Source organism: Leisingera sp. ANG-M7, from assembly GCF_000813965.1.
Lineage (GTDB): Bacteria > Pseudomonadota > Alphaproteobacteria > Rhodobacterales > Rhodobacteraceae > Leisingera.
In genome coordinates this window covers 109,649-162,480 of sequence record NZ_JWLI01000008.1, presented here as the reverse complement: position 1 = coordinate 162,480, position 52,832 = coordinate 109,649, and the positions used below count along the sequence as shown (strand labels likewise).

General features: G+C 62.2%; 56 protein-coding genes, 1 tRNA gene and 1 pseudogene. 18 read left to right on the top strand and 40 right to left on the bottom strand.

From position 1 onward, the window contains the following. Positions 1–1,283: pseudogene (locus RA26_RS12930) on the top strand (hypothetical protein); the annotation flags it as partial. Positions 1,284–1,386: 103 nt separating this feature from the next. On the opposite strand, the gene RA26_RS12925 reads toward RA26_RS12930, so the two are convergent. The 6 genes from RA26_RS12925 to RA26_RS12900 all read right to left on the bottom strand — a co-directional run bounded on the left by RA26_RS12925 (position 1,387) and on the right by RA26_RS12900 (position 5,683). Next, the gene (locus tag RA26_RS12925) at positions 1,387–1,869 is read right to left on the bottom strand and encodes an MmcB family DNA repair protein (protein WP_039184205.1); all 483 of its coding nucleotides are present in this window, start codon (positions 1,867–1,869) and stop codon (positions 1,387–1,389) included. A 351-nt stretch (positions 1,870–2,220) separates the two neighbouring features. Beyond that, positions 2,221–2,547 carry a hypothetical protein gene (locus RA26_RS12920; RefSeq protein WP_039184170.1) on the bottom strand — a complete coding sequence of 109 codons (327 nt, stop codon included), beginning with the start codon at positions 2,545–2,547 and terminating at the stop codon, positions 2,221–2,223. 171 nt (positions 2,548–2,718) lie between these two features. Further along, positions 2,719–3,201, bottom strand: a complete 483-nt coding sequence (gene nusB / locus RA26_RS12915; RefSeq protein WP_039184169.1) for a transcription antitermination factor NusB — start codon at positions 3,199–3,201, stop codon at positions 2,719–2,721. Then, positions 3,198–3,749 carry a 6,7-dimethyl-8-ribityllumazine synthase gene (locus RA26_RS12910; RefSeq protein WP_039184168.1) on the bottom strand — a complete coding sequence of 184 codons (552 nt, stop codon included), beginning with the start codon at positions 3,747–3,749 and terminating at the stop codon, positions 3,198–3,200. The genes nusB and RA26_RS12910 overlap by 4 nt, the downstream gene beginning before the upstream one ends. Before the next feature lies 1 nt (position 3,750). Further along, positions 3,751–4,878: a 3,4-dihydroxy-2-butanone-4-phosphate synthase gene (gene ribB / locus RA26_RS12905; RefSeq protein ID WP_039184167.1), complete on the bottom strand. Its 1,128-nt coding sequence runs from the start codon at positions 4,876–4,878 to the stop codon at positions 3,751–3,753. A gap of 217 nt (positions 4,879–5,095) precedes the next feature. Then, positions 5,096–5,683, bottom strand: coding sequence for a riboflavin synthase (locus RA26_RS12900; protein WP_039184166.1), 588 nt, complete (start codon positions 5,681–5,683; stop codon positions 5,096–5,098). Between the two features lie 162 nt (positions 5,684–5,845). On the opposite strand from RA26_RS12900, the gene RA26_RS12895 reads away from it, so the two are divergent. From RA26_RS12895 to RA26_RS12885, 3 genes are all read left to right on the top strand, one after another. Continuing rightward, a complete protein-coding gene (locus tag RA26_RS12895; protein WP_039184165.1) occupies positions 5,846–7,138 on the top strand; it encodes a capsule biosynthesis protein in 1,293 nt (430 codons plus the stop codon). A gap of 134 nt (positions 7,139–7,272) precedes the next feature. Continuing rightward, a complete protein-coding gene (locus RA26_RS12890) occupies positions 7,273–8,367 on the top strand; it encodes a polysaccharide biosynthesis/export family protein (protein ID WP_446720176.1) in 1,095 nt (364 codons plus the stop codon). Positions 8,368–8,373: 6 nt separating this feature from the next. Beyond that, a complete protein-coding gene (locus RA26_RS12885) occupies positions 8,374–10,386 on the top strand; it encodes a capsular polysaccharide biosynthesis protein (RefSeq protein ID WP_039184163.1) in 2,013 nt (670 codons plus the stop codon). A gap of 118 nt (positions 10,387–10,504) precedes the next feature. Here RA26_RS12885 and ribD read toward each other — a convergent pair whose 3' ends face one another. From ribD to RA26_RS12865, 4 genes are all read right to left on the bottom strand, one after another. Further along, positions 10,505–11,602, bottom strand: a complete 1,098-nt coding sequence (ribD, locus tag RA26_RS12880; protein WP_082015822.1) for a bifunctional diaminohydroxyphosphoribosylaminopyrimidine deaminase/5-amino-6-(5-phosphoribosylamino)uracil reductase RibD — start codon at positions 11,600–11,602, stop codon at positions 10,505–10,507. Next, positions 11,602–12,069 carry a transcriptional regulator NrdR gene (gene nrdR, locus RA26_RS12875; RefSeq protein ID WP_019294728.1) on the bottom strand — a complete coding sequence of 156 codons (468 nt, stop codon included), beginning with the start codon at positions 12,067–12,069 and terminating at the stop codon, positions 11,602–11,604. Before nrdR ends, ribD begins: the two co-directional genes overlap by 1 nt. A 122-nt stretch (positions 12,070–12,191) precedes the next feature. Continuing rightward, positions 12,192–12,608, bottom strand: a complete 417-nt coding sequence (locus RA26_RS12870) for a secondary thiamine-phosphate synthase enzyme YjbQ (RefSeq protein WP_039184203.1) — start codon at positions 12,606–12,608, stop codon at positions 12,192–12,194. 58 nt (positions 12,609–12,666) lie between these two features. Further along, positions 12,667–13,092 (bottom strand): hypothetical protein, encoded by a 426-nt coding sequence (locus RA26_RS12865; protein WP_039184162.1) that lies wholly within the window; start codon positions 13,090–13,092, stop codon positions 12,667–12,669. 273 nt (positions 13,093–13,365) lie between these two features. Between RA26_RS12865 and RA26_RS22645 the strand changes: the two genes are divergently transcribed. Then, positions 13,366–13,617, top strand: a complete 252-nt coding sequence (locus RA26_RS22645) for a hypothetical protein (RefSeq protein ID WP_152612602.1) — start codon at positions 13,366–13,368, stop codon at positions 13,615–13,617. 253 nt (positions 13,618–13,870) lie between these two features. Here RA26_RS22645 and RA26_RS12860 read toward each other — a convergent pair whose 3' ends face one another. The 13 genes from RA26_RS12860 to RA26_RS12800 all read right to left on the bottom strand — a co-directional run bounded on the left by RA26_RS12860 (position 13,871) and on the right by RA26_RS12800 (position 27,530). Further along, entirely contained in the window at positions 13,871–14,272 is a 402-nt protein-coding gene (locus RA26_RS12860) for a hypothetical protein (protein ID WP_039184160.1), read from the bottom strand. Positions 14,273–14,378: 106 nt separating this feature from the next. Continuing rightward, positions 14,379–14,675 (bottom strand): hypothetical protein, encoded by a 297-nt coding sequence (locus tag RA26_RS12855; protein ID WP_039184159.1) that lies wholly within the window; start codon positions 14,673–14,675, stop codon positions 14,379–14,381. An 83-nt stretch (positions 14,676–14,758) separates the two neighbouring features. Next, on the bottom strand, positions 14,759–15,304 hold the full coding sequence (locus RA26_RS12850; RefSeq protein ID WP_039184157.1) for a DUF4166 domain-containing protein: 546 nt from the start codon (positions 15,302–15,304) through the stop codon (positions 14,759–14,761). Next, a complete protein-coding gene (locus tag RA26_RS12845; protein ID WP_241482643.1) occupies positions 15,301–15,714 on the bottom strand; it encodes a thiol-disulfide oxidoreductase DCC family protein in 414 nt (137 codons plus the stop codon). Before RA26_RS12845 ends, RA26_RS12850 begins: the two co-directional genes overlap by 4 nt. Before the next feature lie 30 nt (positions 15,715–15,744). Continuing rightward, entirely contained in the window at positions 15,745–16,230 is a 486-nt protein-coding gene (locus RA26_RS12840; RefSeq protein WP_152612601.1) for a hypothetical protein, read from the bottom strand. A 47-nt stretch (positions 16,231–16,277) separates the two neighbouring features. Further along, entirely contained in the window at positions 16,278–18,263 is a 1,986-nt protein-coding gene (gene rpoD / locus RA26_RS12835) for an RNA polymerase sigma factor RpoD (protein ID WP_039184154.1), read from the bottom strand. Between the two features lie 131 nt (positions 18,264–18,394). Further along, complete coding sequence (dnaG, locus tag RA26_RS12830; protein ID WP_039184153.1) at positions 18,395–20,386, bottom strand: DNA primase; 1,992 nt, start codon at positions 20,384–20,386, stop codon at positions 18,395–18,397. Position 20,387: 1 nt separating this feature from the next. Continuing rightward, the gene (locus RA26_RS12825) at positions 20,388–20,726 is read right to left on the bottom strand and encodes a hypothetical protein (protein ID WP_039184152.1); all 339 of its coding nucleotides are present in this window, start codon (positions 20,724–20,726) and stop codon (positions 20,388–20,390) included. A 37-nt stretch (positions 20,727–20,763) separates the two neighbouring features. Further along, positions 20,764–21,309 carry a sarcosine oxidase subunit gamma gene (locus RA26_RS12820; RefSeq protein ID WP_039184151.1) on the bottom strand — a complete coding sequence of 182 codons (546 nt, stop codon included), beginning with the start codon at positions 21,307–21,309 and terminating at the stop codon, positions 20,764–20,766. Then, positions 21,302–24,247 carry a sarcosine oxidase subunit alpha family protein gene (locus RA26_RS12815; RefSeq protein ID WP_039184150.1) on the bottom strand — a complete coding sequence of 982 codons (2,946 nt, stop codon included), beginning with the start codon at positions 24,245–24,247 and terminating at the stop codon, positions 21,302–21,304. Before RA26_RS12815 ends, RA26_RS12820 begins: the two co-directional genes overlap by 8 nt. Next, positions 24,244–24,513 carry a sarcosine oxidase subunit delta gene (locus RA26_RS12810; RefSeq protein ID WP_039184149.1) on the bottom strand — a complete coding sequence of 90 codons (270 nt, stop codon included), beginning with the start codon at positions 24,511–24,513 and terminating at the stop codon, positions 24,244–24,246. Before RA26_RS12810 ends, RA26_RS12815 begins: the two co-directional genes overlap by 4 nt. 66 nt (positions 24,514–24,579) lie before the next feature. Continuing rightward, entirely contained in the window at positions 24,580–25,833 is a 1,254-nt protein-coding gene (locus RA26_RS12805; RefSeq protein ID WP_039184148.1) for a sarcosine oxidase subunit beta family protein, read from the bottom strand. A 266-nt stretch (positions 25,834–26,099) separates the two neighbouring features. After that, positions 26,100–27,530, bottom strand: coding sequence for a Glu/Leu/Phe/Val family dehydrogenase (locus RA26_RS12800; RefSeq protein WP_039184146.1), 1,431 nt, complete (start codon positions 27,528–27,530; stop codon positions 26,100–26,102). A 336-nt stretch (positions 27,531–27,866) separates the two neighbouring features. Between RA26_RS12800 and RA26_RS12795 the strand changes: the two genes are divergently transcribed. The 3 genes from RA26_RS12795 to RA26_RS12785 are packed head-to-tail and all read left to right on the top strand — an operon-like array spanning position 27,867 to position 30,659. Then, a complete protein-coding gene (locus tag RA26_RS12795) occupies positions 27,867–29,492 on the top strand; it encodes a TadE/TadG family type IV pilus assembly protein (protein WP_039184145.1) in 1,626 nt (541 codons plus the stop codon). Then, a complete protein-coding gene (locus RA26_RS12790) occupies positions 29,489–30,025 on the top strand; it encodes a TadE/TadG family type IV pilus assembly protein (RefSeq protein WP_039184143.1) in 537 nt (178 codons plus the stop codon). The genes RA26_RS12795 and RA26_RS12790 overlap by 4 nt, the downstream gene beginning before the upstream one ends. Before the next feature lie 4 nt (positions 30,026–30,029). After that, entirely contained in the window at positions 30,030–30,659 is a 630-nt protein-coding gene (locus RA26_RS12785; protein ID WP_082015820.1) for a TadE/TadG family type IV pilus assembly protein, read from the top strand. Between the two features lie 20 nt (positions 30,660–30,679). On the opposite strand, the gene RA26_RS12780 is transcribed toward RA26_RS12785, so the two are convergent. Continuing rightward, positions 30,680–31,156 carry a hypothetical protein gene (locus RA26_RS12780; protein WP_039184198.1) on the bottom strand — a complete coding sequence of 159 codons (477 nt, stop codon included), beginning with the start codon at positions 31,154–31,156 and terminating at the stop codon, positions 30,680–30,682. A gap of 105 nt (positions 31,157–31,261) precedes the next feature. Next, positions 31,262–32,218: an NAD(P)-dependent oxidoreductase gene (locus tag RA26_RS12775; RefSeq protein WP_039184196.1), complete on the bottom strand. Its 957-nt coding sequence runs from the start codon at positions 32,216–32,218 to the stop codon at positions 31,262–31,264. Between the two features lie 121 nt (positions 32,219–32,339). Between RA26_RS12775 and RA26_RS12770 the strand changes: the two genes are divergently transcribed. The 4 genes from RA26_RS12770 to RA26_RS12755 all read left to right on the top strand — a co-directional run bounded on the left by RA26_RS12770 (position 32,340) and on the right by RA26_RS12755 (position 35,978). After that, positions 32,340–33,215: a LysR family transcriptional regulator gene (locus RA26_RS12770; RefSeq protein WP_039184141.1), complete on the top strand. Its 876-nt coding sequence runs from the start codon at positions 32,340–32,342 to the stop codon at positions 33,213–33,215. A gap of 53 nt (positions 33,216–33,268) precedes the next feature. Beyond that, positions 33,269–34,456, top strand: a complete 1,188-nt coding sequence (locus tag RA26_RS12765) for a 4Fe-4S double cluster binding domain-containing protein (protein ID WP_039184140.1) — start codon at positions 33,269–33,271, stop codon at positions 34,454–34,456. Between the two features lie 180 nt (positions 34,457–34,636). Continuing rightward, positions 34,637–35,548, top strand: a complete 912-nt coding sequence (locus tag RA26_RS12760) for a pirin family protein (RefSeq protein WP_039184139.1) — start codon at positions 34,637–34,639, stop codon at positions 35,546–35,548. A 127-nt stretch (positions 35,549–35,675) separates the two neighbouring features. Further along, positions 35,676–35,978 carry an antibiotic biosynthesis monooxygenase family protein gene (locus RA26_RS12755; protein WP_039184138.1) on the top strand — a complete coding sequence of 101 codons (303 nt, stop codon included), beginning with the start codon at positions 35,676–35,678 and terminating at the stop codon, positions 35,976–35,978. A gap of 7 nt (positions 35,979–35,985) precedes the next feature. Here RA26_RS12755 and RA26_RS12750 read toward each other — a convergent pair whose 3' ends face one another. Beyond that, the gene (locus RA26_RS12750) at positions 35,986–36,465 is read right to left on the bottom strand and encodes a GNAT family N-acetyltransferase (RefSeq protein WP_039184137.1); all 480 of its coding nucleotides are present in this window, start codon (positions 36,463–36,465) and stop codon (positions 35,986–35,988) included. Beyond that, the gene (locus RA26_RS12745) at positions 36,462–37,049 is read right to left on the bottom strand and encodes a TetR/AcrR family transcriptional regulator (RefSeq protein ID WP_039184136.1); all 588 of its coding nucleotides are present in this window, start codon (positions 37,047–37,049) and stop codon (positions 36,462–36,464) included. The genes RA26_RS12750 and RA26_RS12745 overlap by 4 nt, the downstream gene beginning before the upstream one ends. A 167-nt stretch (positions 37,050–37,216) precedes the next feature. Here RA26_RS12745 and RA26_RS12740 point away from each other — a divergent pair, with 167 nt between their 5' ends. The 5 genes from RA26_RS12740 (at position 37,217) to RA26_RS12720 (ending at position 42,048) form a co-directional block, all read left to right on the top strand. Further along, positions 37,217–37,471, top strand: coding sequence for a hypothetical protein (locus tag RA26_RS12740; RefSeq protein ID WP_039184135.1), 255 nt, complete (start codon positions 37,217–37,219; stop codon positions 37,469–37,471). Positions 37,472–37,586: 115 nt separating this feature from the next. Continuing rightward, positions 37,587–38,873, top strand: coding sequence for a homoserine dehydrogenase (locus RA26_RS12735; RefSeq protein WP_039184134.1), 1,287 nt, complete (start codon positions 37,587–37,589; stop codon positions 38,871–38,873). Positions 38,874–39,029: 156 nt separating this feature from the next. Continuing rightward, on the top strand, positions 39,030–40,016 hold the full coding sequence (gene glpX, locus RA26_RS12730) for a class II fructose-bisphosphatase (protein ID WP_039184133.1): 987 nt from the start codon (positions 39,030–39,032) through the stop codon (positions 40,014–40,016). 113 nt (positions 40,017–40,129) lie between these two features. After that, a complete protein-coding gene (gene recJ / locus RA26_RS12725; protein ID WP_039184131.1) occupies positions 40,130–41,869 on the top strand; it encodes a single-stranded-DNA-specific exonuclease RecJ in 1,740 nt (579 codons plus the stop codon). A gap of 104 nt (positions 41,870–41,973) precedes the next feature. Then, positions 41,974–42,048: transfer RNA gene (locus tag RA26_RS12720), tRNA-Glu, on the top strand. 167 nt (positions 42,049–42,215) lie between these two features. Here the strand turns inward: RA26_RS12720 and RA26_RS12715 are convergent. From RA26_RS12715 to RA26_RS12695, 5 genes are read right to left on the bottom strand one after another with little or no spacing between them, the layout of a single operon-like run. Next, positions 42,216–43,031: a formate/nitrite transporter family protein gene (locus tag RA26_RS12715; protein WP_039184129.1), complete on the bottom strand. Its 816-nt coding sequence runs from the start codon at positions 43,029–43,031 to the stop codon at positions 42,216–42,218. A gap of 6 nt (positions 43,032–43,037) precedes the next feature. After that, on the bottom strand, positions 43,038–43,601 hold the full coding sequence (locus tag RA26_RS12710) for a hypothetical protein (RefSeq protein WP_039184128.1): 564 nt from the start codon (positions 43,599–43,601) through the stop codon (positions 43,038–43,040). Further along, entirely contained in the window at positions 43,598–44,197 is a 600-nt protein-coding gene (locus RA26_RS12705; protein WP_039184127.1) for an SCO family protein, read from the bottom strand. The genes RA26_RS12710 and RA26_RS12705 overlap by 4 nt, the downstream gene beginning before the upstream one ends. After that, on the bottom strand, positions 44,197–45,657 hold the full coding sequence (locus tag RA26_RS12700) for a cbb3-type cytochrome c oxidase subunit I (protein ID WP_039184126.1): 1,461 nt from the start codon (positions 45,655–45,657) through the stop codon (positions 44,197–44,199). Before RA26_RS12700 ends, RA26_RS12705 begins: the two co-directional genes overlap by 1 nt. Beyond that, complete coding sequence (locus tag RA26_RS12695) at positions 45,658–46,167, bottom strand: cytochrome c oxidase subunit I (RefSeq protein WP_039184125.1); 510 nt, start codon at positions 46,165–46,167, stop codon at positions 45,658–45,660. A 93-nt stretch (positions 46,168–46,260) separates the two neighbouring features. Here RA26_RS12695 and RA26_RS12690 point away from each other — a divergent pair, with 93 nt between their 5' ends. Further along, the gene (locus tag RA26_RS12690) at positions 46,261–46,731 is read left to right on the top strand and encodes an RrF2 family transcriptional regulator (protein WP_241482642.1); all 471 of its coding nucleotides are present in this window, start codon (positions 46,261–46,263) and stop codon (positions 46,729–46,731) included. A gap of 41 nt (positions 46,732–46,772) precedes the next feature. On the opposite strand, the gene RA26_RS23355 is transcribed toward RA26_RS12690, so the two are convergent. The 8 genes from RA26_RS23355 to RA26_RS12655 all read right to left on the bottom strand — a co-directional run bounded on the left by RA26_RS23355 (position 46,773) and on the right by RA26_RS12655 (position 52,832). Next, on the bottom strand, positions 46,773–46,898 hold the full coding sequence (locus tag RA26_RS23355) for a hypothetical protein (RefSeq protein WP_275041640.1): 126 nt from the start codon (positions 46,896–46,898) through the stop codon (positions 46,773–46,775). A gap of 40 nt (positions 46,899–46,938) precedes the next feature. After that, positions 46,939–47,811 (bottom strand): cytochrome-c oxidase, cbb3-type subunit III, encoded by an 873-nt coding sequence (gene ccoP, locus RA26_RS12685; RefSeq protein WP_039184123.1) that lies wholly within the window; start codon positions 47,809–47,811, stop codon positions 46,939–46,941. Then, entirely contained in the window at positions 47,802–47,969 is a 168-nt protein-coding gene (locus RA26_RS12680) for a cbb3-type cytochrome c oxidase subunit 3 (protein WP_039174659.1), read from the bottom strand. Before RA26_RS12680 ends, ccoP begins: the two co-directional genes overlap by 10 nt. Continuing rightward, the gene (gene ccoO / locus RA26_RS12675) at positions 47,966–48,697 is read right to left on the bottom strand and encodes a cytochrome-c oxidase, cbb3-type subunit II (RefSeq protein ID WP_039184122.1); all 732 of its coding nucleotides are present in this window, start codon (positions 48,695–48,697) and stop codon (positions 47,966–47,968) included. The genes RA26_RS12680 and ccoO overlap by 4 nt, the downstream gene beginning before the upstream one ends. Before the next feature lie 6 nt (positions 48,698–48,703). Beyond that, a complete protein-coding gene (gene ccoN, locus RA26_RS12670; RefSeq protein WP_039184121.1) occupies positions 48,704–50,326 on the bottom strand; it encodes a cytochrome-c oxidase, cbb3-type subunit I in 1,623 nt (540 codons plus the stop codon). Positions 50,327–50,379: 53 nt separating this feature from the next. Beyond that, positions 50,380–51,126 carry a DUF2189 domain-containing protein gene (locus RA26_RS12665; RefSeq protein WP_039184120.1) on the bottom strand — a complete coding sequence of 249 codons (747 nt, stop codon included), beginning with the start codon at positions 51,124–51,126 and terminating at the stop codon, positions 50,380–50,382. 33 nt (positions 51,127–51,159) lie between these two features. Beyond that, a complete protein-coding gene (locus tag RA26_RS12660; protein ID WP_039184119.1) occupies positions 51,160–51,579 on the bottom strand; it encodes a group III truncated hemoglobin in 420 nt (139 codons plus the stop codon). 215 nt (positions 51,580–51,794) lie between these two features. Next, a complete protein-coding gene (locus RA26_RS12655; protein ID WP_039184118.1) occupies positions 51,795–52,832 on the bottom strand; it encodes an extracellular solute-binding protein in 1,038 nt (345 codons plus the stop codon).

The following is a 52,832-nucleotide window of genomic DNA, read 5'->3' as shown; positions in this document are numbered from 1 at the left end:
CCCCCAACACCGCGCCCCAGACCGCGCCCCAGACCGCCGCGCCGGCAGCGCAAGCCACGCCAGAAGCAACTGTCACCTTGCAGCCGGCCCCTGCCCCGGCCGATAGTCCTGCAGCAGAAATCCTGCCGCCGCTTGAGGTGACCCAGGCCAGCGTTGCCAGCCCGGAGGCCAGCCACTACGAGAAACGCATCTTCGAGATGGCCAAGGCGCTGCACACCCTTACATCGCAGCCCTGGCCGGAAAATTCCGTGGCCCTTATCCTGCTGACCGGCCTGCCGGAAGAACAGGGGGAAGTCCCTGTGCAGCCGGCAGCTGAGCAGCCGCAAACACCATCGCAGACCATCCCGACCGCAGTGACGGACACGGCGGGCACGGCAGGCGACGACACGGTTGAGCTGCGTGCCGATGTAATCCGCCGGGTTGCTACCGGTGACGGAGCCGATGCAGTGGCGCTGGAGGGACGCATCGTGCAGGGCGTTCACACCGATCGCGAGGCCGCCCGCCCCTTTGAAGGCCCCGGCTTCGGCTATGGCCGCCGGTTCAGCCGCATGAATGGCCTTGCCCTCGGGCATCAGCATGCCCCGGGACAGGCGCGCAGGCAGGAACAATTTTCTAATGCGGATTCGGTCTCAATCCGCGCCCGCCATGCCCGCAACATCAGCACCGGCGGCGGCGATGACGCCATTGCAATCCAGGCAGGCACCCTGCGCGGTGTCCGGGCCGGGGCAGGCGATGACAGTATCGCGGTCGCGGCCACTCTGGTGTCGCGAATCCGCGGCGGTGCTGGCAACGACGTGATCTCGGTCGCGGCTCAGCGCGCCTTGAGAGACCCGAACGAAGGCACTGCGCCAGTCTACAATGCCGACGCCCCTGCAGCTGAGAAGATGCGCCAGGCCCTCAGCAACTACGCCCAGGTCAGCGGCGGCAGCGGGGAGGACCAGATCACCCTGCAGGTGGGCGAAACCCTGGCTGCACGCGGCGGCGGCGGTGACGACCGTTTCACCCTGCAGGGCGGCACCGTGGCGTTGCAGTACAGTCTCGGCGACGGCCATGACACCGTTGAACTGACAGGAGGTGCAAACGCAGTGGTGCAGCTGCGCGAAATGGGCGCCTCCGCCTACAGCTCCACGCGCGACGGTGACACGCTGACGCTGACCTTCGACACCGGCGGAAGCATCACCTTCACCAACGTGTCCCAAGGCGGCGCCATCGGCGTTGCGACCGGCCAGGACGCCCCCATCGCACTGCTGCACCAGCCCGCGGCAGTGAACACAACAGCCTGAGCCTGAAGCTGCCAGCAGCGCACCTCAGGTGCGCTGCCCGGCCCAAGGCTGCCAAGAGGCACCGGCGCAACCGGCGCCTCTGCAGGCGCGGGAGCCTCCCGGGTCACCAGTCCGGCTGCTCCTCTGCTGCACCCCCAAGGAGCTGCCCGTCCTTGCCCGGGCGCGGGTCGCGCAGACGTTGCAGCCTGCGGGCCGCATCCATGGCGAATTTCTGCACCAGCTTCTTGCGCCGGGCCGGCGCCAGCTTGTCTTCCGGCGCCATGCGGATGATTTCCGCATCATAGGGATCGGCAATAATCAGCCCGGTGCCGTCCGGCAAAAGTTCGGTGGGGAAATCCATGTCCACCGCCCAGAAATACCGGTCGCACCATTCCAGGTAGCCCTCCCACTTGCTGTCGGACTGAAAATCGGCGCGGCTGGACTTGCACTCGATCACCCACAGCTCCCCTTTGGGTCCCAGCGCCATCACGTCCACCCGCAAGCCGCGGGCCGGCACGAATTCCTCCAGCGGCGCAAAGCTGAGCGAGCGCAGATAGCGTGACACCCCGCGGGCAAGTTTCTGTCCTGACTGCAGATCTTCCATCATGGTAGAGAATGTGAACAATTAGGGAACAAAATGCAATCCCGCGCTTTTGCCGCGAAACGCTGCCGGATGCCTCCTACCCCCTTGTAACGGCGCCTCCGGCAGCTTAGTTACGGCCTTGGCGGGTACTGCCCTTCTCGTGATAGGCAGCATTCCGGTGGCCTTAAGCAATTCCGAGGGAGCTGGCTCTGTCCGGATCCTGGTCCGTTTACCTGGCGCCCACCTGTATATACAGGTCCTCGGGAATCAAAGCCGCACGGTTGACTGGTGGTCCCGCCGCTTCTTCCCCCGTTGGTACATACGAAAACCGCGTTTTCCAGGGAAAACGCGGCAGAAATTCAGTTGTTTCTCGGTTCAGCGGCGGTTCAGCTGGCGCTGCTGCCGGGAGGTTTCCTCTGTCGGCACCCGCACCGGCTGGAACTCATGCGCCACCGGGGTGCCGCCGCGGGGGCCGTCGTTCTTCTCGGCCATGGCCATCACCGCCCATGCAAACTGCACGCCTGCAAACACGATGCCGTTCATGAACCACAGCAGGAACACCGCCAGCAGCCCGACGTCAGAGGTCGAAACCAGCGCCCAGAGGTTCATCACATTGAACCACAGGAGCATTGCCACAAAGGCGGCAGCGATCCCAAAGCCGATCAGCACGTTGCGGATGTACATTTTCACCAGTTCAGGCATCTGAGTCCTCCAGATAAGCAAGAAGAGGTTATCAGCCTTTGCGGCGGCGTCCAGCGTTTCCGGAAGGGATGAGCGGAATTTGCCGCACCCTTTCATTCTCTCCACCCGCAAAACAAAAAAGCGCGCCCCAAGGCACGCCTTTTTCAGTTCACGTCTGTGGCAGAGGCCGGTTCAGAATGCTTCTGGCCGGGCTTCGCGCGCCATGTGGTCGAGCACGGCGTTGACGAACTTCGCCTCCTTCCCCTCGGGGAAGAAGGCGCGGGCGATGTCGACGAACTCGTTGATCACCACCTTGGGCGGGGTGTCGGACTGGGTCAGCTCGGCCCCCGCCGCGCGGAACAGCGCCCGCAGGGTCGGGTCGATGCGGGCGATCGGCCATTTTGCCACCAGGGCGCGGTCGGTCATCTGGTCGATCCGCGCCTGATGGTTCACCGCCTCGCGCACCAGATTGCGGAACACCTTAGTGTCGCCTTCCGCCATCTCGTCACCCTCATAGACAGCGCCAAAACGGTGGTCCTCAAACTCGACGATCACCCTGTCAAAGGTGAGGCTGCTGTGTTCCATCTGGAACAGCGCCTGCACGGCGTAAAGCCGCGCTGCCGATCTCATCTGATTCTTGCCGTTGCCCTTGGGGCGGCTGTCCTGGGTGCTCATGCGCTGGTGGATCCGTTGTCTGTACCGGCTACCTGGTATGCCCCTGCGGGCGCCTTGAAGCCGATGCCTTTGGTCTGGGCGCCCCACTTACGCGTGAGTGCGATCAGATGCAAGGCCGCAGCCGCCGCGCCGCCGCCTTTGTTCTGATCGGCGGTATCGGCGCGCACTTCGGCCTGCTTGCGGTTTTCCACGGTCAGGATGCCGTTGCCGATGCACAGCCCCTGCAGCCCCATCAGCTGGATCGCGCGGGAGCTGTCGTTGCAGACTGTGTCATAATGGGTGGTCTCGCCGCGGATCACGCAGCCCAATGCCACGTAGCCGTCGAAATTGGAGGTGCGGTCGGCAATCGCAATTGCGGTCGGCACTTCCAGCGCGCCCGGCACTTCCACGATCTCGAATGCGCCGCCAGCGGCTTCGATCTCAGCCGCCGCGCCAGCCACCAGATTGTCGGCGATGTCCTTGTAGTACGGCGCGACAACGATCAGCAGTTTCACCGGCTTGTCGAACTCTGCGCGCGGCAGGGTGTGGTGGGTTTCATGTCCAGCCATATCAAGCGTCCTTCAGAATGGGGCGGCTGCCGGTGATGGCGAGGCCATAGGCATCCAGCCCGACGTATTTGGTCGAGGGCGAGTCGGTTAGCAGGACCAGTTCATGCAAGCCCAGGCTCGACAGGATCTGGGCACCGATGCCGGTCTGCTTGATGGTCACCGTGCGCGGGCCTTCGTCCTCGTTCGCATAGAGCGCATTGCGCGGCTGGCGGAACAGAGTCACGACGCCGCGGCCCTCTTCGGCAATGATCTCCATCGCGCGTGGCAGCTGGCGGGCAGACTTAGGGCCGAGGCCCAGAATGTCCGTTGCTTCATGCAGCGCATGGGTGCGCACCAGAACCGGTTCCGGTGTGGTGATGTCGCCCTTGATCATCACCACATGCTCGATGCCGTGGGTCTGATCGGTGAACAGCCGCATTTCCCACTCCCCCCCGATTTCTGAGGTCACTGTCTCGCGCGAGGTTTCCACCACCAGGTTGTCGTTGCGGGCGCGGTAGGTGATCAGGTCGGAGATGGTACCGATCTTCAACCCATGTTTCTGGGCGTATTCGACCAGGTCAGGCAAACGCGCCATGGTACCGTCTTCCTTCATGATCTCGCAGATCACGGACGACGGGTAATGGCCTGCCAGACGCGCCACATCGCAGCCGGCCTCCGTGTGGCCTGCGCGGACCAGCACCCCGCCCCGGCGCGCGCGCAGCGGGAAGACGTGGCCAGGGGTGGCAATATCGGCGGCGGTCTTCTCAGGATCAATAGCAGTGGCCACGGTCAGCGCCCGGTCGGCTGCAGAAATACCGGTGGACACGCCTTCGCGCGCTTCGATGGAAACGGTAAAGGCAGTTTCGTGGCGCGAGGAGTTGTGCAGCGCCATCATCGGCAGGCCCAGCTCCTCGATCCGCTCGGCGGGCATCGTCAGGCAGATCAGCCCGCGGCCGTGGGTCGCCATGAAGTTGATCGCCGCCGCATCCGCGTGCTGCGCGGGGATCACAAGGTCGCCTTCGTTCTCGCGGTCCTCGTGATCAACAAGGATGAACATGCGGCCCTGGCGGGCTTCTTCGATGATCTCTTCGATCGGGCTGATGGCATCGCGCAATTGCGCCTCAACCGGCCCTGGTGTTTCAAAGCTCATATGGCAGCCTTTCGATGCGCATGGGCAGCACGCCTGGCACTGCGGGTTCTTTCCCAGCCAGATAGCCCAGGCCGGCGGCAAATGCCAGTCCTGCAAACGGCAACCGTACGTCCGGACGCGCCCTGTGCATGGGTGCACAAGACATTCAAGGGCGCCGCCCCTCGGCCTACCGGCCTCACCCCGGAGTATTTGAGGAAAGATGAAGGGGCGTGCCCGATCAGCCCGCTTCCTGCAGCCGGGCGACGTAGCGGGCCAGCGTGTCGATTTCCAGGTTGATGAAATCACCCGTCTTCACATCGCCCCAGGTGGTAACTTCCTTGGTGTGCGGGATGAAGTTGATGCCGAAGTCGCGCCCCTCGACATCGTTCACCGTCAGCGAGGTTCCGTTCAGCGCGACCGAGCCCTTGGGCGCGATGAAGCGGGCCAGCGCCTCTGGCGCGCGCAGGGTGACGCGGGTGCTGTCGCCCTCGTCCTTCATGGCCACCACTTCGGCAACACCGTCGACATGTCCTGAGACAATATGGCCACCCAGTTCATCGCCCACTTTCAGGGCGCGCTCCAGGTTCACCCGTTTGCCCACGGTCCAGCTGTCGAGATTGGTCTTGGAGACCGTCTCTGCCGAGATCTGCACGTCGTACCAGTCCTCGCCCAGGGCGATCACAGTAAGGCAGACGCCGTCCGAGGCAATCGAAGCGCCAAGGTCGATGGTGGCCGTATCGTAGGCGGTGCGGATGCGGGCCCGCAGATCACCCTGCTGCTCCAGTTCGGCAATGGTGCCTACGTCGGTAATGATGCCTGTGAACATGGGGCGCTCCCTGCCGGTGATATGTCATTCCTGCCGCAGAGGTAGCCAAGCTGTGCGGCCTTCACAAGCCCCGGCTTGTCTTCGCCGCCCTAGCAGCCATAGTTTCGCCCCAGTCAAATGTTAATCAATCCCTGATTTTGCCCCTGTATAACCCGTCTTGTGATGCCGAATGCTGATTTGAAACACCGCAGCTTCCTGTTCCTGCAAGGCCCGCACGGGCCGTTCTTTGCCGCGCTCGGACGGATGCTGACGGCCGCAGGCTGCGAAGTGGCGCGGGTGGGCTTCAATGCAGGCGACCAGGCATTCTGGCGCCCCAAGGCCAGCTACCTTCCCTATAACGGCAACCCGCAGGATTGGCCTGATTATCTGGCAGGACTGCTGGAAAACCGCGGGGTGACGGACATTGTCTTGTACGGGGATACCCGCCCCATTCACGCCACGGCCGTTGAGGCGGCGCGGCAGCGCGGCATCACCGTGCATGTCTTTGAAGAAGGCTACTTGCGCCCCTATTGGGTCACCTATGAACGCGGCGGCGCCAATGGGCATTCGCGGCTCATGGAAATGACTGTGCCGCAGATGCAGGAGGCGCTGTCGCTCTCGGACATGGAGGCGCCGCTGCCGCCCGCGCACTGGGGCGACATGCGCCAGCACGTTTTCTATGGTGCGCTTTACCACTGGTTCGTCATGTTCCGGAACCGCAAGTACCGCAACTTCCAGCCGCACCGGGCGCTTCCGGTGACCAAGGAATTTCAGCTCTACCTCAAGCGTCTGCTTTTGATGCCCATACAGGCACTGGAGCGGCGGCTGGCAGAGAGGCGTATCCGCAATGGCGGGTTTCCCTATCACTTGGCACTTCTTCAGTTGGAGCACGACAGCTCTTTCCAGATGCATTCCCCGTTTACCAGCATGGGCGATTTCCTGGCTGAAGTGATCACCGGCTTTGCCGAAGGCGCACCGCGGCACCATCATCTGGTCATCAAGGCGCATCCGCTGGAGGATGGCCGCGCCCAGGTCCGCCGCACGCTGCGCCGCCTGGCGCGCGAGCATGGCGTTGCAGGCCGGGTCCATTATGTACGCGGCGGCAAGCTGGCACAGCTGCTGAATGAAGCCCGCAGCGCAGTGACGGTCAATTCCACTGCCGGCCAGCAGGTGCTGTGGCGCGGCATTCCTCTGCGGGTGTTCGGCCGTGCGGTCTATGGCAAGCCGGAATTTGTGTCAGAACAGCCGCTGGCCCAGTTTTTTGAGGCCCCGGCGCGCCCTGACAGTCGCGCCTACAAGGACTACCGGCGCTTTCTTCTAGAAACCTCTCAGGTACCGGGCGGCTATTACTCCCGCGAAGGCCGCCGCCAGCTGCTGCGCCAGGTTGCCGACATGATGCTGGCGGGTGAAGATCCCTATGACGCGCTACGGCTTGGCACAGCGGCACCACGGCAACAGTTGCGGCTGGTGACCTGAAGCGGAAACACCCAAAGACTGGATTTTTTCCTGCCAGCCAGTTAGGTTGCCCCTAAAACTTGAGGCAAACAATAATTGGTCGAGGAGACCGAGCAGTGACATCCGTTCCCCTTCGCTGGGCGCGCCCCGTGGCAATGCTGGCGGCATTGGTCCTTGCGGCGTCCTGCGGGCTGCCGAAAGTCGGCCCTAGCAAGCGCCAGATTTTCGCCGGCTCGGTACAGCGCGAAGGCGATGCCTTTATCGTCTCCGTCAATGACCGGGTCGCCCGGGCCACCGCCGTGGTTCCAGCCCTTGGCTTCTCTTCCGGCTTCACCTCCGCAGGCAAGCTGACATCCGACACCATCCGCCCCGGCGACGTGCTTGGGCTGACGGTCTGGGAAAACGTGGATGACGGGCTGCTGGCGGCTGAGTCCACCAATGCCACAGTTCTGGAAGAGGTGCAGGTCGATAGTGCCGGCTATATCTTCGTTCCCTATGCGGGCCGCCTCCGGGCCTCTGGCAATACCCCGGAGCAGCTGCGCGAAACCATCACCAGAAAGCTCGAAGATCAGACCCCCGACCCGCAAGTGCAGGTGCGTCGGCTGGCAGGAGATGGCGCCACAGTAAGCCTGACCGGCTCTGTGGGCGCACAAGGCGTCTATCCGATCGAGCGCCCGACCCGAACACTGTCGGCGATGCTGGCTCAGGCAGGCGGCGTGACTATCCAGCCTGAAATTGCCCAGGTCACCGTGATCCGTGGCCAGGAAAAAGGAAAGATCTGGTTCCAGGATCTGTTCGACCATCCGGAACTGGATGTCGCCCTGCGCGGCGGCGACCGCATTCTGGTCGAGGAGGACACGCGCTCCTTCACTGCGCTTGGCGCGACATCCGCACAGGCACGGGTACCGTTTGAAAGCCAGGATCTGTCGGCTCTCGAAGCCATTGCCCAGGTCGGCGGCCTGATCTCCACCGCGGCCGACCCGACCGGTGTCTTCGTTTTGCGCAATGAACCTGCCGAGATCGCCAATCAGGTGCTGGGCCGCGATGACCTCATCGGCGCGCAGCGGATGGTGTATGTGCTGAACCTGACCCAGCCGAACGGGCTGTTCATGGCCCGTGACTTCGTGATCCGCGACGACGACACGCTCTATGTGACTGAGGCACCCTACGCCCAGTGGACCAAGACGATCTCGCTGCTGCTGGCCCCGGTTGGATCGCTGGCCAGCACCTCCTCAGCGGTTAGCGGCTAAGGACAGATGCGCCTGACCGCAGGCCACCAGGAAGCCGGGAGCACAGCGTCCCGGCTTTTTGTCTACAACGGCGGCTTTCTGACACAACGGCGTGTGCGGCGTATCCTGGAGCTGTCTGGATATTCCATCCGCTTGGGCCTGCCGCAGGCAGAAGATCTGGTTGGCATCTGGGGCGCCTCCCCCACCGCCCATCGCGGCCAGGCCATTGCTGCGAAACGCGGCTGCGGGCTGTTGCGGGTGGAGGACGCGTTTCTGCGCTCGCTTCACCCCGGACGCGCCGGAGAGCCGCCGATGGGCCTGATACTGGACCGTTCAGGCGTGCATTTCGATGCGGCAGAGCCATCAGACCTGGAACAGCTGCTGGTAGCCCACCCTCTGGACGATACGCATCTGATGCAACGGGCGCGTGACGCCATTGCCCGTCTCAAGTCTGCGCATCTCAGCAAGTACAACGCGTTTGATCCCGGTGCAGAAGTACCCGAGCCTGGCTATGTGCTGGTTGCGGATCAGGCGCGCGACGATGCCTCAGTCACCGCGTCGCGCGCGGACAGGGCCCGGTTTCTGGAAATGCTGGCGTTCGCACAGGAAGAGCATCCCGGCGCGCGGGTCCTGATCAAGACCCACCCCGAGACGCTGCGCGGATACCGTGCGGGATATTTTGATGCCAAGGATGCGCATGGACGTTTGGAACTGTTTACAGGCGGCGTCTCTCCCTGGGCGCTGCTGGAGGGGGCGGTTGGGGTTTACACAGTCTCATCGCAGCTGGGTTTCGAGGCGATCCTGGCGGGTCACAAACCGCGTGTGTTCGGGCAGCCTTTCTACGCCGGCTGGGGGTTGAGCACCGACGAAGATGCTCCGCCCCGGCGCCAGCGGCAGCTGACCCGCGCGCAGCTGTTTGCAGCCGCGATGATCCTTTACCCCAAATGGTACGACCCGTTCCGGGATGAGCTGTGCGAACTTGAAACGGTTCTGAATAACCTTGAGGCCAAAGCGCGGGCCTGGCGTGAAGACAGCCAGGGCTGGGCAGCCTCGGGCATGCGGCTTTGGAAGCGCAAGCCTTTGCAAAAGTTCTTTGGTGCGGAAAGGCGGGTGTTGTTCACCGAAAACACCGCCAAGGCGCAGGCCAGCGGCCGCAGGCGGATGGTTTGGGCTGGCAAGGCAGCAGAAGCTCACTCAGGTGCAGTGCGAGTGGAGGACGGGTTTCTGCGCTCCCGCGGGCTGGGGGCGGAACTGGTGCCGCCGCTGTCGCTGGTGACCGACCAACAAGGGATCTACTACGATCCGCGCCAGCCATCTGACCTTGATGCGCTGATTTCCAAGCGTACAGAGATGACCCAGGCTGAGGAACGGCGGGCGGAGCGGTTTGTGCAGTCCCTGATCAGAGACGGTGTTTCAAAGTACAACCTTGGCGGTGCGGCCACCGCCCTGCCCGAAGGCCGCCGCATCCTGGTGCCGGGCCAGGTTGAGGACGACGCCTCGATCCTCTGCGGTGCTGGAGAGATCCGGACCAACCAGGATCTGCTGCGCACCGCGCGGGCGGCCAATCCGGATGCAGTGATCATCTACAAGCCCCACCCGGATGTGGAGGCGGGATTGCGGCAGGGCCAGATCGAAGCAGAGGATTTGGCTGACGTTGTTGCCTGCCGGGCAGACCCGATGGCGCTGCTGGGCGCCGTGGAGGAGGTTTGGACAATGACCTCGCTTCTGGGATTCGAGGCGCTGCTGCGCGGGCTCAAAGTCACAACCCTGGGCACGCCCTTCTATGCGGGCTGGGGGCTCACCACCGATCTGGCGCCGGTTCCCGTCTGGCGGCAGGCGCAAGTGTCCCTATTCGGCCTGGCCCATGCAGCCCTGATCGATTATCCGCGCTATTTCGATCCAGTGACCGGCCAGCCCTGCCCCCCGGAAGTGGCGGTGATGCGCTTGCGTGAGGGCCGCCTGCCGCATCCGGGCCTCAGCAACAGGCTGCTGTCGAAGCTGCAAGGACTGTTCGCCACTTACGCCTATCTGTGGCGCTGACCGAAGCAGAAGCGCTCCCGCACCCGCAAGATACCGAGGCTGGGCCAACGGGACCGGAGCAGAAGCATCGTCCGGCGGCAGACAGGAGAACCCGGATTAGCAAGGCTACAGCGAAGCATTACCGCAGAGCGCGTGTCCAGCGGTGCAGAATATCTTTACCGACAGGGCGCGCCTCGACCAGCTCGAACCGCGGTGCTTCCTCCAGCCTTCCGATGCCCAGCGCGCCGATCGAAGGCAGCCCCTCGGCACCGATGCCCAGGCCTGCGGTGAACCCGACCAGCTCATCCACCAAATCAAAGGCCAGCAGCGACGCAGCCAGCGCGCTGCCGCCCTCGCAGAACACCCGGGTCAGTCCAGCCGCGCCCAGCTGTTGCAGAATATCCCCGGCATCCAGCTGCACCCCATGCGACGCGCAGGGGATCAGCCTGGCACCCAGTCCTTCCCAGGCGCGAATACGCTCCTGATCAGCCCCATGGCCGTGGCACAGCCAGACCGGGATGTCCTTGGCAGAGCGGGCCAGTTGCCCCATCAGCGGCAGGTCCAGATGGCGCGAGATCACAACACGCACCGGCTGATGCTCCACCCCCAGATCACGAACTGTCAGCGAGGGATCATCCGCCCGTGCCGTGCCGCCGCCCACCATGACCGCGTCATGGCGTGCGCGCATCGCATGCACGGCACGCCGCGCTTCCGGCCCGGTGATCCACTTGCTTTGGCCCGATCCGGTTGCGATGCGGCCGTCAAAGCTGCCGGCCAGCTTCAAGGTCACCAGCGGGCGCCCCTGTTCGGTCTTCAGGAAGAACCCGGCATGGTCCCGCGCAGCCTGCGCCCCCCACACGCCTGTGTCCACTCTGATACCTGCGTCCCGCAACATCCGGATGCCCTGCCCTGAAACGCGCGGATCGCTGTCCCCGATTGCAGCGACAACCCTGGCCACCCCGGCATCAATCAGCGCCTGCGCGCAAGGCGGTGTTTCGCCATGATGGGCACAAGGCTCCAGCGTCACATAGGCGGTGGCGCCATGCGCAGCGTCTCCCGCCTGCGCCAGCGCTTCGGTTTCCGCATGCGGCCGCCCGCCCGGTTTGGTCCAGCCGCGCCCCACAACCCTGCTGCCCTGCACGATGACACAGCCCACTGCCGGGTTCGGCCAGCAATTGCCCTGCCCGCGCCGCCCGAGGGACAGCGCCAGCGCCATGTAACGGTGATCCGTATCCATTATTCTTCCGGCGCCACCGGCGGACGCAGCTCGTGGACGAAGTCCTCGAAGTCGTCTGCTGCCTGAAAGTTCTTGTAAACGCTGGCAAAGCGCACGTAGGCCACGGTGTCTATGCGGGCCAGAGCCTCCATCACGATTTCACCGATTTTCTTGGATGGAATATCGGTCTCGCCCATGCTTTCCAGCCGCCGCACGATGCCAGAGATCATCTGGTCGATGCGCTCCGGCTCAATCGGGCGCTTTTGCATTGAAATACGGATCGAACGCTCCAGCTTGTCGCGGTCGAAGTCCTCGCGCTTGCCGTTGGTTTTGATCACCACCAAATCGCGCAACTGCACCCGCTCGTAGGTGGTGAAACGGCCGCCGCAGGCCGGGCAAAACCGGCGTCGGCGGATCGAAACATGATCCTCCGCGGGGCGTGAATCCTTGACCTGAGTGTCGATATTTCCGCAAAATGGGCAGCGCATCCGCCTGCTCCCTCAATCCTGTCAGCCTGTTTATTGTGCCGGCATGTTCCCGGTTATCCACAACTATAGGCGACCCTCCAGAATTTGGGTAGGGGGCATTTACCGCCGCTAGATAAAGAGGTTCAGGACAGATGCGCCGCCACCTGCCGCTGGTGCGGTGCATCGCGGTGTTCAAAAAGGTAGATGCCTTGCCAGGTGCCAAGCGCCGGAGCGCCGCTGCGGACTGGAATCGACAAGCTGACAGGCATCATCGCCGCCTTGATATGGGCAGGCATGTCGTCCGGCCCTTCATAGGTGTGGCGCAGATAGCCCATGGACGGATCAGACGACGGCGGCACCAGACGGGCAAAAAACGCACTCAGATCCCCCTGCACCTCCGGGTCGGCATTTTCCTGAATCAGCAGGGAGCAGGACGTATGACGGACAAACATCGTCAGCAGCCCGTCCTGAAAGCCGGTTGCAGACACCCAGGCCTTCACTTCGCGGGTAAATTCATAGAGCCCCTGCCCGCGCGTCGGAATTCTGAAATCATGCTGCATGAGCCCTTTCTGGACGGTGCAGGCCGCGCAGGCAACCCTGCACCAGCGCCCGCTGCGGTTATGGCAGCCAGCGGTCGCGCCCGGGCAGCCTGTCATAACAATAATTCTGCGCCGAGGTTACCCGCAAGCTGTCCCCTGCTTCGCGCACATTGAGCGACAAGCTGCCTGAGCGGTCCGGAACCCCAGGCGGCAGGCCGAAGGCAAATTGCACTGCTTTGCGGCCAGGCCGGTTCACCGACGGCCCCTCTCCGCGCCACACATAGATCCGCTGATTCACCGGTGCCCGCAGCTGGCGGATGGCAAAATCGGCGATGCTGCACCAGTAATCCTGCGCGCCGGAGCGACTCCGGGCCACCACTTCCCAAACGCCCTCGGAGACCGGCAGCACTTCATTTCGGTTGATCGCCCTCCATGCAAATGCAGGCACAGGTACGGACAAAACCACTGCCAGCATTCCTGTCAGCCAAAATTTCTTGCAGGTCATCTCAACCTCCTACTCTGCAATCCGGAATGACCGTGGAGAACAGTAATTTCACGGCCGCCCGAACGGCACAAAACAATAATCGAAAGCTCTCTGGACACTCATTGTATCACCAGCTTGCAAGCTGTTAACAGACCCGTATCCGCCAGATGGTGGTGTTTGGGCCAGATTTGAATCCAGTGTGAACTGCACTGCTGACCTGCGCCCCGTAGTTTCACTAGGTCCCAAACCGCGAGATATATGCAAGCTGGCATTCCAAGGAGCCCCGATAACACGGTGGGCATAGTCAGCGGCACCGCACCAGAACAAGTAACCGTTTCCGGTTCTTGGTATCACTTCGAATATACCGCCCGGCATTTGATTGACATGTATGCTGTGGCGGCTGGAATTGGCTTCGGAACTGACGGGAAGCGCCAGAGTCAAAATTGCGGCAGCGAATACAAAAGCGGAAGCAGGTTTCATGGCGGCACCCTTTCAATCAACAAGACACAATGCACTGCGCCCAGCTATCAGGGTAAGGAAATCTGAAACACAGGCCATTCAAACTGCTGTGCGGGCCGGCCCGTCCTCAGGCTTCAAGCCAAGACACAGCAAGGTGCCACTGCGCAGGCTTCGGAAACTCCGAATTATCGCAAATTCTTAAGCGGTTCAGCTGGCATCGCTCTGCCGCCTGCCGCGGGCAGCTTCCAAAACGGTTGTGGCTGATTCATCCTGCCCGTTGCTCGCTACGACCGCACAAACCTGTGACCACCCGTGAATCCGCTCCGCTTTTGGGGAGCAACTACAGCGCCGGTGCTTGCACGCAGTACCCATAGCCCTGCTGAACTGACAGGCTTTCACCCGGACGGAACCCCAGCGACAGCCAGCCCGTCTTGGGCTGCACGCCAGTCTGTTCGGGGTGAAGGGAAAACTGAACGGAGGACCGGCGCCCTGTGGTGACGCTGACATCGCGCCCGCGAACGACATAATACCGGTCAGTCCAGTTCGCGCCCAGCACCCGGCGGGCATATTGCGCGCCAGCACACCAATAGTCCCAAGTCCCGCCAGAGCGGCCTGGCACCACCTCATAAACATAGTCGTTGACAGGCAGGACACGCACGCCGCGATTGGCAACAAATGTATCGGCAGCAGCAGGGGCGGCTGAGGCACAGGCCAGCAAAGCAGCAGTGATGTGGTTCTTCATCCGGAAATGTCCCTTTGTTCGCCTCAACATAAGGACTAGCCGCAGGGTCTCCAAGGGGCGATCACGGTCCGGACTGCAACCTCTCGCAGATGTGTGCCGGCAGGCGTCAAGCCCGGACAGGAAAAGGAATGATCTCCGCACTCTCCTGCTGAGGAGCCAGCACTTCTTCTAGAATAGCCAGAACCGCTGCATCAGGTGCAGTTCCGGTTTCGGGATGAAACCGGGCCCGGGCCTGATGGCGCAGCATGTCCCGGGTATGTTCGCTGCTCATCTGTTTCAGAGCGTTGCCCTGGCTGGCCATCGCTTCCACCATGAACTGGTTGGCGCGCACCAAGTCATTCAGCGACTGGAGCTTTCCCTGCAGCGCATCCAGCGCTCCATTCAAATCGGCATGTGCAGACATCTTCTTCCCCCCGGAAGGTAAATGCGGATGGTGCGAGTTTATGACCCTGGCCGCAAACGGGCAACGCTACGGTTAGCAAATGGTTAACGCCGAAGGTTCAATTCCGGCAGCGCAATGTGGCCGGTGTAGCGCACCAGCAAGCCGACCCTTGGCAGGCTGGCGGAGATGTCGAACCCCAGGTGCCCCTGCTGTGTTTCATACTCCATGGACGCGCTTTCCGGACACAGAGCCTTGGGCAGCGGAAACCCGAACAGGCGGGCTTTTTCTACCGAAACCTTCAGCGTGCCCTGCTGCATCAGGACCGAAAGCTCCAGCTCAACCGGCCCAAAGCGCTCCAGCGCGCGGCCCCTGCGCGCGTCATAGCGCAGGACCGACCGGGTCTGATGCTTGCCGAAAACACGCCGCCAGACATGGCCGTTTCCCTGCGGTGTGACATCCAGCCGGAACCGGGTCTGCGGCATAGGCGGCGGGAAGCCTGCCAGCCGGGCCAGCAGCTGAGCCCAGCGGTTTCCGCCCTCGACACGAACAACGCCAAAACTGCGTTCAGGCGGTTCGGCATGAAACCGCATCAGCGCCGGCGGCACCTGCAGAGCTTTCGCAGCGATGATTTCGCCAAAGGCGTCCCTCATCCGCCATAGCCCCCCAAGGCAAAGCGGTCGCGGACTTCCGGACTGGGGATCATGCAAGTGTCACGCCGCCCGAACAGACGGTAGCGGTTGCGAGCGATACTGAAATAGAACGCATCCTTCAAGCGCTGCGGCAGAAACCGGCATACTGACAAGGCCGGCCATGGCCACGGAAGCGCCCGCATCGCCGCGGCAAAGGCATCAAGGCGCTGATGAGGGCGACCGTCAAAGATCACCAAGTTGGTCTCAAAATCATCCGAGGGCAAGCCAAGGTCGCAGTAAAGCCGCTGCCCCAGCGGGGACTGAGCAGTAGCAAAGGCAAATTGCCCGGCGCGGTCATGACGCATCATGAAGCGGAAGAAGCCGGAACACAGCACGCACTCACCGTCGAAGACGATGAGATTCTGGTGCACTTGGTCCAAGCTTTTAGCCTTGCCTGTCACTTATTCCCACTGCCCCGTTTCCAAGGAGTAGACCTGCCCCGCTGCGACTTTTGCATCAAACAGCGGCAAGGGGTAGCCGCTGTCCACGCTGCCGGCATCACACCGCAGGTGTGCCAGTTCTTCACCGTTCTGTTCGACAATAACTCCAGCTTCCATGGGAAACCGCGCTCCCGGATCCTTTGAGAGACTGTAATAAACGATGTAGCGTACATTGCCGTTGCTGAAAATAGCTTCTTCCCAGATCGAACCGCCAATGCCCGGCCATGGGGTCATGTCCACGTCGCGCACATCTCGTTTCATTTCGAGTTCCGGCTGCCGCCCTGGTCTCCCAAAAACATAAGTTGCCTGCTCGCCCTGCAAACAGGTCGTCAATGTTCTTACTCCGTCTTTGAATGTACAGGAAATCAGCGTCTCGGAACCTTCGGGACATGCCGATACTGCTGCACTATTGGCCAGTAATAAAAGGCCGGGCAGAAAGATCCTCAAATACATCTCCTTGAAACGCAAAGGCGCCCCGTAGGGCGCCTTCTTACTTACTGATCCAAGAAACTGCGCAGTTTGCGCGAGCGGCTGGGGTGCTTCAGCTTCCTCAGCGCTTTGGCCTCGATCTGCCGGATCCGTTCACGGGTCACGCTGAACTGCTGGCCGACCTCTTCCAGCGTGTGGTCGGTGTTCATGCCGATGCCGAAACGCATCCGCAGAACCCGCTCCTCACGCGGGGTGAGCGAGGCCAGCACACGGGTCGTGGTTTCCTTGAGGTTTTCCTGAATGGCGCTGTCTAAGGGCAGCACGGCGTTCTTGTCCTCGATGAAATCACCCAGCTGGCTGTCTTCCTCGTCGCCGATCGGGGTTTCGAGCGAGATCGGCTCCTTGGCGATCTTCATCACCTTGCGGACCTTCTCCAGCGGCATCTGCAGCTTGTCGGCCAGCTCTTCCGGGGTCGGCTCGCGGCCGATCTCGTGCAGCATCTGGCGGCCTGTGCGGACCAGCTTGTTGATGGTCTCAATCATGTGGACCGGGATCCGGATGGTACGGGCCTGATCCGCGATTGAGCGGGTGATGGCCTGGCGGATCCACCAAGTCGCATAGGTCGAGAACTTGTAGCCGCGGCGGTATTCGAACTTGTCCACCGCTTTCATCAGGCCAATGTTGCCTTCCTGGATCAGGTCCAGGAATTGCAGGCCTCGGTTGGTGTATTTCTTGGCGATGGAGATCACCAGGCGCAAGTTGGCCTCGACCATTTCCTTCTTGGCCTGGCGCGCTTCCTTCTCGCCTTTCTGGACCTGCTGCACGATGCGGCGGAATTCGGAGATGTCCAGACCGACATACTGACCGACCTGGGCCATATCGGCGCGCAGCTCCTCGACCTTGTCGGTGGAGCGTTCGATGAACATCTGCCAACCACGGCCCGGCTTTTCTCCCATGTCGGACAGCCAATTCGGGTCCAGCTCGCGGCCGCGGTAGGCGTCCACGAACTCACGGCGGTTGATGCGGGCCTGATCGGCCAGCTTCACCATCGAGCTGTCAATCTGCATAACGCGGCGGTTGATGCCATAGAGCTGGTCGATCAGCGCTTCGATACGGTTGTTGTGCAGGTGCAGGCCGTTCACCAACTCGACGATTTCCGAGCGCAGCGACTGATAGCGGGCCTCGTCGTCGCTGCTGAAGGAGCCGTCCTCATTCAGGGTTGCCGAAATCCGGCTGTCCTGCATTTCGCTCAGCTCGGCAAAATCGGTAGAGATCCGCTCCAGCGTGACCAGAACCCGATCCTTGAGCGCAGCCTCCATCGCGGCCAGCGACATGTTGGCCTGGTCATCGTCGTCGTCATCGTCGTCATCCTGGGAGATCGGATTACCGTCCGCATCCAGTTCCGGGCCTTCATCCTTGGCCGGTTTGGCGGATGCCACTGCAGACGTGTCGACAACAGGCTCTTCTTCGCCGTCCTCATCCATCTGATTGCCAAAAGTGGCCTCCAGGTCGATGACGTCGCGCAGAAGAATGTCCTCGGACAAGAGTTCGTCGTGCCAGATTGTGATCGCCTGGAAGGTCAGTGGGCTTTCGCACAACCCAAGGATCATCGTATTGCGGCCCGCCTCGATGCGTTTCGCAATTGCGATCTCACCTTCGCGGGACAGCAGTTCAACCGATCCCATCTCGCGCAGGTACATGCGCACCGGATCATCGGTCCGATCCAGCTTCTCGGTCTGGGCGCCTGCCAGCGCAACCTCGCGCGGGCCTTCGGTGGTCACAAGGTCAGTGGTGCCCTTGTTCTCTTCTTCCTCGGCCTCTTCGTCCTCGATGATGTTGATGCCCATTTCGCTGAGCATCGACATCACGTCTTCGATCTGTTCCGAGCTGACCTGATCCGGCGGCAGAACCTGATTGAGCTGATCGTAGGTGATGTAGCCTTTCTCGCGGGCCTCCGCGATCATCTTCTTGACCTGAGCCTGGCTCATGTCGAGGGAGATTTCGGCGTCCTGATCGTCAGGTTTGCGGTCGTCGGTGTCTTTGGCGGCCATTAAATGCTCCTACTCAGGGGCTGCGGGATGATTCGCTGAGCGAATCATTAGCGCGATCATCTGATTCGTCACCCCGTTTACCCAATTTTCCTGTGCTCTTCCTTAGCAAAACGCAGAATCACTCTCGCGTGTTACTTCTCGGAGAAGCCGATCCGGTCCAAAAGGGCCCCGAAAGCATCACGCTCATCCCGGTTGAGCCGCGCGCCATTCTTGCCCACGTCATACGTTGCCTTGTCCTCATTTTCGCTGCGCACGGCCTTGTTCTTGGCCTCTGCTGCCTGCCGCAGCCGCCAAGTCAGCGCCTCATCCGCAAGGCCATGCAAATCCTCTTCGGCTTCTGCCAGTTCCGCATCCAGCCCGCGCAGCGTTTCGAGTTTTGCGAGTTCTTCGGCCAGGGTCATGCTGGCCAGTTCGGTGTCGCCGGGTCTGCGCAGGCAGGGGATGATTGCAACGTGGCGAAGGGCAAACAGGTTTTCAAGGGCATGAGGCCCCAAAGACCAGTCGATTTCCTCGCGCAGCCGCTCCGGCGCGCTGATGCCATGGCGAAGCACCATGTCCCGCAGGGCCGCCAGATCCGGATCGGCGCATTGCAGGCGCTCCAGGCTGGTCTCGAATTCCGGGATCACTTCCGGCGTGGTGATGGCGGTTGCCAGGATCACCGCCTCACGCATCGCGGCAAAGGATTCATCATCGGCACCTGCCACCAGAGAGGCACGGGTGGTGGCACGCGGCTGCGGGATCGGGCCAAAGCCTTTGCCCGGTTTCCAGGGCGCCCGGGTACCGTCGCGGAAGCCGCCGCCCTTGCCGCTGCGCTGCTGATAGCTGCCGCTGTCCCGGTTGCCGCGGAACAGCTGCCAGCGCAGTTCCTTGACGTCTTCTCCGTAGTGCTTGCGGATCGAGGGGTCGCGGATCAGCTTGATCTTTTCCCGCAAGCTTTTGTCCAGCGCCGCCTTGCGCTCCGGGCTGTCAAACACCTTGCCCTCGGTCTCGCGCTGCCACAGCAGCTTGACCATCGGCATCGCCTGATCCAGCACCGCCTGCACCGCTTCCGGGCCTTCGCTGCGGATCATGTCATCGGGGTCCTTGCCCTCAGGCATGATGGCAAAGCGCAGCGACTTGCCCGCCTCCAGCAAGGGCAGCGCTAGGTCGATCAGCCGCATGGCCGCACGGAGGCCCGCAGTATCGCCGTCCAGCGCGATGATCGGCTCATCCGACATGCGCCACAGCATCTGCAGCTGATTTTCGGTGATCGCGGTTCCCAGCGGCGCCACGGAGGACTGGAAGCCGCCCTCAGACAGCGCGATTACATCCATGTATCCTTCGGCCACAACCAGCGTGGAGCCGCGCCCCGAGGCCGCCCGCGCAGGACCATGATTGTAAAGGCTGCGGCCTTTGTCGAACAGCTCGGTCTCTGGCGAATTCAGGTATTTGGCGTTGTCGTTCGGGTCCATTGCCCGGCCGCCAAAAGCAATCGCCCGGCCGCGCGCATCACGGATCGGGAACATGATCCGCTTGCGGAAGGTATCATAAGGCTTGCCGCCCTTATTCGAAGGCTTGGCCAGCCCAGCACCGATGATCAAATCTTCGGGCACGTTCTTGCCGCGCAAGGCATCCCACAGGTTCTGCCAGCCGTCAGGGGCAAAGCCGATCTCCCAGCGGTCCAGCGCCTGCGCCGTCAGGCCCCGCCGCTGCAGATAGGCGCGGGCATCCTGGGCGGAATTGGTCTTGAGCTGCAGTCGAAAAAACTGCACCGCCTGTTCCATAACATCGGCAAGCAGCGTCCGGCGGTCCTGTTTCTCTTGCGCACGCGGATCTCGCTTGGGCATTTCCATGCCCGCTTCCCCTGCCAGGATCTCCACCGCCTCCATGAAACCGACGTTCTCGGTCTCCTGAACAAACTTCAGCGCGTCGCCCTTGGCGTGGCAGCCGAAGCAGTAGTAGAACCCTTTGCGGTCCTCCACGTGAAACGAGGCGGTCTTTTCGTGGTGGAACGGGCACGGTCCCCAATAGTCGCCCTTGCCTGGCTGTGATTTGCGCTGGTCCCACATGACCTTGCGCCCGACAACATCAGATATGCTGATGCGGGTGCGCAGTTCATCCAGAAAGCCGGGCGGCAGGGACATATCAGTTCGACTTCAGTTGTTTCTGCATCGCCTGGATCTGATCCCAGTTCTGCAGGCACTGCTGTTCGAACAGCGCGCCGAGGTCGGTTTCCTTCAGGTCGCGCCGCTTCATCGCATAGACATGGCTTGTCAGCTGCGGGATCGCATTGGAGTAGGCATCAGGCCACTCCGGATGGCTGTCCAGAATCACCTGCTCAACCTCCTCCTGCTTCACCCGGTCCAGCCGCGCCTGCTGCACCGCGGCCATGACTTGGCCTTGGTATTTGCAGCTTTGTTCTTTGCTTTCAGAAGCATAGGCCGGAGCCGCCAGCAAGGCGGCTGCAAGGGTGATGCGGATCATAGATGCGCTCCGGGAATCAGTTGGTGATCCCCGCAGGTTACCCCCGCGCCGTGACAGCTTCCATGGCTGTTTTCAAATCATGCACAAGCGTTTTCGCCATCGAGCGGAACACCATGATCTGAAACGCCTGCGGGCCAATGCGGGTGACCGAGGCCATCATATGCTTCAGCTCCGTCCGCACGGTATGGCCGCGCTTGAAAATCTGGGGGCGCAAATCCACCGGCACCAGCCGCGCCAGCACGTCCCCGGCCCCAGCCCCGTCCAGCCGGACAACGGCCCAGGCGTCGCTCTGTTCTGTCAGCGCTGCATGTTTGACCAGCTTGGCGTCTGGTTCAGGCCCCATCAGCAGCGCCATCTCGCGGCCGAACCAGACAGCCCGGCTGCCCGCCTTGCCGGTTGCGCGGTTCGCCGCCGGGAATGCTATTCCGTGGGCCGCTTCCAAGGCTTTGCTCAACGCCTTCTCCTGCCCTTTAAACGGTGCCAGGACCCACATGCTGCCGGGCTGCTCTTCAGTCAGGCTCATGCCTCCGAGGGTTATCGGCAGCAGCCTGTCACAGGGGCTTTTTGCTTTCAGTTCAGCCACGGGCACGCCCTCCCTCTGGGTCAAAGAACACAGGCGAAACAACCTCGCACAACGTATCCACACCGCGCATATGGTCGACCAGGCGCACGGTCTCGCCAATGCGGTCTGGGCCTTCCTTGAGGAAGGCCAGGCCTACCGGATGCCCCAGCGTCGGCGAGTACCCAGCCGATGTCACATAGCCCTGATCATAGATCCGCTCGACCGGGTCGCCCGGCGTGAACAGATGCGCACCAGCGGTGATCTCCTTGGCCGCTCCCACTGGTTTCAGCCCCACAAGGCGCATCCGGTCCTCGGCCATCAGGCCTTCGCGGGCGGACATCGCCTTGCCCAGGAAGTCCTTCTTCTTGGACATCATCCCCTGCAGGCCCAAGTCAAAAGCTGTCACCGTGCCATTGATCTCGGCGTGGGTAATCAGCCCCTTCTCGATCCGCAGCACATTGAGCGCCTCCATTCCATAGGCCCCGCCGCCCATCGCTTCGGCCCGCTTCAGGAGTTCACGATACAGGCTCTCGCCATAGCGCGCGGGCACCGCAACCTCATAAGCATGCTCGCCCGAGAAGGAGATCCGGAACAAGCGGCCCTTGACGCCCAGCACCGTTGCCTCGCCGCAGCCCATGAAGGGCCAGGTCTCGCCGTTCACATCCTCGCCCAGCAGCCCGTTCAGCAGCTCCTGAGACTTCGGCCCGGCCACGGCAAACTGCGCCCATTGCTCGGTCACCGAGGTAAAACGCACGTCCCATTCCGGGTAGAGCGCCTGGGACACGAACTCCATATGCGCCATCACCTGCCCCGCAGCAGCGGTGGTGGTGGTCATGACAAAGTGTTTTTCACCCAGCCGCGCGGTGGTGCCGTCGTCCATGACAAAGCCGTCTTCGCGCAGCATCAGCCCATAGCGGACCCTGCCCACCTTCAGGGTGCTGAAGGTGTTGGTGTAGAGGAAATCGAGGAACTTGCCCGCGTCGGCGCCCTGGATGTCGATCTTGCCCAGGGTGGAGACATCGCAGATGCCCACAGCCTTGCGCACCAGGGTCACCTCACGGTCGCAGGATTGGCGCCAGTTGGTCTCTCCCTGCTTAGGGAAATAGGCAGCGCGGTACCACAGGCCCACCTCCAGCTGATGCGCCCCGCGGGTGTCGCTCTCGCCATGCGAGGTCAGGAAGCGCTGCGGCTTGAAGCCCTCATCCGTAGCCCCTGCCCCCATCGCGCCCAGCGACACCGGCACAAAGGGCGGGCGGAAAGTGGTGGTGCCGGTCTCGGGAATGGTCCGCCCGGTGGCATCCGCCAGCACCGCCAGCGCAGCGACGTTAGAGTTCTTGCCCTGATCGGTCGCCATCCCTTGAGTGGTGTAGCGCTTCATATGCTCGACCGAGCGGAAGTTCTCCACCGCCGCCTGCTTCACATCCTTGACGGTCACATCGTTCTGGAAGTCGAGCCAGGCACGCCCCTTGCCCGGCACCGCCCATAGCGCGGTGATGCGGTAAGGATCATCCTCGGCATCCGGCAGATCGGCAGCTGCAGATTTTAGGCCCTGCGCCTCCAGCACTTTGCCAGCAGCCTCAGCCCCCTCGCGCAGCGCACTAGCGGTGGAGAATGCGCCGTTGCAGGCGCCTGCTGTAACCATGCCAGGTACTGCACCCTCTGCCGGTACAAAGGCCAGCGCCTCGCGGTTCCACTGCGGGCGGCTGTTCAAATGGCAGGTCAGATGCACAGACGGGTTCCAGCCGCCGGACATCGCCAGGCAGTCAGTCTGGATCTTCTCCTCGCCCCTGACCGAGCGCACGGTGATGCTCTCGACGCGCTGGCGGCCTGCGCTTCCGCAGACCTGTGCGCCTTTGATCACCTGATAGGGGCCGTCAACGGGCGCATCATGACGGCTGTCGATCACCGCCGCAATGTGCACACCTGCGTCATGCAAGTCGCGCGCTGTGCGGTGAGCCTGATCGTTGTTGGCAAACAGCGTCACCCGTTCACCCGGCGCCACGCCCCAGCGGTTCAGATAAGCCCGCACCGCACCCGCCATCATGATGCCGGGACGGTCGTTGTTACGGAAGGCCACCGGGCGTTCGATTGCGCCTGCCGCCAGCACTGCGTGCTTGGCTGCAATCCGCCAGAAGCACTCGCGCGGCAAATGGCTGCCCTTCAGCGAATGCCGCCGCGGCAGATGGTGCGAGACCCGTTCCAGCGCGCCATAGGTGCCCTGGTCATAGGCGCCGGTAACAGCGGTGCGGGGCATCAGCCGCACGTTTTCCATCGCCTCCAGTTCGGCCAGAACTTCAGCGGCCCACACATGACCCGGTTTGCCGCCGATCTCCTCGCGCTCCGCCAAAAGGCGGCCACCCATGCGGCCGTCTTCCTCAGCCAGGATCACATCTGCCCCGGCCCGGCCCGCGGTCAGCGCGGCCATCAAGCCTGCAGGGCCGGAGCCGATCACCAGCACATCGCAGAAGGCAAAGGCCTTCTCATAGGTGTCGCGATCTGCCTCGCCCGACAGCGCGCCTAATCCGGCCGCATTGCGGATCATAGGCTCGTATACTTTCTCCCAGAAAGCCGCAGGCCACATGAAGGTCTTGTAGTAGAACCCTGCACCAAAGAACGGCGCCGCCAGGTCATTCACCGCCATCACGTCGCGCTCAACCGACGGCCAGCAGTTCTGACTGCGCGCCTCCAGCCCCTCGAACAGTTCCTGCTGGGTGGCGCGCACGTTCGGGTCCTGCTGGCCGCCTGTGCCGATGGTCACCAGCGCGTTCGGCTCCTCGCTGCCGGCGGTCAGCACTCCGCGCGGGCGGTGGTACTTAAAGGACCGCCCCACCAGATGCGTGCCGTTTGCCAGCAGCGCCGAAGCCAGTGTATCCCCCTCCAACCCCATCATGTGGCGGCCATTGAAGGCGAATGTGATCGGCTTCGCACCCTGGTTCAGACCTTTTCCGGGAAGTCTCATTTTTCACCTCCCAATCCGGCTCCGGAAGCCAACTGCACCGCCAGAATCTCATGCGTCGCGGTATCGCGCGTCACCTTCAGCCAGGCATTGCAGCCCATCTCGTGATACCACAGCTCATCCAGCGGCCCGGCCGGGTTCTCCCGCAGGTTCACATACTCATGCCAAGCGTCCAGATCCGCGCCCTCAGCCGGACGCACCAGCGCGGCACCCTTGTAATAGAATTCGCGGCGATCCCTCTCGCCGCAGAGCGGACAGGTAATTCTCATGACCGGCGCTCCTTCATCTTTGCAAATATACTCCCGCCGGATGCATACCCGGCGCGCTTCAAACGCTTAGTGCAGGTTATGCTGCGCACCGGTTCCCTCCTCGTCCATCAAGCCCACACCGCTGCGAAAGCGGTCCAGCTTCAGTTTCGTGGCTGCCCCGTGCGGACGGTCCGTGGCGATCAGATGCGCGTAAACACTGCCCGACCCCGGCGTCGCCTTGAAGCCGCCATAGCACCAGCCGCAATTAAGGTAGAGGCCGTCGATCGGCGAATGATCGATAATGGGCGACCCGTCCGGGGTCATGTCCATGATGCCACCCCAGCTGCGCAACAGCCGTGCCTTGCTGAGCGCAGGCACCATCGCCACAAAAGTCTCCATCGTGTGCTCCACCATCGGCAGGTTCCCCCGAGCGGCATAGGAGCTGTAGAAATCCAGATAGCTGCCGAACACCATACCGCCCTTGTCCGACTGGCTGATATAGAGATGCCCCTCGGCAAAGGTGATCACATGATCAACAATGGGTTTCAGCCCTTCTGAGACAAAGGCCTGCAGCACATGGCTTTCAATTGGCAGGGTCAGGCCCGCCATCGCTGCCACCTGGCCGGATCGGCCAGCCGCGGCCAGCGCTACCTTCTTGGCGCGGATCGGGCCGCGGGCAGTCTGCACCCCCACCACTTTGCCGTTTTCCACGTCGATGCCGGTGACCTCGCAATTCTGGATCAGATCCACCCCGCGCATGTCAGCGCCGCGGGCATAGCCCCAGGCCACAGCGTCGTGGCGCGCAGTCCCAGCCCGGCGCTGCATCAGCCCCCCCATGATCGGGAAGCGGTTGTTGTCGAAGTTCAGGAATGGCGCCAGCTCGCGCACGCGTTCACGGCTCAGCAGTTCCGCATCATCACCCTGATTAACTATAGAGTTGCCCCGGCGCACCGCCGCGTCGCGCTGGCCGTCGTTGTGGAACAGGTTGATGATGCCGCGCTGGGACATCATCGCGTTGTAGTTCAGATCCTGCTCCATGGTTTCCCACAGCTTCAGGGAGTGAGAATAGAATTCGGAGTTGCCCGGCAGGTAGTAGTTGGCGCGCACGATAGTAGTATTGCGACCGACGTTGCCGCCGCCCAGATACCCCTTCTCCAGCACCGCAACATTGGTGATGCCATGCTCCTGCGCCAGGTAATAGGCAGTTGCCAGCCCGTGGCCGCCGCCGCCGATGATCACCACGTCATATTCGGATTTAGGTTCAGGATCCCGCCAGTGGGGCTTCCACCCCTTGTTCCCGGTGAGCCCCTCGCGAAGCACACGCCAGCCCGAAAACCGCATGTCGTCCCTCCCCGTCAAATCACTTCCGCCGCCCGGGAAAATCTGGTCCGGGCCCTGGCGGCATTGCTACCCGCTTTCGCGTGCTGCTCCTAGCCCCAAGGCTCAGTATGCGGCACTTCAGCATGGCTTTGCCGCAAAACACACGAACTATTCACTTGTGTCCAGTTCTATTTGCGACGGCGAATGCCGTAATGGAGTCAAAGGAAAGAAAACAGGGCGGCGAGTTTCCTCACCGCCCTGTTCATCATAGTTCGCCTTGCGCGCGGTCAGAGACCCTTGGCGTGATAACTCTTGGCCACTTTGTCGATCGACACCAGATAAGCGGCGGTCCGCAGATCGGTCACGTCATCACGGCTGTGCCAGACTTCGCGCATCGACTGGTAAGCCGCCCGCATGGTGTCATCCAAGCCGGAGCGCACCAGCTCCAGCTCGCCCGCCCCCTTCAGGTACTTGTCCTTGAAGTCCGGCGACATCGACCAGGTATTGCCCATCACGTCGTCCAGACGCTGCAGCTCGTCAATCACCAGCTGGTGGCGCGCCTCTTCCTGGCGGCGCTGCATGCGGCCAAAACGGATGTGGCTGAGGTTCTTCACCCACTCAAAATAGGACACAGTCACACCGCCCGCGTTGGCGTACATGTCCGGAATGATCACGCAGCCCTTCTTGCGCAGGATCTCATCCGCTCCGGCAGTCACCGGGCCGTTTGCAGCCTCAATGATCAGCGGCGCCTTGACACGCTCGGCATTGGAAAGGTTGATCACCCCTTCCAGGGCCGCCGGAATCAGGATGTCGCACTCCTCTTCCAGAAGCGCCGCACCGTTTTCAAGGAACTGAGCATCAGGATAGCCAGACACACCGTCGTGTTTGACGATCCAGTTGCGCACCGCCTCGACATCCAGGCCTTCAGCATTGAACAGACCGCCATCGCGTTCGATGATGCCGATGATGCGCGAGCCATCCTCCTCGGACAGGAATTTGGCAGCGTGGTAGCCCACATTGCCGAGGCCCTGAACAATGACCCGCTTGCCATCCAGCTTGCCCGAAAGGCCTGCAGCGGCCTTGTCTTCCTCGTGGCGGAAGAATTCCTGCAATGCGTACTGCACGCCGCGCCCCGTGGCCTCGACCCGGCCCGAAATGCCGCCGGCATTCAGCGGCTTGCCGGTCACACAGGCTTTGGCATTAATATCGGTGGTGTTCATCCGCGCGTACTGGTCGGCAATCCAAGCCATTTCACGCTCGCCGGTGCCCATGTCGGGCGCAGGCACGTTCTGCGAGGGATGGATCAGGTCGCGCTTGGCCAGCTCATAGGCAAAGCGGCGGGTGATCAGCTCCAGCTCATGCTCCTCGTACTCGCGCGGGTCGATGCACAAACCGCCCTTGGAGCCGCCAAACGGCGCCTCAACCAAGGCGCATTTGTAGGTCATCAGCGCCGCCAGCGCCTCGACCTCATCCTGATTCACCCCCGTGGCATAACGGATACCGCCCTTCACAGGCTCCATATGCTCTGAATGCACCGACCGGTAGCCCGTAAATGTGTGCATGGCGCCGCGCAGTCGCACACCGAAGCGCACTGTGTAGGTGGCGTTGCAAACCCTGATCTTTTCCTCCAGCCCCGGCGGCAGGTCCATCAGTTTCACTGCCCGGTTAAACATCAGGTCCACGCTTTCGCGGAAGCTCGGCTCTGTGCGGCTGCTCATCAAAAATTTCTCCGTGCTCAAACATCGACTCGCTGCCGATGATGGTCTCACTCTATGCAGAGTTACTTAAGGAGTGCGACCTTTTTGACCATTTGCGGCCAAAAAGAATCATTTCCCGGCATGCGGAGTGTGATTCGCCGTTATCCAAAGAGCGATTGTCCAACCCCGCACCACAACCCTCGGAAATCACGCAGGATTAGCGTTAAAGACCGCAACAATGGGAGGGTTTTCGGCCAATTTCCGCCCCATTTCCGCCTACTTTACCAAGCATTAATTAATGGAATTCCGCTGCAGAAGCCGAGCTGGCCCGTTCCCCAGCCGGAAGGGGGTATTTAAATGAGTAAGCACCACAAGAATTCAACTGCGCTGAGCAATCCGCTCATGTTGCGCTGCCTGAAAAAGGCCAGAGGCTTCCTGCGGGAAGAGGATGGCGTTCTGGCAAAACCGATGATTATCACGCTGCTCCTTATGCTGGCCGCTGGCGGTATGGGCGTTGATTTGATGCGAATGGAGCGCGACCGCACCACTTTGCAATACACACTGGACCGTGCCGTTCTTGCGGCTGCCGACCTTGATCAGCAGCAGGACCCGGCAACGGTTGTTCAGGAGTATCTGACCAAGGCAGGGCTCGCCGACTACTACAGCGAGCCGGAAGTGGAACAGTCACTGGGCTACAAGAGTGTTGAAAGCACGATCAACGCGACCTTCCCTGCACACCTGCTGAAGTTCGCTGGCGTCGGCGACCTTCCGGTTTATGCGAATTCCCGGGCCGAAGAGACCATCGGCGCTGTCGAAATCTCCATGGTTCTCGACATTTCCGGGTCGATGTCCCGCAACAGCCGGCTGGTCAACCTGAAGGCCGCAGCACACAGCTTTGTAGATCAGATCACCCAGAACACCGACGTCGACAATCTGTCGATCTCGATCATCCCTTACGCCACACAGGTGAATGTGGGTGAAGCGCTGCTGAGCCAGTACACAAACGTCACCCAGGAGCATAACTATTCCTTCTGCGTGAACTTCATCAAGGATCAGTTCAGCAAACATACGCTGCCCCGCGATGAAAACCTCGAGCGCACCGCGCATTTCGACACGTTCACCTATTCGGAGAACATGATCTCCACGCCTGTTTGCCCGACCCGGGACGGCTCCCAGATCCTGCCTCTGACCAACAACGCTGCGTTGCTGCACGAGCATATCGACAAGCTGACTGCAAGCGGCAACACCTCCATCGACATTGGCATGAAGTGGGGCAGTGCCTTGCTCGATCCAACTGCACGTCCGGTTGTGAACGACCTGATCGCCGATGGCGTAATCGATGCATCTTTCGTGGACCGCCCCACCGACTACGGCAGCGGCGACACGCTGAAGATCATCATCCTGATGTCGGACGGCCAGAACACCAACCAGTACATGGTGAACCCGTCGCGGCGGGAAGGCGACTCCGACGTGTGGTACAACCCCACTTCGGATAGCTACTCCGTCTACCATTCCAACGGCACCAAGAACTACTATTGGGAACATCTGAACCGCTGGGAAGACCATCCCTACGGCGAGGGCACGTATCAAACCTGCAACTACTATGGCTGCACGACCCACACCGAGGAAGGCACCTCCTCCCGCCTGACCTATCCGGAGCTGCATGCCCGCGCCTCGCTGGCCTGGATTGCCAAATACGTCTACGAGTTCAGCAGCAGCGCCTGGGCCGACTGGTTCCATGCAGGCCGGTACTTCCACAACCGTGTCGCCAAGGACCAGCACACCAAGCACATCTGCGACATCACCAAGGATCAGGGTGTTATCGTCTACTCGGTCGGCTTCGAAGCCCCGTCCGGCGGCATCAAGGTCCTCGAGGACTGCGCCAGCTCCCCCGCCCACTTCTTTGACGTGGATGGCCTGGAGATCACCGACGCCTTCTCGTCAATTGCGACTTCCATCCGTCAGCTGAGGCTAACCCAATGACACACCGTATCCAAACCGCCCTGCGCCGGTTCCGGCACCGTGAGGATGGCAATGCTACAATGGAATTTGCCATCATCGTCCCAGCCTTCCTTATGATCCTGCTGGCCACGGTCGAACTCGGCATCATCAACCTGCGCCATTCCCAGCTGGAGCGCGCCGTGGATCAGACTGTCCGCGACATTCGCCTCAGCACCGGCGCCGACCTGCAGCACGATCAGCTGCGCGACGCGATCTGCGCCCGCTCAGGCTTCATCAGCAACTGCTCGGACTCGCTGCGGCTGGAGATGATCCGCCTGGACCCGTTCAACATGGCTGAGATTGATCCGACGCCGGATTGTATCGACGTCATTGACGACGTTCAGCCCGTGCGGAGCTTTGAAAACGGCCAGTCTAACGAACTGATGTTCTTGCGGGCCTGCATGAAGTTCAATCCGATTTTCCCGAGCTGGGGGCTTGCCTCCCATATTGCACAGGACGAAGACGGCCGCATTCAGCTGATTGCATCTTCTGCCTTTGTCCAGGAACCGAGGTAACGCCATGCTGACGCTTATTTCCCGCCTTTCCAACCGGACTCCGCTACCGCTGCGCGGCTTCGTTGAAAACACCAAGGGCAGCGTTTCGATGGAGTTCGCCATCTATGCCCCGCTGCTGATGTTCATGTTCGCCGCAATCTATACGTTCTTCGATGCCTTCCGCCAGGAGAACGTCAACCTGAAAGCGGCCTACACGGTCTCTGACCTGATCTCGCGTGAGACCAACTACGTGAACGAGACCTACATCGACAGCATGCACGCGCTGGCAACGGAGCTGGTGCGCGGCGATACCTCCCTGTCGACCCGTATCACTGTCGTTCGCTGGGATGAGGGCGATCAGAGCTACTATGTCGACTGGTCAAAAGTCCGCGGCTCTACCTTCACGGAATGGGACGATGGTTCTATTGCTGACGCCGAGGACAAACTGCCTGCGATGTACGATCAGGAACGCGTGATCGTGGTGGAAACCTGGAACGAAGTGACCCCGGCCTTCAACATCGGCCTGCCGCTTCTGGACGTTCAGAACTTCGTGTTCACCCGCCCACGCTTTGCACCTCAGGTTGTCTTCCTCGAGGACAAGGGCAATGGCAACAACCACAACGACGACGCCGAAAAGGTTTCGCCGCCGGCCTGATCAGTTAACGGATCAACCAATCAGCTTTGGCCGCGTCGCACCAGCATCGCGGCCAAAATTTCTGACATGGCCTTGCCCTGCGATCCGGGCGTCACCCCGCCAATGCCGATCCGCCGGCCGGACCGCCACCACAACCCTGGCATCCAGGCCCGGCCGCCTTGGGTGCTGGTTCGGACCAAAAAACCGTTGGACGGCTTGAAGGCAAAGAAGCCGCGGTCGATGGCTTCAATATCCTCTACCAGCGCGATCACTTGCCCGTCAGAGCAGCGCAGCTCTTCCGGCGTGAGCTCAATCCTGTGAACAGTAGCCTGCCACATCCGGACGGCCAGCCACAGGGCCCCTGCCCCAACCACCAGCAGGAACAGAAGCCAGGCCGGTGAAGGCGGCGCCGCAAAGGCGACATAGACCAGCAGGCAGCCGGTCAAGCCCAGCATCACCGTTCCCATCACACGCCGGCTGGCCGAGGCCTCGATTGTGGCCAGAACTTCCTTGCTCATCCGCTGCTCCCCTTTGCTGCTCAGCCGGGCATAGACCGGATCCGCAAAAGAAAACAGCCCCCGGCGCACCGGGGGCTGACCGCAGCCGTGCTGTTTTGGGGAAACTTATTCCGCAGCAGCGCTGCGCACGACTACCTCGTAGCCCGGCTCTTCCGGCTCGTCGTCGATCAGTTCCTGCGGGAAACCCGGCGCAGTGATCGACAGGCCGGTTGCTTCTTCCAGCCGCTCGATCATCCTATCCGACTGCGCCCGTTCGCCATAGCGGCGCTGACCGTCCTTCATCATCTCGATCATAAGGGGCGACAATTCCAGCGGCACGTTGTGGCGGTCGGCCAGGGTCTGAAACAATCCGATGTCCTTCATCACCAGATCCATGGTGAAATTCACATCGCGCGAGCCGGACAGGATCAGCTGGCTTTCGGTCTCATGCGCAAAGGAGGTGCCCGAGGACATCGAGATCGCCTCGAATGTCATGCCCAGATCCATGCCGCAGGCCTTCATCACTGTCAGCGCTTCCATGACTGCCAGCAGGTTCAGGTTGGCCAGGTAGTTGGTCATCACCTTCAAGGTCGAGGAATTGCCGATCTCTCCCACATGCAGGATGCGGCGGCCCATGGTGGTCAGGATCGGCAGGATACGGTCGAAAGTGGCGCGCTCGCAACCGGCATAGATCGAGATATTGCCGGTGTCGGCCCGATGGCAGCCGCCGGAAACCGGACAATCGACCGGCTCACCGCCGCGTTCGGTAACCAAGGCACCGAGGCGCTTCACCTCCGCCACGTCGGTGGTGGACATTTCCATCCAGACCTTGCCGGGTTTCACATGCGGCAGCATTTCGGTCACCACCGCGTCCGAGGCCGCCGGGCTGGGCAGGCATGTGATCACCGCATCGCAGTCCTGCATCATTTGCGCGGGGCTGCCGCCAGCCTTTGCACCGCGCGCCACGAATTTTCCAACCAGCGCCGCGTCCAGGTCGTGCACAGCCACATCCAGCCCGTTGCGCACCAGGCTGCCCGCCAGCTTGCCGCCAACATTGCCCAGGCCGATGAAGCCGATCTTCATTTCCGTTTTCATGTCCCGTTTCTCCTCCCGGGGGTAATCGCTTGCAAAAGGGCTAGCTTGACCTGCGCTAAAACAAAAACGAATAATAACGCACCCTGACCCACAAATTTTTTGCAACATAATGTCCGATTTGCCTAACCTTGTCTGGCTGCGCGCGTTTGAGGCCGCCGCCCGTCTGCACAGCTTCACTGCCGCCGCTGATGAACTGGGCCTCACCCAGGCAGCGGTCAGCCACCAGGTCCGCAGCCTGGAGAAAAGCTTTGGCATCACCCTGTTCATCCGACGCGCCCGACACCTGGAACTGACCCAGCTGGGCCATGCCTATTATCCCTCGGTCGCACAGGCACTCACCGATATCGCCTATTCCACCCGCGGCCTGCTGGGCCATGCGCAGACCCGGACTGTAACCTTGCGGGCACCAGTTTCCACCGCGGTTTTATGGGTGGCGCCGCGGCTGGGCGCCTTTCACACGGCCCACCCGCACATCCGTATCCGGCTGATCTCCGCCGTCTGGGCCGACAGCACCCAGGATGAGGACGTCGATATCGACCTGCGGCTGGGGCCTTCGGGCTGGTTCGACCGCCGTGCGCACCTGCTGGCAACCGAAAGCGTGATTGCGGTAGCACAGCCGCAGCTGGCGAAGCAGCTGAAATCGGTGGACCAGCTGTTCAGCCAGACGCTGATTCACATCCACGGCTACCAGGATCACTGGCTGCGCCTGTCCGAACAGACGGGCGGTCCACTCAAGGACCGCACGGCTCCGCTCTATGTCGACACCTCACTGGCGGCAATTGAGATGGCAGCTTCAGGTGCCGGCGTGGCCATGCTGATGCGGCGTTATGCTGAACTGCCCTTGTCGCTGGGCCGGCTGGCGCCTGTTGCTGGTGCGGAGATCCCGATGGGTCAGGGCCACTATCTGATGCCCGCCGCCGGCGATGCCCCCAACAGCGCCGAGGCCGCCATGGTGCGCGACTGGATCGTCTCCTTGTTCTGCTGATTGCCCACGCTGCAGCCCTTGCCGGAAAGCGAACAGCCCGTTAGCGTCCGCCCATGCCCTGGCCCCAGAACACCCCGCCCCAGCGTGACGGCGATGCAGCCGCAGGAATCGAAGTCACCGATGACTTCGAACGGTTCACTCAGCGCAACGACATCTTCACCCGTGCTTTCTGGGATGACCGTATAAAGTCCAAGCACACCGCCAAATTCTTTTCTTCCTACAGAATGGAAGCAGCGCCACGCCGCGGCGACGGTTTCACGCAGCGCGACTTCGCCCTGCGCAACGCGGCCTGGCTGATTTCCGACGTGGTCTCCTCCCGCCGGGCGCAAGAGGGTATCCGCGAAGGGTTCCAGGCCGCCATCCGCCCGGACACGCCAGTTGCCAAGGATGCACTAGAAATCGGCGACCCGGCAAAAATGTCCGCTGAGATAAAGCGCATCGCCAAGTTCTTCGGCGCCAATCTTTGCGGCATTACTGACATGGATGATCGCTGGATCTACACCTCCCGCGTCGATGCCCGCGACATGTCCGAAGCGCCACATGATCTGCCCGAGGGTCTAACCGGCGTGATCGTGCTGGGTCATGAGATGGACAAAGAGCTGGTCACCACCTACCCCTCAGCCCTGGCAGGTGCCGCGACAGGGCGGGAGTACAGCCACGAGGCCTCCATAGTGATGCAGCTTGCCGCCTATATCCGCAATCTGGGCTATGAGGCGGTGCCATCGATGAACGATACCGGTCTGGTGATCCCCTATGCGGTGAAGGCTGGTCTCGGCGAATACGCCCGCAACCAGATGGTGATCACGCCAGAATTCGGGCCGCGCCTCAGATTTTCTAAGATCTTCACGAACCTGCCGCTGGTGCATGACGTCCCGAAACCCCGGGGGGTGAAGGCGTTCTGCGACATCTGCACCAAATGTGCTGATGCTTGCCCGGTCAAGGCCCTGCCTTATGGGCCGCCATCAACGCAGACATCCAATGTCTCGGCCATCAAGGGCGTGAAAAAATGGACCTCTGATGCAGAGAAATGCTTTTCCTTCTGGGCCAAAATGGCTTCGGATTGCGCGATTTGCATGCGGGTCTGCCCGTTCAACCGGGATTATTCCAGGCACCGCAACCGGCTGTGGCTGAAACTGGCGCTAGGCCCCTTCCGCAAACTGGCACTGCGGCTGGCCGGCAAACACGGCGGGCGGCGCAAACCGGCTGACTGGTGGGCCGCATCTTCGCCCGGTCAGGACTGACTAGCACGAGGGCCCCCGCCCGTACTTGGCGTCTCCGGCACTGCTTCCCGTTAGACCTGGCAGCCTGCGGGCTGCGGGACCTCTGTTCACCTGCGCACAGGAGGCGTGGCCTGCAGCCTGTTTCAGCGGAGCTGCGCACGTTCTATTTTGACGGCACATACCGTTCACAGGAGACACGCAATGTCCCTCAGACCCATTCTGGAAACCCGCGACGCGCAGCCCCATACCGAGGGCGCAGGCGTCAAACTGCACCGCGCCTTCGGCTTTCAGGACCCGTCGGAACTGGACCCGTTCCTGCTGTTCGACGATTTCCGCAACAATAATCCGGAGGACTACCTGCGCGGCTTCCCCTGGCATCCGCACCGCGGCATCGAGACCATCACCTATGTGCTGGCAGGCACGGTTGAACACGGCGACTCGCTGGGCAATGAAGGCACTCTGGGCGCCGGCGACGTTCAGTGGATGACCGCCGGGTCGGGCATCCTCCATCAGGAGATGCCCGCGGGCAACGCCAAGGGCCAGATGCACGGCTTCCAGCTGTGGGGCAACCTGCCCGCCAGCCAGAAAATGACCGCGCCGCGCTATCAGGACATCAAAGGCACCGAAATACCTGAGATCATCGACGATGACGGCACCCGGGTAAAGGTGATCGCCGGCGATTTCTGGGGCAAGCGCGGGCTGGTCGACGGCATCGCCGCCGACCCGCAGTACCTGGACGTCTTCATTCCGGCAGGGGTGAAGAAGACCCTGCCGGTCGACACCTACCGCCGGGCCTTTGCCTATGTGTTCGAAGGCGAAGCGGCCTTTGCCGATGCCTCCGCCCCGCAAGGGGTGCTGCTGGAAAAAGAAGTCGCAGGCCAGGAGGTCAACATCCGCGACCTGTCCGGCGACCGCACCCTGATCCGCTTTGGCACCGGCGATGAAATCACTGTGCAGGCTGGCCCAGAGGGCGTGCGCTTCCTGCTAATCTCCGGCGCGCCGATCAACGAACCGGTGGCCTGGCACGGCCCGATCGTGATGAACACACAGGAAGAGTTGCACCAGGCCTTCCGTGACCTACGCAACCGCACCTTCATCAAGCCCGCGCACTGAACCGGAAAACCGGTGTCCACTTTTCCCTGTACACGGCGCAACAAGCCCGCGCACGAACCGTATCGGACCGCAAAAGGCACTGATGATGTGCTATACTCTCCCCGTTCAACGAGTGATGGGGAGAGTGATGATTATCCGGGTATTCCGTGCCACCGTCCGCGACGACAAGATCCAGGACTTCAAGACCTTTCTGACCGATACCGCGGTGCCGCATGTGCGCCGCCAGCGCGGACTTGTGTCGGTCACCGCAGGGCTGCCGCGGCCCGAATCCCCTGCCACATTCTGCGTGGTGATGGTCTGGGAAAGCGTCGAGGCACTGAAGGCCTTTGCCGGCGAGGACTGGGAACAGCCCCATGTGCTGCCTGAGGAGGATCCGATGGTGCTGAGCCGTCAGATCGACCACTACGACATGATCGGGCTGCTGAGCTGACTGATCGTCAGCCGCCGGCAGTCCAGCTGTAGATGATCTCATCCCCTTCGGCCGACGGAGTGAAACCGGCTTTCTCCAGCACCCGGGCTGAGGCGGCGTTTTCCTGCATCACCCCGCCCGACAAAGTAACGCCGCTGCCGCCGAAATGCGCCTGCAATCCGCCGATCAGTTCGCTCGCCAGCCCCTGCCCCCAGGCGGCTTCGGTAAAGAGATATCCCAGGTTCCGGATGCTGCTGCCCGCTTTCGGAATGGACAGGATGATCAGCCCGATGCCCTCATCCGCTGTACTGCGAAGGGCCGCCACTTCGGCTTGCTGCGACACAGCCGCCAGGAATTCGCGGCGGCTCTGATCGCTGCCCTGTGCCAGAAACCCGTCCGGCAGCCATTGCACCACTTTCGGCGCAAACAAGCCCGCCAGCTCCGCCGCTGTCAGATCTTGCCAAGGCGCTGCCTTCAACCGCTTGGTCGTCAAACTCAGCAAGCTCACGTGCTGACCGCCTTCTGCACCATGCCCCAATAGACCCGCTCCACCTCGTCCAGCGACAGCCGCCCCTCTGAGCGGTACCAAGTGTTGACGCCGTTCAGCATCGCAATCACCGCCAGTGTTGCGATCTTGGTGTCGGGAATGGCGAACACGCCCTGCTCGACCCCTTGTTTCAGGATCCCTTCCACGCCGTTCTCGTAGTCCCGGCGCAGCGATTCGATGACGGTGAAATTCTCCTCCGTCAGGTTGCGCAGCTCCATATAGGCGATGAACACCGCATCCGGACGCTCCAGGTGAAAGCGGATGTGAAAGCCGGTGAAGGCGCGCAGCCGTTCCAGCGCACTGTCCGCCTGCGGCACCGAATCCCAGGCCGCCTGCAGCTCTGCCATATGGCCCGCCATCAAGTTGAATAGCAGGCTCTGCTTGTCCGGCGTGTAATTGTACAGGGCGCCCGCCTGCACGCCGACCTCCTTGGCGATCTGGCGCATCGAGACGGCGGCATAGCCATGCTGCGCAAACAGCCGCAGGGCCGCCTCGCGGATGCGGGGGCCGGTGATATCGGAGTGGGAACCTTGGGTGCGTGCCATGTGGCGACAATAACTGAACGAACGTTCAGAAAAAAGAGCGAATGCCGCAGCCCCAAGCCTCTATCAGCCCGCGGCTGCAGGAACATCCCCCAACCGCCGCGGAAATTCAATTGTGCCAGCCCGCCGGACCTCCTAAAACCGGTCCAGCAGAGCATGGGGTTTGGGCAATGCAGTTTTGGACACGGATCGCATTTTTTCTGGCCGTGACGGCAGCAGCCGCCTGCACCCGGGTGCCAGAGCTGGAGGACCGGCTGACCCCGGATCTGCGCGGTGCGGACTACCCCGACCTCCTGCCGCTGGATGACGCGCTGGAACCGCTGGATCCGCCGCAACAGGCCAGCCAGGATCTGCAGGAAGAACTGGATGCCCGAAGCGACCGCCTGAAACGCCGCGCTGAAGCCGTCAAAAACGCCGAACTCTGACCCCTCCGCGGTATTCCTGCCCGCACTGCCGTGCCTTGTTCCGCGGCGGCGTTGCACGCCTGCGCCGAACCCGCTAAGGCGGTGCGGACAAGTTTCGGACAAAGGACCTCCAGCCATGACAGAACCGCTACGCCTAGGGATCGCAGGCTTGGGCACCGTCGGCATCGGCGTGGTGAAGATCATCCGCCGCCACGCAGCGCTGCTGGAGGCGCGTACCGGGCGCCCTGTCGTCATCTCCGCCGTTTCGGCCCGCGATCCGAACAAGGACCGCGGCGTGGCGCTCAAGGACTACGCCTGGGAGACCGATCCGGTGGCGCTGGCCGTGCGCGGCGACGTTGACGTGTTTGTCGAGCTGATGGGCGGCCACGAAGGTGCGGCCAAAGCTGCGACCGAAGCCGCCCTGGCGGCCGGCAAGGATGTGGTCACTGCGAACAAAGCATTGCTGGCCATCCACGGCCAGGAGCTGGCGGAACAGGCTGAGTCTGCAGACCGGGTAATCCGCTTCGAGGCTGCGGTTGCGGGCGGCATCCCGGTGATCAAATCCCTGACCGAAGGGCTGGCCGGCAACGAAATCACCCGCGTCATGGGGGTGATGAACGGTACCTGCAATTACATCCTTACCCAGATGGAGGCCACAGGTCAGGGCTACAACGCCCTGTTTGAGGAGTGCGGCCGCCTGGGCTATCTGGAGGCCGACCCGAACCTGGACGTGGGCGGCATCGACGCGGGCCACAAGCTGGCGCTGCTGGCCTCCATTGCTTTCGGCACCAAGCCGGCCTTTGAAAAGGTGGAGCTGGAAGGCATCCAGCGCATTCAGCTGGACGACATCCGCGCTGCTGCAGACATGGGCTACCGCATCAAACTGCTGGGCGTGGCTCAGCGCACCGCCCGCGGTTTGGAGCAGCGCATGTCGCCCTGCCTGGTGCCCGACAATTCGCCGCTGGGCCAGCTGGAAGGCGGTACCAACATGGTGGTGATCGAGGGCGACTCGATTGAGCAGGTTGTGCTGCGCGGCCCCGGCGCCGGCGAAGGCCCGACCGCCAGCGCGGTAATGGGCGATATCCTAGACCTCGCCCGCGGCCTGCGCATTGCCACCTTTGGCCAGCCCGCCAGCACCTTGCAGGACGTGCCCGCCGCCCAAACCGGCCTGCCCGCCCCCTTCTATCTGCGCATGGGCCTGCTGGACAAACCGGGTGCACTTGCCAAAGTGGCCGCGATATTGGGCGAGGCCGGCGTGTCCATCGACCGCATGCGCCAGTACAGCCACAAGGCGCCGGTGGCACCGGTGCTGTTCGTCACCCACAAATGCACCCGCGCCACTCTTGACGTTGCACTGGAAGGTCTCACCGCCACCGACGTGGTCGACGGCACCCCCGTTGCACTGCGCATCGAAGAGGTCTGAGCCGGCCGAAACCGGCAAAAAATGGCAGTTTACAGCGCTGCGGCTGGGATTTCCTGCCGCCGTGCCCCCTATCGCCTCTTGCGAGCCAGCCCCGCCCCGCGCTATTCGGCTTGAAACGCCCATTCACTTCTGACCCGTTGAGACAGGATTTCCGGTATGACTTCGAACACCTCTGACGCGCCTTTTCATGACCGCATGCTGTCGCTGGGCCTCGCCCGCGTTGCTGAACAAGCCGCGCTGGCCTCTGCCTCGCTGATCGGCCGCGGCGACGAAAAGGCCGCCGACCAGGCCGCGGTCAACGCGATGCGCGAGCAGCTGAACCTGCTGGATATCGCAGGCGTCGTGGTAATCGGTGAAGGCGAGCGCGACGAAGCACCGATGCTGTACATCGGCGAGGAAGTCGGCACCGGCAAAGGTCCCGGCGTCGACATCGCGCTGGACCCGCTGGAAGGCACCACGCTGACTGCCAAGGACATGCCGAACGCGCTGACCGTGATCGCCATGGGCCCGCGCGGCTCCATGCTGCACGCGCCGGATACTTATATGGACAAGCTGGCAATCGGCCCGGGTTACGCCGAAGGCGTCGTCTCGCTGGACATGTCCCCGCGTGAGCGGGTTGAGGCGCTGGCTGCCGCCAAGGGCTGCGCCCCCTCCGATATCACCGTCTGCATCTTGGAGCGTCCGCGCCACGAGGCGATGATCGCCGAAGTGCGTGAGACCGGTGCCGCCATCCGCCTGATCACCGACGGCGACGTGGCAGGCGTCATGCATTGCGCCGAAAGCGATGTCACCGGCATCGATATGTACATGGGCCAGGGCGGCGCTCCTGAGGGTGTTCTGGCCGCGGCCGCGCTGAAATGCATGGGCGGCCAGATCTTCGGCCGCCTGCTGTTCCGCAACGACGATGAAAAGGGCCGCGCCGCCAAGGCCGGCATCACCGATCTGGACCGCATCTACACACGCGACGAAATGGTCACCCAGGACGTAATCTTTGCTGCCACCGGCGTAACCGGCGGCTCGCTGCTGCCTGCGATCAAACGCACCCCGGGCTGGGTTGAGACCACTACGCTCCTGATGCGTTCCAAGACCGGCTCGGTGCGCCGCATGTCCTACCGCACGCCGCTGGAACCGCACCAGAAGTGAGCGTGCCCTGCGCCCGCGAAGCGGCTTGCGCCGCGGCCTCCGGCGGGAGTATTTGAGGAAAGATGAAAGGGCCGGATCCAATTGGGTCCGGCCTTTGCTTACGGGTGAGACACATGAACTTTTTGGGTGTAGAGCAGTCCTTGACCGGACGCCGCTGGGTGGGCCCCGGGGTTGAGGTGGACCGTGCCTCCGAAATGATGGCGCAGCAGACCGGCCTGCCCCGCTCTGTATGCCAGGTGCTGGCACGGCGCGGCGTGCCGGCGATGGAGGCCAAGGGCTTTCTGGAACCGAAGCTGAAAGAACTGCTGCCCGACCCGCGCGAGATGAAGGACATGGAGGCCGCCGCTACCCGGTTCCTGGAAGCGGTCCAGCACAAGCAGCGGATTGCGGTTTTTGCTGATTATGACGTCGACGGCGGCAGCTCAGCCGCGCTGCTCCTGGTCTGGCTGCGGCAGATGGGACTGCAGGCGACGCTCTATATCCCCGACCGAATTGACGAGGGCTATGGCCCCAATGTGCCTGCAATGCAGGAACTGGCCGCCGCGCATGACCTGATTATCTGCGTGGACTGTGGCACCTTGAGCCATGAGCCGATTGCGGCCGCCAAGGGCGCTGACGTGATCGTGCTTGACCACCACCTGGGCGGCGAGACGCTGCCGGACTGTGTGGCAGTGGTGAACCCCAACCGGCAGGACGAAAGCGGGGATCTGGGTTATTTCTGTGCAGCGGGCGTGATCTTCCTGATGCTGGTCGAAGCAGGCCGCCAGCTGCGCGAAGCAGGGGCCAAGGGTCCGGACTTGATGTCGCTGCTGGATCTGGTGGCACTGGCCACCGTGGCGGATGTTGCACCGCTGATCGGCGCCAACCGGGCGCTGGTGCGCCAAGGCCTCAAGGTGATGGGTGCGCGCAACCGGCCCGGCCTGGTGGCGCTGGCAGATGTGTCGCGCATGGATTCGGCCCCCTCAACCTACCACCTGGGGTTCATGCTGGGACCGCGGGTGAATGCAGGCGGGCGCATCGGCAAGGCGGATTTGGGTGCCCGGCTGCTGTCCACAAACGATCCGCATGAAGCTGCCGCCCTGGCGGAACGGCTGGACCAGCTGAACACCGAACGCCGCGACATCGAGAACGCCGTGCGCGCCGCAGCGCTGGAGCAGGCGGAAGAGCGCGGTCTGGAGGCCCCGCTGGTTTGGGCGGCAGGCGAAGGCTGGCACCCGGGCGTGGTCGGCATCGTCGCCTCCCGCCTGAAAGAAGCCGCCAACCGGCCTGCCGTCGTGATCGGCTTCGACGGTGAAGAGGGCAAGGGCTCTGGCCGATCGGTTTCAGGTGTCGACCTCGGCGCCTCCATCCAGCGGCTGGTCGCAGAAGGGCTGCTGGTCAAGGGCGGCGGCCACAAGATGGCGGCGGGCCTCACCGTGATGCGTGACAAGCTGGAACCCGCGATGAAGCGTCTGAGCGAGCTCCTTGCAAAACAGGGCGCAGGAGAAGGCGGCCCCGCAGATCTGAAACTGGACGGCGCCCTGATGCCAGGGGCTGCCAGCGTGGATCTGATTGAACAGATTGAGCAGGCAGGCCCGTTCGGCGCCGGCGCCCCCGCCCCGCGCTATGCGCTGCCGGACCTGCAGGTGCGCTTTGCCAAGAAAGTGGGTGAAAGCCACCTGAAACTGTCCCTTAGCGACGGTATGGGCGGCGGCGTCGACGCAATTTGCTTTGGCGCATTTGACACCGCATTGGGCCCGCGGCTGCTGGACCACGGCGGTGCGCGCTTTCACTTTGCCGGACGGCTGGAAATCAACACCTGGGGCGGCCGCCAAAGCCCGCAGCTCCGCCTGGAAGATGCCGCTGAAGCCTGATTTTTCAAAGGCTTGCCGCCTGTGGATAAGAAATTTCACAAAGGCTTATTTTTTCTCTTGCGGGTTCCGGCGCTTACAACTAAATACCCGCTCACACACAGAGTGGCCCGTTCGTCTATCGGTTAGGACGCCAGGTTTTCAACCTGGAAAGAGGGGTTCGATTCCCCTACGGGCTGCCACTTTTCCCCAAAAGATATGCACCACTGAGCGTCATTCAGAATGCTTTTTGAAATAGCATTACCTTACAGCTCCAGCCCGTTCTCTGCCGATTTCCACCACCGGTAAAGGTCTGAGAGGCTCCCGTATTCACGCCGGAACGCGCTTAGAATTTTTACCTTTTGCCAATTCAGCCTGAGCTTGATGCAGAGCCGCACCTAACAGCGGCTTCGACCTTCGGACGAGAGGCTGCACGCCAGTACCCCCACCCCATAATCACAGCCCCGGCAAAGGTGTTGCCAAGGGTGACGAAGGTCAGATTGCGGGCAGCACCGGTAATTGTGATGCTGTCCGGATGGTCTGACATCAGCGCCACCGAGAACACCGTCATATTGGCAATGCTGTGTTCGAAACCGGCCGCGATGAAAGCATAGAGGCACCAAAAGACGATAATGCATTTGCTCACGTCGTCTTTGGCCCGTGCCGCACACCACAAGGCCAGACACACCAGCCAGTTGCAAAGCACAGCCTTGGCGAACAGCTGCAGCGCAGAACCATGCATTTTCTTCGCTGCCACCTTGTACAGCAGTGCATCCTCGCCTGCGCCCAGGATCAGCCCGCTGCCGCCTGCAGTGAACACGGCCGCCAGCAGCAGCGCCCCGGCCAGGTTGCCGCCCCAGCTGGCCGCCCAGCAGCGCAGCAGGTCGCTGAGGCAAGTCTGGCCGGTCAGCAGGCCCTGCGTCATGTACATGGTGTGGCCGGTGAACAGCTCAGCACCGGCGAAAACCACCAGCGTCAGCGCGATACCGAAACTTGCGCCCATGACAATCGGGCGGAAAGCCCCCTCCACGCCCTGCCCCACCGAAAAGATCAGGAGAATTCCGGCCCCGACAAAGGCACCTGCCTTCAGCGCCAGGATCAGGAAGGCCAGCGGATCCGTGCGCAGGTGGAGGCTTTTCTGCCGGGCCAGATATGCAAAGTTCAGGACCGTCTCGGCATAGGTCATGTCACGTCATGCTCCGCATTTGGAACATCCGGCGCTGCCTGACGGCAGCCAGCGCGGATGTCCGAACAAAACCGGGACAGCCCAAATGCAGGCCAGCACCACGGCAAGCTGAAGAAAGGCAAATCCCAGATCCTGCTGGGCAGACACCAGGTAGGAATTGCAGATCCGCAAGGGGGCATGAGTGTAAAGGAACCCCAAAACCCCCAGCATCGACAGCACATTGGCCTTGAGAAAGCCGCGCAGAACGGGAGCCAGCCACGGCCAGCTCAGCCGCAGCGGCACGCCAAGCAGCAAAGGCAGGCTCAGGTATTTGGCGGTCTCGCCGGCTGGCGTCAGCGCCCAGTCCACACTGCGCGGCAGCATCCAGAACAGAAAGGCCGTCAGTGCGGTCAGCAGCAGCGGAACCGCCCAAACACGCCGCCGCCCGCGCATATCCCAGCTGATGAGCACACCCGCCAGCACCAGCAAGGGCATCTGGACCAGCACATGCTGGACCGGGCTGGCCTCTGCTGCCTGACGCAGGGCAATGGCCTCAGCTGCGGCAAGCAGGGCCAGGACGGTCATCTTCATGGCTGCGCCTCCCCAAGATAGGCAACCACTGCCTCCACAGCATCCGTGTCATAGACCGCTGAAAACCGGCCATCGCTGCTGATCACATGGATCGCTGCGTTATGCTGAAACCCTTCCCATTCGTCCGGAATGACCGTCACATCAAACAGCTTCAATAAGCCTGAAAGATCCTTCTGCTCCGGCCGTGCGATGGTCCACATAATGCCGTCGGCCTCATGCGCATCGCCATAAATCGCCATCTGCTCCGGCGTGTCGCGTTCCGGGTCGAAGCTGACTGACAGCAGCCGGACCTGCACCCCTTGCCCCTGCAGGCGGTCGCGGATCTCTGCAAAATCGGCTGCGGCGATCTGGCAGATGTCGCCGCAGACGGTGTAGATGAATTCGACCAGAACAACCTCTCCCGCTTGCGGCAGCAATGGCACCGGCCTGCTGGCCATATCCTCCAGAAGCACTTCGGGCACTTTGCGAGGCGACTGCAGAACATCCAGCCGCCGCGCCGCTTCGCTAGTAAAGGCCCGGGCCCCGTCTGTGGCCAGCCACAGGATCCCGCCGCCGGCCACGGCGGCGAGAACCGAAGGGAGAAAGCGGGCCGCCATCAGCCTTCGCGCCGCCCGAGCCGCGCAGCAAAGCGCAGGACAAAGACCAGCGTCCCCAGCACAACCAGCCCGCCGAACAGGGTGCCAATGCGGTCGTGGGCCAGCCATTCCTCATAATGCACCGCCCAGCGCCGCGGGATCGAGGCCGCACCGGAGAACAGGAACACCGTCACGAACCCAGCGGCACCCGCCAGGTAGGTCACAAAGGCTGCCCGGTCCAAACCGTCCATCTGCGAGATGGTCTTGCCGCGCACCAGCCAGGCCATGAAACCAAAGGCCATCACCACCTCGCCCAGCAGAAGGTAAGTGTGGAAATGCCCCGGCACCCACATGGTGTTGTGCATCACCTTGTTGACGCTGATCATCCCGTCAATGGAGGCCGGAATCGACCCCACCGACCAGCCTGCGACTGACAGAACCAGAAGCGACGACGCCAGATCCCAGGTCATCCTGGAGCCGCGCACATAGAGAAAGGTCGAAAAGGCGGTGACAGCAATCAGGGGAATGCCGCTGAAGTAGGAGACCAGCTGCCCCACAACCAGCATCCAGGGCGGCATCACCACATCCTGCAGCAGGTGGTGCCAGTAGACCGCCATCACAAAGATCAGCACCGCATTCCAGGCAATTGCAAACAGCCGGTTCGATTTCCACGGCTTGCCGGTGTATTCCGGCAGGATCTCGTAAACAGCTGTCACTGCCATATAGATCGAGGCGTTGATGAAGACATGGCCGAAGAAGTAGATCAGGTTCTTGGCCAAGAGCGCATCAACCTCAAACCCCGGCACCAGCAGATGCACAAGGCTCGCCACCAGAACCGCCGCTCCCAGGATAATCCCGATCGAATTGAAAATGGTCACAGCGGCAGCAGCTACGATTGCGGGCGGCGGCGGATCATTATCCTCGCGCCCCAGGATCAGATTCCAGCCCAGCGCCCGTACCAGGCTGCCATAGCGCGCATGGATCCGGCGGCCCAGCTCCAGGTAATACAGCAGAAAGCCCACCCCGATAGCGGTATAGCCCAGCATGAAGGCCGCGGCTGCTCCCGCCTCCCAAGCACCGCCGGAGAGAGCGGGCAGAGGGAACAAGAAAGTCCAGGCGCCACCGTAGCCACCGATGAAGATGGCGCCAAGGATCAGTACCACTCCCAGCAGGAACAGGCCGAGGAAGGCCCAGAAAATGCCGCCTGACAGCACCAGATGGCGGCCGCAGAAGTACCACATGATGGCCGCACCAGACAGTGCCGCAGTGCCCACCATGCCCGCACCATGTGCCGTCAGCAGCTGGTAGAAAAGCGCGGCGTCCAAATCAATCCACTGCCCCTGCGCCGCGCGCATGAGGAGGCCGAAGACCATCATCAGCGCAAACACGGCGCCGGACAGGACCATCGTCAGCTTGACCGCCCCCGCCTGCGGCGCAGCCGCCGCATGCCCGGGCACGTAATTTTCGGATATTGTGTTCATTTATCTCTCCGCCGCGATGACTTCGAATTCATTGACCATGTCGTGATGCGCCACGCCGCAGAACTCCATGCACAGGATCTGGTAGCGGCCCGGCTCCTCGAACGTGTAGGTGATCTGCGTGGTGTAGCCGGGGATCGCCTGCACCTGGGTCAGCAGCGTGAGGCTGCTGTCATAGATGCCCATTCCATGGGTAACGTCCTCGGTTGTGACGTTGAAATTGACCGGCTTGCCCGCCGGGATTTCCGTGGTGTCGATGTCCCACCACCACTGGCCGCCGCTGACATTCACCTCCAGCGCATCACCGGTGCCGGCCAGTGCATGCGGCCACTCCCGCAGCGAGGCAACGGAGACGATCACGCCCAAAATCGTCATCACCCAGATCAGCCCGCTGCGTTTTGCGCTGGCGCCGGGCCCCGGCGCCGGACCGCGCGAGGCCCGCGCCGCCGCAACAAAGACCGCTGACAGCGCCGCCATCAGGATCAGTGAGATAATTAGAACAACTGGCTGCATGCGCCGCCTCCACTTAATAGGTATTTCAAATACCCATTATTGAGCCACCCGAATACATGTCAACAAAATACGTCTTTTCAGTGCATATTAATTATGGGATCAACGCTTATGCAGATCACCAAGTTTTCCGATTACGCCCTGCGCATCCTGATCCACCTCGCCACCCACGAGGACGGGCTGATGACCACCCGCGAAATTGCCGGGATGCAGCAGCTGCCGTTCAATCACCTTGCCAAGATTTCGCAGTGGCTGACCCACGAAGGCTATGTGGAATCAGTCCGCGGCCGCAACGGCGGCATGCGCCTGGCCAAGCGGCCCGAGGCAATCTCCATCGGCGCCCTGCTGCGAAAATCCGAACACGGCACGCCGCTGGTGGAATGCATGAAAGAGGACGGCGGCTGCTGTGTGATGACACCGGCCTGCGGGCTGCTGCCGACCCTGTCTGAGGCGCAGGAAGCCTTCTTTGCCGCACTGGACAGCCGCACCCTGAAGGATGTTCTGGAAGGAAACCGCGGCATGAAGAACCTGATCCGAAAGCTGGAGGCGGAGCAAGCCTTGAAATAGGCTGCAGCAGTCAGCACTGCCTTTGCTGCTTCAGCCGCTCTTTACTTGGCAGCACCAGAGGCAGAGCCCTCCAGCACCTGCCCGTCCCAGGCTTCAAACGCCACGGACAGATGCCAGGCCTTGAACCCGGCGTAGCCTGCCAGCAGCGCCAGTATCAGCAAGTACATCGTCCTGCGGAAGCGCGGGTTCTCTTCAGACCGTGTGTTCTCAGTCCGCTGCATCATTGCCATTCCACAGCACATACAGGGTCAGCATCCGGATTTGGGCATCGCTCAGCCGTCCCTCCCAGGCCGGCATGACGCCCATCCGGCCATAGTAAACACTGCGGTAAATATCGTCCCGGCTGCCGCCATAGATCCACCGGTCATCCCCCAGGTCAGGCGCACCGTTTTCATAGCCGCCACGCCCGTCATCACCGTGGCAGGCCGCGCAGTTGTCCTCAAACACCACCCTGCCCGCTTCTGCCAGCTCAGCGTCATGCGCGCGCGCCGAAAGCGACAGCACAAAATCCACTGCCTCCTTGACCTCTGCCTTTTCCAGCATCCCGTCGGCGCCAAAGGCCAGCATCTGGGCACTGCGGGTGTCATCATGGGCCGCATTAATGCCATAACGGATGCTGTATTCAATCTCCTCCGGACTGCCGGACCACAGCCAATGCCCGTCCGTCAAATCGGGAAATCCGGCCTGGCCCGTCAGCCCTGCCGTGTGGCAGGCGGCACAGTTGTCGGCATACAGCTTGCCGATCGCCTGACCATATCGCGCTTCAAGCGCCGGGTCCGCCGCAAGCACCGCAATATCCGCGGATTGGAACGGCGCAAAGGCCTGCGCCCGCTCTGCTTCAGCCAGATCCACCGCTGCGGCTACCTCCGCCCGCGTGGAATAGCCCAGCAGCCCCTTGGCATAGCCGGAAACCAGCGGAAACGACGGGTACAGCAGCCAGAACAGCACCGAAACCGCAATGCTGGCCCACAACGCCCAGCGGGAGGCCCAGGGCACCGGCGTGTCCATTTCCTTGATCCCGTCCCACTCGTGGCCGGTAAGCTCGGTGCCAGAGACCGGGTCCTTTTCCCTTACTGCCATGGCTGGTCCTCCCGCCCGTCCAGCGGGGACTGCGCCGCATCGTCGTAGATCCGCCGCCGCGACGGCCAGTAGGTCCACAGCACGGCGGCCAGAAACACCACCAGCAGGTAGACCGCCCCCCAGGTCTTGGAGAACACAAGAACGGCATCATGGGTCATCGGCTGCTTTCCTCCGGGTCCAGTGTGTCCAGCTCTGCAAGCGTTCCCAGCATCTGCAGATAGGCGACCAGCGCATCCATTTCCGTCAGCCGCCCGGGCTGGCCGTCAAAATCGCGCACCTGCACTTTCGCGCCATAGCTCTCTTGCAGCTCGCTTTCGTAGGTCTGCTCGAAATCCGCCTGCCAGACCGCGTCCTTCTCTGCGTTTTCAATCTGGGCTTCGGTATAGGGCACCCCGGCGCGGCTCAACGCCTTCAACGCTGCGGGCAGATGGCCGGTCGCCAGCCGCGTGTCCGACAGGAAGGCATAGCCCGGCATCACCGAGCCCTCCACCAGCTCCCGCGGGGCCTCCAAATGGGCCACATGCCAGGCATCCGAATACTTGCCGCCGATGCGCGCCAGATCCGGACCGGTGCGCTTTGAACCCCATTGGAACGGATGATCGTACATGCTCTCGGCCGCGAGGCTGTAATGACCATAACGTTCCACGTCTGAGCGTAGGGTGCGGATCATCTGACTGTGGCAGGCATAACACCCCTCCCGCACATAGATGTCGCGCCCCGCCAGCTCCAGCGGTGTATAGGGGCGCATCCCTTCCACCTCCTCCACCGTATTCTCGATGGTGAACAGCGGCGCGATCTCGACAATGCCGCCGATCGAGGCCATCAGCAGGATTGCTAAAGCGAACCCGATGGAATTCCGTTCAAGCTTCTGATGCTGTGTGCTCATGGCTGATCACTCCGCGGGCTGGCGGGGGATTGGCCCCACTTGCAGGGTTTTAGTCTTTCGCGGTCCGCTCACCGTCATCCAGATGTTGTAGGCGCCGATGCAACCGCCGATCAGATACAGCAGCCCGCCCACAGCGCGCGCGGCATAGTAGGGATGCATCTCCACCACGCTGTCGAGGAAGGAGTAAAGGAAGGCCCCATCAGCGTCATAGGTCTGCCACATCAGCGATTGGGTTATGCCGCTGTTCCACATCGCGCCGACGTAGATCAGCGTCCCGGACAGGGCGAGCCAGAAGTGCCAGGCCTCCAGCTTCAGGGAGTAGACGCCTTCGCGCTGCCACACCCAAGGCACCATCTTGTACATCGCGCCAAAGGTGACGAAGGCGACCCAGCCCAAGGCACCTGCATGCACATGGCCCACTGTCCAGTCGGTATAGTGGCTGAGTGAGTTCACCGGGCGGATCGCCATGAACGAGCCTTCAAACGTTGCCAGCCCGTAGAACAGCACCGCAACCATCATGAACCGTACTGCCGGATCGGTGCGCACCTTGTCCCAGGCGCCGTTGATGGTCAGGATGCCGTTAAAGACCGAGGCCCAGCTCGGCACCAGCAGGATGATCGACATGGTCATGCCGAGGTACTGCACCCAGTCCGGCAGTGCCGTATAATGCAGGTGGTGCGACCCGGCCCAGAGATAGAGGAAGGTAATTCCCCAAAAGCCGACAATCGACATCCGGTAGGAATAAACCGGCCGGTTCACCGCCTTGGGCAGAAAGTAATAGAGCATGCCGAGGAAGCCGGCGGTCAGCAGGAAGCCAACCGCGTTGTGGCCGTACCACCACTGCGTCATCGCATCCTGGGTGCCCGCAAACAGCGAATAGCTCTTGGGATAGGCGATCGAGACCGGCACCGAGAGGTTGTTCACCGTGTGCAGCATCGCAATCACCACGATGAACGCCAGATAGTACCAGTTGGCGACATAGATATGCGGCTCCGCCCGCCGCGCCAGTGTTTTCAGGTACAGCGCCAGGTACCCCAGCCACACCACCAGCAAGAGCAGGTCCGCGTACCATTCGGGCTCGGCGTATTCCTTGGACTGGGTGATGCCGAGCGGATAGCCGGAGGCGGCCAGCACCAGGAAAAGGTTGTAGCCCCAGAACACCAGCCACGGCAGGGTTTCACTGGCCAGCCGCGCTCTTGAGGTGCGCTGCACCACATAGAACGAAGTGGCAATCAGTGCGTTGCCGCCAAAGCCGAAAATCACGCCAGAGGTATGCACCGGCCGCAGCCGCCCGAAGTTGGTCCAGGCCATATCGCCGTTCAGCGCCGGGATGGCCAGTTGCCAGGCCAGGATATCGCCCACCGCAAAGCCGATGATGCCCCAGATCAGCGCTGCGACCACGCCAAAGCGGATCACCTTGTCACTATAGGCCTGCGGCACCTGAGCCGGGGCATCAGCCAGACGGTTTACCATCCACAGGATGCCCCAACCCGCTGCCAGCGCGATCAGCCAGCCGTGCAGCACATAGGGAACCAGCACGCCCCAGCCCAGGATCGCCAGCCCGCCCAGCAGCACCAGGCACAGCGCGCACAGGATGGCGGTGTCTTCCAAGGGAACTCTACGCAGCATCGGAACACTCCATTTTCAAGGGGAACCTGTCCTGGCATCCCGGTCTCATGGCGTCAGCTCTCATCCCCGCCTCCATGAAACAGATCTGCGTAGGCATGCCAGGTTGCGTACCCAAGCAGCGGAAAAATCACCGCCAGCCCCAGCAGTCCTGTCAGCACCCCCAGCCCGGTCAGCAGGGTGATCGCCGCCCCCCACCAGACCGACAGCCGGAAATTGTGCGTGGCGGCGTTTAAGCTCAGCCCCATGGCAGAGAAACCGTCGATCCGGCGCTCCACCAACATCGGCAAGGAGAAGGCCGAGACCGCAAACCCCAGTGCCGCAAACAGCCCGCCGGTCAAGGACCCCGAAATCAGCAGCACCCAGCCCGCCGGCGTGCTGATCATCAGCACCAGCGTCTCCACGAAGCCGGCAAATGGCCTGAGGCCGTAGGCGATGGCGAACAGCACTGCCGCGGCCCTGATCCAGGTCAGGGCAAACACCATCAGGATGGCACCCACCAGCGCGATCTGACCTTTCGAGGCCACCTCGCGCCGCCCGCGGGCCGCCGTGAACAGGCCGACTGTGGCGACAGGCCCGACCAGCACCCCGCCCGCCAGCAGCGGCAGCAGCATCCAGCCGGTGCCGGTTGCAGCCAGCAGCCAGATTGCCAGCCAGCCCAACACCACCAAAGCGCCGCCGTAGAACAGTGAATACCCGGGGCTGCGGCGCAAATCGGTCCAGCCCGCCGCCAGCCAGCGCCGCACCACGCGGGCGGGCGGCTCTGAAATGACCCGGGCCTTGGAGTACAGCGGTTCCGGCATGTCAGCTATCCTCTGCACAACACGCACCCCGGGTCATGTCAGCACCGGCGGCGCATCCGCCTCGCGCCGGAAGTTTTCCAGCCCGTAGGACAAACCCTTGCCAATCCTGTCCGCCAAGGCGGCAAAGGCCTGGGCAGTCTCCGGCTTCAGCTCCCGCTCCGCGGTGTCGCGGAACAAGGCCAGCCAGATCGTGAAATGTTCCGGCCGGATCTCCGGATTGGCCAGGTGAACCTGCATCGGATTGCCCGAATATCCAGGCTCGCGCAGGATTGCCCCGCGCCAGAAGGCAGCGATGCGCACCTCATGTTCCGGCCAGTCAGTGACCGCGGCATTGAACACCGGCCCCAGAACAGCATCCGCGCGGACCCGGGAATAAAAACGGGCGACAACCAAGGCGATCTCATCGGCTGTCACCTCGAACAACCAAGGCTGCTTGTGCGGCGAATCCTTCATGGCACCTCTCCATACATGCACGCCGCATTCATGTATCAATAAATAAGTATTGTAAAGTCGTATTTAAATCTTGAGCAGGACTGGCTATGGCGCCAGGCACTTTCCAAGCGTCTGCGAAACAGCTCCGGAGGCAGTGGTTCAGGCTAGGATCTACGGCTCACGCTGCCCCGGGCACTCAGGGCCCGGGGCAGTTGTCTTGGCCGTAAACAGGGGCATCACTTCTTCAGGTTGGTCCAGATCTGATCATAGACCGCTTGGGTTTCCTGGTTGCAGACCTCGATGAACACGCCCTCACCCGCATTTGCATGGGGGTTCTTTTCCGGCTGCGCGGCCAGCGATGGATCGAGATGTTCGCTCACGCCGGTCACCCCGGCATTATACTGCGCATAGTTCGTGACTGCGGCGATGTTTTCAGGCTCCAGCAGGAAATCCATGAACTTCAGCGCGTTTTCCCGGTTTGGCGCGTCTTTCAGCAGCACAACATTGTCCATCCAGGCAACATAGCCCTGGGTCGGATAGGCGTATTCCACATTGGCGCCTTCCTCACGCGCCTTCGCAGCGAAACCGTCGTAGATCTGCCCGACAGCCGCATCGCCTGACACCAGAACCTCTTTGGCGGTGTCCGAGTTGAAAGACGCCCAATGCTGCTTGGCGTCCTGCAGCATGGCATTCAGCGCCTTCAGCTGCTCCCTGTCGGTGGAGCACTGCGGGATGCCCATATGCAGAGAGGCCATCGCCATCACTTCGCCCTGGCTGTCCAGCATGTTGATCTTGCCCGACAGCTCTGCCGGGGGCTCAAACAGAATGGCAGTGGTCTGGATATCGCCGCTGTAGGCGTCCCGGTTGACCGCGAAGGAGGTGGATCCCCACTGGTAGGGGATCGAGGAGGCGCGGCCCGGGTCAAAGCTGGGGTCGGCCCATTCCGGGGCGATGTTGCCTTTATTTGCCAGTTCGCCGTCAGCGATGGTGTCCAGCAGGCCCTCACCCGCCATGATGTTGACCATGTAGTCGCCCGGTACAGCCACATCGTAAGTGCCAATACCGCCGGCCTTCAGCGTTGCCAGCATCGATTCATTGGAATCGTAGGTGTCCATGGTCACCTCAATGCCGGTCTCGGCAGTGAACTTGTCCAGCACCTCCTGCGGCATGTATTCGAACCAATGGTACAGCACCAGTTTGCCCTCGGCGGCGGCGGCGTTGGCAGCAACACTCAGTGCAAGGGCTGCGGAGCTGGATTTCAGCAGGTTTTTCAT

Excerpts from the sequence above, each read along its gene's own strand:
- RA26_RS12925 (WP_039184205.1), bottom strand. The coding sequence starts at position 1,869 with ATGATGGAAGATCTGCAGTCAGGACAGAAACTTGCCCGCGGGGTGTCA.
- RA26_RS12920 (WP_039184170.1), bottom strand. The coding sequence starts at position 2,547 with ATGCCTGAACTGGTGAAAATGTACATCCGCAACGTGCTGATCGGCTTT.
- nusB (WP_039184169.1), bottom strand. The coding sequence starts at position 3,201 with ATGAGCACCCAGGACAGCCGCCCCAAGGGCAACGGCAAGAATCAGATG.
- RA26_RS12910 (WP_039184168.1), bottom strand. The coding sequence starts at position 3,749 with ATGGCTGGACATGAAACCCACCACACCCTGCCGCGCGCAGAGTTCGAC.
- ribB (WP_039184167.1), bottom strand. The coding sequence starts at position 4,878 with ATGAGCTTTGAAACACCAGGGCCGGTTGAGGCGCAATTGCGCGATGCC.
- RA26_RS12900 (WP_039184166.1), bottom strand. The coding sequence starts at position 5,683 with ATGTTCACAGGCATCATTACCGACGTAGGCACCATTGCCGAACTGGAG.
- RA26_RS12895 (WP_039184165.1), top strand. The coding sequence starts at position 5,846 with ATGCCGAATGCTGATTTGAAACACCGCAGCTTCCTGTTCCTGCAAGGC.
- RA26_RS12890 (WP_446720176.1), top strand. The coding sequence starts at position 7,273 with ATGCTGGCGGCATTGGTCCTTGCGGCGTCCTGCGGGCTGCCGAAAGTC.
- RA26_RS12885 (WP_039184163.1), top strand. The coding sequence starts at position 8,374 with ATGCGCCTGACCGCAGGCCACCAGGAAGCCGGGAGCACAGCGTCCCGG.
- ribD (WP_082015822.1), bottom strand. The coding sequence starts at position 11,602 with ATGGATACGGATCACCGTTACATGGCGCTGGCGCTGTCCCTCGGGCGG.
- nrdR (WP_019294728.1), bottom strand. The coding sequence starts at position 12,069 with ATGCGCTGCCCATTTTGCGGAAATATCGACACTCAGGTCAAGGATTCA.
- RA26_RS12870 (WP_039184203.1), bottom strand. The coding sequence starts at position 12,608 with ATGCAGCATGATTTCAGAATTCCGACGCGCGGGCAGGGGCTCTATGAA.
- RA26_RS12865 (WP_039184162.1), bottom strand. The coding sequence starts at position 13,092 with ATGACCTGCAAGAAATTTTGGCTGACAGGAATGCTGGCAGTGGTTTTG.
- RA26_RS12860 (WP_039184160.1), bottom strand. The coding sequence starts at position 14,272 with ATGAAGAACCACATCACTGCTGCTTTGCTGGCCTGTGCCTCAGCCGCC.
- RA26_RS12855 (WP_039184159.1), bottom strand. The coding sequence starts at position 14,675 with ATGTCTGCACATGCCGATTTGAATGGAGCGCTGGATGCGCTGCAGGGA.
- RA26_RS12850 (WP_039184157.1), bottom strand. The coding sequence starts at position 15,304 with ATGAGGGACGCCTTTGGCGAAATCATCGCTGCGAAAGCTCTGCAGGTG.
- rpoD (WP_039184154.1), bottom strand. The coding sequence starts at position 18,263 with ATGGCCGCCAAAGACACCGACGACCGCAAACCTGACGATCAGGACGCC.
- dnaG (WP_039184153.1), bottom strand. The coding sequence starts at position 20,386 with ATGTCCCTGCCGCCCGGCTTTCTGGATGAACTGCGCACCCGCATCAGC.
- RA26_RS12825 (WP_039184152.1), bottom strand. The coding sequence starts at position 20,726 with ATGATCCGCATCACCCTTGCAGCCGCCTTGCTGGCGGCTCCGGCCTAT.
- RA26_RS12815 (WP_039184150.1), bottom strand. The coding sequence starts at position 24,247 with ATGAGACTTCCCGGAAAAGGTCTGAACCAGGGTGCGAAGCCGATCACA.
- RA26_RS12810 (WP_039184149.1), bottom strand. The coding sequence starts at position 24,513 with ATGAGAATTACCTGTCCGCTCTGCGGCGAGAGGGATCGCCGCGAATTC.
- RA26_RS12805 (WP_039184148.1), bottom strand. The coding sequence starts at position 25,833 with ATGCGGTTTTCGGGCTGGCGTGTGCTTCGCGAGGGGCTCACCGGGAAC.
- RA26_RS12800 (WP_039184146.1), bottom strand. The coding sequence starts at position 27,530 with ATGAGCAGCCGCACAGAGCCGAGCTTCCGCGAAAGCGTGGACCTGATG.
- RA26_RS12795 (WP_039184145.1), top strand. The coding sequence starts at position 27,867 with ATGAGTAAGCACCACAAGAATTCAACTGCGCTGAGCAATCCGCTCATG.
- RA26_RS12790 (WP_039184143.1), top strand. The coding sequence starts at position 29,489 with ATGACACACCGTATCCAAACCGCCCTGCGCCGGTTCCGGCACCGTGAG.
- RA26_RS12785 (WP_082015820.1), top strand. The coding sequence starts at position 30,030 with ATGCTGACGCTTATTTCCCGCCTTTCCAACCGGACTCCGCTACCGCTG.
- RA26_RS12780 (WP_039184198.1), bottom strand. The coding sequence starts at position 31,156 with ATGAGCAAGGAAGTTCTGGCCACAATCGAGGCCTCGGCCAGCCGGCGT.
- RA26_RS12775 (WP_039184196.1), bottom strand. The coding sequence starts at position 32,218 with ATGAAGATCGGCTTCATCGGCCTGGGCAATGTTGGCGGCAAGCTGGCG.
- RA26_RS12770 (WP_039184141.1), top strand. The coding sequence starts at position 32,340 with ATGTCCGATTTGCCTAACCTTGTCTGGCTGCGCGCGTTTGAGGCCGCC.
- RA26_RS12765 (WP_039184140.1), top strand. The coding sequence starts at position 33,269 with ATGCCCTGGCCCCAGAACACCCCGCCCCAGCGTGACGGCGATGCAGCC.
- RA26_RS12760 (WP_039184139.1), top strand. The coding sequence starts at position 34,637 with ATGTCCCTCAGACCCATTCTGGAAACCCGCGACGCGCAGCCCCATACC.
- RA26_RS12755 (WP_039184138.1), top strand. The coding sequence starts at position 35,676 with ATGATTATCCGGGTATTCCGTGCCACCGTCCGCGACGACAAGATCCAG.
- RA26_RS12745 (WP_039184136.1), bottom strand. The coding sequence starts at position 37,049 with ATGGCACGCACCCAAGGTTCCCACTCCGATATCACCGGCCCCCGCATC.
- RA26_RS12740 (WP_039184135.1), top strand. The coding sequence starts at position 37,217 with ATGCAGTTTTGGACACGGATCGCATTTTTTCTGGCCGTGACGGCAGCA.
- RA26_RS12735 (WP_039184134.1), top strand. The coding sequence starts at position 37,587 with ATGACAGAACCGCTACGCCTAGGGATCGCAGGCTTGGGCACCGTCGGC.
- glpX (WP_039184133.1), top strand. The coding sequence starts at position 39,030 with ATGACTTCGAACACCTCTGACGCGCCTTTTCATGACCGCATGCTGTCG.
- recJ (WP_039184131.1), top strand. The coding sequence starts at position 40,130 with ATGAACTTTTTGGGTGTAGAGCAGTCCTTGACCGGACGCCGCTGGGTG.
- RA26_RS12715 (WP_039184129.1), bottom strand. The coding sequence starts at position 43,031 with ATGACCTATGCCGAGACGGTCCTGAACTTTGCATATCTGGCCCGGCAG.
- RA26_RS12710 (WP_039184128.1), bottom strand. The coding sequence starts at position 43,601 with ATGAAGATGACCGTCCTGGCCCTGCTTGCCGCAGCTGAGGCCATTGCC.
- RA26_RS12705 (WP_039184127.1), bottom strand. The coding sequence starts at position 44,197 with ATGGCGGCCCGCTTTCTCCCTTCGGTTCTCGCCGCCGTGGCCGGCGGC.
- RA26_RS12700 (WP_039184126.1), bottom strand. The coding sequence starts at position 45,657 with ATGAACACAATATCCGAAAATTACGTGCCCGGGCATGCGGCGGCTGCG.
- RA26_RS12695 (WP_039184125.1), bottom strand. The coding sequence starts at position 46,167 with ATGCAGCCAGTTGTTCTAATTATCTCACTGATCCTGATGGCGGCGCTG.
- RA26_RS12690 (WP_241482642.1), top strand. The coding sequence starts at position 46,261 with ATGGGATCAACGCTTATGCAGATCACCAAGTTTTCCGATTACGCCCTG.
- RA26_RS23355 (WP_275041640.1), bottom strand. The coding sequence starts at position 46,898 with ATGTACTTGCTGATACTGGCGCTGCTGGCAGGCTACGCCGGGTTCAAG.
- ccoP (WP_039184123.1), bottom strand. The coding sequence starts at position 47,811 with ATGGCAGTAAGGGAAAAGGACCCGGTCTCTGGCACCGAGCTTACCGGC.
- RA26_RS12680 (WP_039174659.1), bottom strand. The coding sequence starts at position 47,969 with ATGACCCATGATGCCGTTCTTGTGTTCTCCAAGACCTGGGGGGCGGTC.
- ccoO (WP_039184122.1), bottom strand. The coding sequence starts at position 48,697 with ATGAGCACACAGCATCAGAAGCTTGAACGGAATTCCATCGGGTTCGCT.
- ccoN (WP_039184121.1), bottom strand. The coding sequence starts at position 50,326 with ATGCTGCGTAGAGTTCCCTTGGAAGACACCGCCATCCTGTGCGCGCTG.
- RA26_RS12665 (WP_039184120.1), bottom strand. The coding sequence starts at position 51,126 with ATGCCGGAACCGCTGTACTCCAAGGCCCGGGTCATTTCAGAGCCGCCC.
- RA26_RS12660 (WP_039184119.1), bottom strand. The coding sequence starts at position 51,579 with ATGAAGGATTCGCCGCACAAGCAGCCTTGGTTGTTCGAGGTGACAGCC.
- RA26_RS12655 (WP_039184118.1), bottom strand. The coding sequence starts at position 52,832 with ATGAAAAACCTGCTGAAATCCAGCTCCGCAGCCCTTGCACTGAGTGTT.